This is a genomic window from Salimicrobium album, from assembly GCF_900107115.1.
Classification (GTDB): domain Bacteria; phylum Bacillota; class Bacilli; order Bacillales; family Halobacillaceae; genus Salimicrobium; species Salimicrobium album.
On the sequence record NZ_FNOS01000006.1, the window covers coordinates 1 to 55,825 of the forward strand.

Consider the following 55,825-nt stretch of genomic DNA (forward strand, 5'->3'; position numbering starts at 1 on the left):
GGCCCGTTGGTCAAGTGGTTAAGACACCGCCCTTTCACGGCGGTAACACGGGTTCGAATCCCGTACGGGTCACCACTATTTCACTGGAGGATTAGCTCAGCTGGGAGAGCACTTGCCTTACAAGCAAGGGGTCGCAGGTTCGAGCCCTGCATCCTCCACCATAGTCGGCCGGCCTAGCTCAATTGGTAGAGCAACTGATTTGTAATCAGTAGGTTGGGGGTTCAAGTCCTCTGGCCGGCACCAGCAGAGTCCTTTATTACGGAGGGATAGCGAAGTTGGCCAAACGCGGCGGACTGTAAATCCGCTCCCATCGGGTTCGCAGGTTCGAGTCCTGCTCCCTCCACTTTTTTATGTTTCCATTTGTGAAGCTTTATGATTACAGAATTGTTGGGCTATGGCCAAGCGGTAAGGCAACGGTTTTTGGTACCGTCATGCGCTGGTTCGAATCCAGCTAGCCCAGCCTTTTTTTATTTTTTCATTAACGAATTTTCTATTGTTACGAGCCATTAGCTCAGCTGGTAGAGCATCTGACTTTTAATCAGAGGGTCGGAGGTTCGAGCCCTCCATGGCTCACTGCTTCATTGCGGGAGTAGTTCAGCGGTAGAACACCACCTTGCCAAGGTGGGGGTCGCGGGTTCGAATCCCGTCTTCCGCTCTTTACTTAATTTATTTGTGCGGTCGCGATAGCGGCAAAATGCCATGCCGGGGTGGCGGAATTGGCAGACGCGCTAGATTTAGGATCTAGTGTCTTACGACGTGGGGGTTCAAGTCCCTCCACCCGCATTTTGCTGCGGAAGTAGTTCAGCGGTAGAACACCACCTTGCCAAGGTGGGGGTCGCGGGTTCGAATCCCGTCTCCCGCTCCATCGGGGCCTTAGCTCAGCTGGGAGAGCGCCTGCTTTGCACGCAGGAGGTCAGCGGTTCGATCCCGCTAGGCTCCATTACATTTTCACTTTTTATAAAAGAATAGATAAATAAAAGGAGTTTCTCGCGGAGAAACTCCTTTTTTGTATGAGCTATATGAACATTCTATCGGCTACTCCGTCGAGCCATTCGCCGAGATCTTCCAGTCGGAAAGGTTTCAACAGATAATCTTCGGCTTCCTCTCTCAGTGCTTCTTCCACTCTTTCCGTTTCCTCTTCTCCGGTCATAATCATAACCGCTACATTCCGGAAATCGTATTTCGTTTTGAGAAAAGGCAGTGTATCGATACCGATAGAACTTGCCAGCAGCAGTACATAATCCTCTTCCGGATGATACCAGTCTTCCTCGAGAAATTGTTGTCGGGTATGGAAAGTGATGACCCGTACCGGTTTATCGCTGATAAAAGAGCGAGTGGAGAAAAAGTCTTCCAGCAGCTGTCGCACGCTCGGATCATTTTCGACGATGAGTAGTGTGATCGTCTCTGCATCAAAGGCAGAAACCGGCATGTGAGTATGGGAAACAGTACGGTTTCTGCCGGTCCTTTTGGCATAATACAAAGCTTTATCTGCCCGTTCGAGGATGCTTTCTCCTCCGGGGGCATCCGAAAACTGCGCGATTCCTGCCGAAAAATGGACGTGAAACTGTTCGTCCCCTGAAGTGAATGTAATGGAGGAAAAGCGATTTCTCCATTCTTCCACTCTTGCATCCGCCTCCTGCGCAGAAGCACCCGGGAAGATCACAACAAATTCTTCCCCTCCATAACGGCTGATCGTCTCTCCTGATGTTTTCATCTGCTCAAATACTTTCACAAACGTCTCCAGAACCTGATCCCCCGTGTGGTGGCCGTATGTGTCATTGACTTTTTTAAAATGATCGAGATCCACCATGGCCGCAGAAAAGGTGTACCCGTTTTCCTTATGGAAGAGAGCCGACTGCTCCTTCAATTTTTTCTCTAAAAACTTTCGATTGAAAGCGCCGGTCAGTTCGTCCTGCAGAATATGGGCAAGAATCTGTTCCCGCGAGGCAAGACGATTTTTCAGAAATGGAAGCAATACATCGGTTCTGACCGGCTTTCCGATGAAATCAGTCGCCCCCAGATTAAAGGAGAGAGCCCTGTGTTCATTTGAATTGTGCGCACTGACCATGATGACAGGGGTGAATTCATTACGGGCCTTCTCAACGATTTGAGTCAGCAGAGCCACCCCGTCTGTATCCGGCAGTATGTAATCAATCAGCACAAGGTCAGGGTGAAAATCATAAAATAATTCGAGACCTTTTTTTCCGGTAAGCGATGCAAGAACCTGGTATCCATGCTGCTCCAGGAAATCTTTCATAAAAGTGATGAACTCTATATCATCGTCAATGATAAGCAGCAGCGGTAACTTCGTGTCGGGAAACCGGTCCCCCGTTGTACGGAGTGGTGAAGTGAGCAGAGGGAATTCCGTCTGTATCTGTCGCAGCAACGGTCTCCATTCTGATTTTTCCTATCTCTTCGTGCCGGTTCGGTCAAGGAAGAGAAGAAACTTCTCCGTAAGCTGTTCCGCCTCCGTAAATTCCATGACTTGAAGCTGCTCTCTCGTCTGCTTCAGAAAGTCGGCCAGGTCGTATTCCACGACAAAGGGGCGGGCCTGCCAGTCTGTTATCTTATTTTCAATCCCTTCCCATAGTAACTGTGAGGCTGTTTTCATAGGGCACGACCTTTCCTGCAAGTAGCTGTTCGTTCTATTGGTTATACCTACCATTATAATAGACGGAACGTTATTTTGAAACCGGAAGGAAACGCATGTTTATGCACAAAAATGTGCAGTTGAGTCATTGTGTGAATTTTAGCTACAATAGAAAGCAGCCCGATGAAGGAGGAATTGTACTATGAACAGGAAGTTGTCGATCATTGGTGTACCTATGGATCTCGGTCAAAATCGCCGGGGTGTGGACATGGGCCCGAGTGCCATCCGCTATGCGGGAGTAATTGAAAGACTGGAACAGTTGAAATATGATATAGAAGACCTCGGAGACCTGGTCATTTCCAAACCTTCCGAAGAAACGGAGGAAACAAGTGAGAAAGAGAATCTCCGTAATCTTAAAGAGGTCAGAGAGGGCAACGTCGCGCTCGCGCAAAAGGTGGATGACGTCGTTCAGGAAGGACGGTTCCCTCTTGTGCTCGGAGGCGACCACAGCATTGCCATGGGGACACTTGCCGGTATCTCAAAACATTACGGGAACCTCGGCGTGATCTGGTATGATGCCCATACGGATTTGAACAGCGGAGAAACTTCTCCTTCCGGTAATATTCACGGGATGCCGCTGGCTGCAAGTATAGGGATAGGCAATGAAAGTCTTACAGATATCCACGGGTATCAGCCTAAACTGAAACCTGAAAACATCGTTGTTATCGGTGCACGTTCCGTGGACGAAGGGGAACGGGAATTGATCAGGGAGAAAGGCATTAAAGTGTTCAGCATGCATGAAGTGGACCGTCTCGGTATGTCGCAGGTGATGCAGGATGCTCTTGATTATCTGGAAAGCCGCAAAGTGGACGGCGTACACTTGAGCCTCGACCTCGACAGCCTGGATCCGGAAGAAGCACCTGGAGTAGGAACACCGGTCATGGGCGGCTTCAGTTACCGGGAAAGTCATCTGGCGATGGAGATGCTGCATGACTCGGAAAGAATCACTTCGGCAGAATTCGTGGAAGTGAACCCGATCCTCGATGAAAAAAATAAAACGGCTTCCATGGCGGTGGGGCTTATGGGTTCCCTGCTCGGTGAGAAGCTGACATAAAGTTTCTGATACAACAACCTGCATCCCCAGGATGCAGGCTGTTATAATGAATAAGCGGCACCTGCCCCCGTTTAAAAAATAATATGATGAAACCTTCCGGACGAGTTATTCGTACATATAAGAACCGCAGTGAAAGCGGAGGTATAGTGAGATGGAAACTTTCATAGCAGAAAGAATCAAAGAAGTGAAAAAAGGTAACGTACAGGCGTTTGAGGACGTTGTCTCGTTTTATCAAAACAAAGTGTATTTCGTATGCTTCCGTATGATCGGCAACAGCCAGGAAGCGGAGGATTTGGCTCAGGAAGCGTTTATACGGGCCTACACCAACATCGAAAGCTTTGATGAAAAACGAAAGTTCTCTACGTGGCTGTACCGGATTGCGACGAATTTGACGATTGACCGGATCAGAAAGAAAAAACCCGATTATCACCTCGACGCTGATATAAAAGGGACAGACGGTCTGAGTATGCATGACCAGTTGGCGACGGATGAGGCTTTGCCGGAGGAACAGGTGGAGAACCTTGAGCTGCGGGGATATATACAGAGAGAAATAACCGCTCTCCCTCCGATATACCGAAGTGTTATTGTTTTACGGTTTCTCGAAGAATTATCCCTTCAGGAAATAGCTGAAGTACTTGATATGCCGGTTGGAACGGTGAAAACGAGAATTCACCGCGGCAGAGAAATTTTACGTAAAAAGCTTCGGAATGTGTAAGGGGTGAAAATAGATGAAGTGTGATAACGACATGATATACTTGATGCATAAATATCTGGATGAGTCGCTGACAGAAGAGGAGCAGAGGATCCTCGGGAACCATCTGCAGCGATGTGAGGAATGTCAGGAACATTTTCATGAACTGAAAAGAGCGGATACGCTGGCTTCAGATAAGACGGGAGTCACTGCCTCTTCATCCTTCACGAACAGGGTGATGAGTGAGCTGCCGCGTAACCGGAAGCGTACTACGTGGATCCAGTGGTTCCGCCACCATCCTCTCGTTTCGGCAGCAGCCGTCTTTATGCTGCTTATGGCCAGCGGAATCTTTTCTGCCTGGAACCAGGAAGATCAGGTTACGGTTTCCAAGCAGGAAGGTGTGGTCATCGAAGAAGGAACGGTAGTCGTTCCGGAAGATATTACGGTGGAAGGCGATCTGGTGGTACGGAACGGAGATCTGAAGGTCCAGGGACGTGTCGACGGAGATGTAACACTGATAAACGGCCAGCTGATAGAAGGAGACACTTCCAGGGAAGCCACGGAAGGCGAAGAACTCCAGGCTTACGTGAGTGGAGAGCTGAATTACGTGAACCAGGTATTCGAATGGATGTGGTACCACGTAAGAAACTTTGCAGAAGAAGTTTTTTCCATGGGAGAGGAATCACCGGAATAACACCCCGGTGATTCTTTTCTTTTGAAATGGCAAATATGATATAATTAAAAAAGTTTCTGAGATCGATATTCATACAGAAGGAAGTGTCGGCATGTTTGGTGAGGCTCATACGTTATTCGATTATATCGTAATCGCCATCGACATAGCCCTGGTCTGGTTCATCATATATAAGCTGATTATGCTTATTCAAGGAACGAAAGCTGTTCAACTGTTAAAAGGTGTGTTTCTCATCCTTGGAATTTGGCTGCTCAGTAACCTGTTTGGACTTACGACATTACGGGAGCTTATGTCGCAGGCGATCGCCTGGGGTTTTCTTGCTATTATCATATTGTTCCAACCTGAACTCAGGCGGGCGCTGGAACAGTTGGGACGAGGAAGTTTCTTCAGCAGAAGCTCGGCGGAGGAGGAAAACACAGAACGTTCCGTCGAAGCAATACTTAAGTCATGCAACTATATGGCAAAACGTCGTATCGGGGCACTGATTACCATTGAAAGAGAAACAGGTATGGGAGATTACGTGGAAACCGGTATCCCGGTGCACGGAGAACTGACGAACGAACTGCTTACAAATATCTTCATACCGAACACTCCGCTTCATGACGGGGCGGTCATACTGAAAAGCAATAAAATTGTGGCGGCCGCCTGTTATTTGCCGCTATCGGAAAGCCCCTTTATCTCCAAGGAACTTGGTACCAGACACCGTGCGGCGATGGGGATCAGCGAGGTGACCGATGCCCTGACCATTATTGTGTCCGAAGAAACCGGGAATATGTCCTGTACGGTCAACGGAGAACTGCAGCGGAATCTGGATGAGGAATCTCTTAGAAAAGTACTGCACTCCGCTCTTGATGTGACCTCGAAGACCCCTGCAAATAAATCGTGGAACTGGAGGGGGAAGAAGAATGGATAAATGGTTACGCAGCACGTGGTTTATAAGAATTCTTTCCCTGTTCCTCGCCATCCTCATGTGGGCTTCCGTGAGTGAAGAGAGCACGGAGGGGACAGACCCGAATTTTCTGAACGGAAGTTCTACGGATAAAGAAATGGCGGAAAACGTGCCGGTGGATATTAAGCTTGAGGACGAGGAACTTGTAGTGACCGGCGTACCGCAGGTCGCCGACGTTATGCTTGAAGGTCCTACGAGTCAGGTCGCTCCGGCTGCCCGTCAGCAGAATTTTTCCCTTTACGTGGAATTGAACGGTCTCGGCGCAGGCGTTCATGAGGTGCGTATCCAGCACTCCGGAATTTCGAATCAGGTGCAGGTAAACGTGGAACCCAAAACCGTCGAAGTGACGATAGAACGCCGGATGAGCGAGACACATAATATAAGTGCGGATTTTATAAATGAAAGCCAGATGGGAAGTGAATTCGAAGTAGGGGAAGCTGATATCAACCCTTCCACTGTGGAAGTGACGGGAGCGGCTTCTGTCCTCTCGGAGGTGGCGGTCGTGAAATCGATCGTTAACCTGGCAGGTGTGGACACTTCGATAGAGAAGAGAGAGACACCCGTTAAAGTATATGATGAGGAAGGGAACGAACTGAATGTGATTGTGGAACCGGCTTCGGTGACTGTCGACGTTCCTGTATCCCGCAGTAAAAAAGAAGTACCTGTAGCCTTTCGGGCTGAAGGAGAGGTGAAAGACGGTGTGAAGGTGGATAAAATCACCTCATCTGTCGAGAAGGCGACTATTTACGGGCCGAAAGAGGTTCTTGATGATATCAATCAGGTAAGTGGAAGTATTGTTGATACGGAGGGTCTCGATGAAACCACCAGTAAGGATGTGGAATTGGAAGTTCCAAACGGCGTGGTCTCCATCGAACCCGAGACAGTGGAAGTAAAAATCGAAATTACAAACGAGTAGGAAGCGAGGGACAGAGTCATGGGCAAATATTTTGGCACAGACGGGGTGCGAGGAGTCGCAAACAAGGAATTGACCCCGGAATTTGCATTCAAATTGGGAAGGTTTGGCGGTTATGCGCTTACGAAAGGGCAGGAGAAACCGAAAGTACTGATCGGGAGAGATACCCGGATATCCGGAGAGATGTTCGAAGGAGCTCTTGCCGCCGGTCTGCTCTCCATCGGAGCGGAAGTTATGCGTCTCGGAGTCATCTCCACACCTGGGGTCGCTTATTTGACGAAAGCTATGCAGGCGGAAGCGGGTATCATGATTTCGGCTTCCCATAATCCGGTGGAAGATAATGGCATCAAGTTTTTCGGTTCGGACGGCTTTAAACTTTCGGATAAACAGGAAGAAGAGATTGAAGCATTGATTGATGCGGAGGAAGATGAACTGCCACGTCCATCCGGCAGCGACCTCGGTCAGATCAATGACTATTTCGAAGGGGTCCAGAAGTATATGCAGCATATGAAGAAGACGGTGGATCACGACTTTGACGGCATGCACATCGCTATCGACTGTGCGAACGGGGCCACGTCCTCCATCGCTTCCCATCTGTTTGCGGACCTGGAAGCGGAGATCTCCTCTATAGGTTCCACCCCGGACGGGCTGAACATCAACGAAGGCTGCGGGTCTACCAGTCCGGAAGCACTTCAGGAACTGGTGAAGGAGAAGAAAGCAGATATCGGACTCGCCTTTGACGGAGACGGAGATCGTCTGATTGCGGTAGATGAAAAAGGGCAGCTCGTGGATGGCGACCGGATCATGTATATTTGTGCGAAATTCATGAATGAACAGATGATGCTCAACAAATCCACCGTCGTTTCGACCGTAATGAGCAATCTCGGGTTCTACAAGGCACTCGAAAAAGTAGGGATCAAGAGTGACAAGACGGCCGTCGGCGACCGTTACGTTATGGAAGAGATGCGCAAAGGCGACTATAATTTAGGCGGGGAGCAGTCCGGCCATATTATTTTCCTCGACCATAATACTACAGGGGACGGCATCCTTTCCGCTCTGCAGCTGGTAAACGTGGTCCGGGACACCGGCAAGCCGCTTTCGGTCCTGGCCCAGGAAATGAAGAAATTCCCCCAGGTCCTTAAGAACGTTAGAGTGTCAGATAAAAAAGCGGTCTTTACAAACGACCGGATCCAGGAAAAAATTGCGGAAGTGGAAAATGAGATGGGCGACAGTGGACGTGTTCTCGTCCGTCCTTCCGGCACCGAGCCGCTCGTCCGTATTATGGCTGAGGCTCCTGCGGAAGAGGAATGTGAAGCCTACGTGAAGAGAGTAGTCGAAGTAGTCGAAGAAGAGCTCGGAATGTAAGGGTAGTATTTAGAGAAGCAGCGTGGACGGAAACAACGTCCGCGCTCCTTTTTTTAGGCTGGAACGCCGGGTTGTATTACTTTCGCACTGCTTTTGCTCGCCTGAGGGGAAGTATAACTGTTTCATCTTTATATCCGGCGTCAAGAGTGACGGTCCGGGGTAACGATTGCGGGAGAGTCGTTACCTCCGGAGCCCTCATCCGTTTCTCACCGGCACGTAACGCCCTAGTCGTAACTTCTGCGCTTTTACGTAAAAAAGATTGACGTTTCATTTTATCCTCGAGTAGAATAAGAGTGTTGCACTTATATGTTTAATTGAGGAAAAAATGGTTAAATGAACAAGGTGCCTATTCATTATAGAAGAGAAAGGAGCAGTGAGGGGTAATTAATGTAAAGCGCCAGGACTGCAGATCAGGACGTTTTTATCTGCAGTTGACGAGGTGGAGGTTCATCGAGATCATTCGGCGGATACCTCCCGGTTGCCGACATTTCAACCGACTGTTTCTGTGCTAAACCGTAGAGGCGACTCTTCGTCCAACGCGCAGGGACAAAATGTTCAAAAATAACAGGGAAAGGGGCAGTCTCGCCCCTGGTGGTGGTGACTGCTCCTTATTAGAGGAGGACATCACAATGTGTGGTATTGTAGGATATATTGGTAAGGATGACACGAAGGACATTTTGCTCGAAGGTCTTCAGAAATTGGAATATCGCGGGTATGACTCGGCAGGTATCGCCACGTTATCGGGTGAAGAGCTGCACGTTTTTAAAGTAAAGGGCAGAATTGCCGCTTTGCGTGAAGAAGTGGACCCGAACGTGAAAGCGACTCTCGGTATAGGCCACACACGCTGGGCGACGCACGGAGCGCCGAGCAAAGAGAATGCCCACCCTCACCAGAGCGACTCCGGACGCTTCACTATCGTTCATAATGGTGTGATTGAGAACTATAACCAGATCCGTAAAGAGTACCTCGGAGACGTTGAGCTGAAGAGTGAAACGGATACAGAAATCATCGTACAGCTGATTGAACTGCTTCATCGTAAGACTGACAATACGAAAGAAGCGTTCCGTCAGGCGGTTGAACTTCTGAGCGGTTCCTACGCCCTGGCTCTTATCGACAGCCGGGACGAAGATACGATTTACGTCGCAAAAAACAAGAGCCCGCTTCTCGTAGGCCTGGGCGACGGTTTCAACATGGTCGTCAGTGACTCCATGGCCGGTCTTCAGGCTACAAACGAATTCATGGAACTTATGGATAAGGAAATTGTGATCGTGAAACGGGAAGACGTGACTGTTGAGAAACTTGACGGCACAGAGGTCGAAAGAGAATCCTTCACCGCAGAAATCGATTCGATGGATATCGAAAAAGGAACGTACCCTCACTTTATGCTGAAAGAAGTCGACGAACAGCCGTTTGTCATCCGTAAAATCATTCAGGAGTATCAGGATGAAGACGACCGCATCAAGCTTGATCCGGAAGTGCGCGAAGCAATGAAAGAATGCGACCGTATTTATATAATTGCTGCAGGAACGAGCTATCACGCCGGCCTTGTAGGCAAGCAGTTCCTGGAGAAGATATCCGGCATTCCGACGGAGGTCCACGTAGCGAGTGAATTCTCCTACAACATGCCGCTTCTGTCCGAGAAACCGCTTTTCGTCTTCATCTCCCAGAGCGGAGAGACGGCGGACAGTCGTTCTGTGCTCGTTCAGACGAAGAAACTAGGTCATCCGGCACTGACGCTTACGAACGTTCCGGGCTCCACCCTTTCCCGTGAAGCGGATTACACGCTTCATCTGCATGCGGGGCCTGAGATCGCTGTAGCGTCCACGAAAGCATATACGGCTCAAATAGCCGTCCTTGCCATCCTTGCGGTTGACACTGCCCGTGCCAAAGGTATCGAGCTTGAATTCGATCCTATGCAGGAGCTCGGCATTGCAGCGAACGCTATGGAAGCATTGACAGACCAGAAAGAAGAACTTGAGAATCTGACTCGGGAATACCTCTCCACAACACGCAACTGCTTCTTCATCGGACGCAGTATCGATCATTACGTCGGTGTGGAAGGTGCTCTTAAGCTGAAAGAGATCTCCTACATTCAGGCGGAAGGCTTCGCCGGGGGAGAACTGAAGCACGGAACGATTGCTTTGATCGAAGAAGGGACTCCGGTGATCGCCCTTGCGACTCAGGAAAGCGTCAGTCCGTCGATCCGCGGCAACGTGCAGGAAGTAGAGGCCCGTGGTGCGAATACTCTCACTATCAGTATGAAAGGTATTGAGGAAGAGGACGACGAATTCGCTATTCCGAAGGTGCACGATCTGCTGACGCCACTCGCATCCGTTATTCCGCTGCAGCTGATTGCTTATTATGCAGCTCTTCACCGTGATTGTGACGTGGACAAACCGAGAAACCTTGCGAAGAGTGTAACAGTAGAATAATAGACGAAACCCCCGCTATTTTCCTCGGAAAATAGCGGGGGTTTTATTTAGGCAGTCAGCGATCCATAAAGACTTTTCCTCGTAAAAAAGAAGGTGCGCACGCGTCGATGACGAATTATAAAGAAAAGCAGGAAAAAGGGGGAAGTTATTATGAGGGAAGTAGTTATCGTGGAAGCTCTGCGGACAGCTGTCGGAAAAAGGAAAGGGAGTCTCGGCAATATTCGGGCGGACGAACTGGCGGCCAGGACACTTGAAGGGCTGATGGAGCGGTCCGGAGTACTGCCGGAGGAAGTGGACGACGTCATACTGGGAGCCGTCACACAGACCGGAGAACAGGCGGGGAATGTGGCGAGAAATGCGAGTCTGATGGCAGGGTTTCCCGTTACCGTACCCGGAGTCACCATCGACCGCCAGTGCGGATCCAGTCAGCAGGCGGTTCATTTCGCCTCGCAGGCTATTATGAGCGGGGATATGGATGTCGTCATCGCCGGAGGCGTAGAAAGTATGACCCGGGAACCGATGTTTTCCAATTACCGGGATGTCGCTCCCAGTCCCATGCTGACGGATAGATATGAAATAGTGAATCAGGGAATCTCGGCAGAAAAAATTGCTGCGAAATGGAGTTTTTCAAGAAACGACCTGGATTCCTTCGCTGCCGCGAGTCACGAACGGGCGCTTCTGGCCCAGGAGAACGGGAGATTCGATAAAGAGATCCTTCCTCTGGAGCTGGAAGATGGAGCTGTATTCAACAGAGATGAAGGGCCGCGGGAAGGTTCCACCACGGAAGTGCTGAACGGGCTTTCTCCCGTTTTTACCGAAGACGGGGTAATAACAGCGGGGAATGCCAGTCAGATGAGCGACGGAGCCTCCGCTGTACTTCTTATGTCCCGGGAGAAGGCGGAAGAGCTTGGGTTGAAACCGAGAGCAAGGATTATAGCAAGAAGCGTTGCAGGATCCGACCCGACACTGATGCTTACAGGCCCTATCCCGGCTACGGAGAAAGTACTGAAAAAGGCAGGGATGACGATTGGAGATATGGATACGTATGAAGTGAATGAAGCTTTCGCTTCCGTGCCGCTGGCCTGGCTGGAGGATACGAAAGCCGATCCCGGAAGGCTGAACGAAGACGGAGGGGCTATCGCTCTCGGGCATCCGCTCGGGGCTACGGGTACGAAACTTATGACGACGCTGCTGCACCGCCTGGAACGGACGGGAGGCAGATACGGATTACTTGCTATATGTGAAGGCGGGGGAACAGCGAACGCCACTATTATCGAACGCCTATAACGTTTTCTATTGCATAAACACTTAAAATGACTTACAATCACTTATAAATACTTAAAGGTGATGCTATGTATCAGGAAGAACGGCTGGAAGGAATTATAGTAATGATCCGTGAACAGGGGAGAGTCCGCCTGGAAGAAATATGTTCTTCTTTCCAGGTGTCCCGGGATACTGCCCGAAGAGATCTTGTAAAACTGGCGGAGCGCGGAGAGGTCACCCGAATGCACGGGGGAGCCATCCTCCCGAAATCCGGGAAGGAACGCATGGATTATACAGCCAGACTTCAGAAGTTCAGTGCAGAAAAGAAAAAAATCGCCCGGGCTGCCGCCTCCCTCATCCGGGAAGGGGACTCGATCATTTTTGATACGTCTACGACTGTGCAGGCCATTTCCGCCTTCATTGACGTCCTCCGGTTCGCAGCTGTCACCAACTCCATTTATGCAGCGGAGCTTCTGGCCGAAACGAACGCCGATATCAATCTTCTGGGCGGTCAGTTGAATAAAGAACAGCGGTTTCTTTACGGTCCTTCGGTACTTGTAAAACTGGAGGAATTTTATGCGGATAAGCTGTTTGTCGGGACGTTCGGGATTTCTGAAGAAGGTCTGTCCAGTTATCATGAGGAAGATGGTTACGTGAAGAAAATGATGATGAAACGAGCGGAGGAAGTGATTGTAGTAGCTGATCATTCCAAACTGGAAAAACGGGGGTTTTACACGTTCTCATCCCTCGAAGGAGTGGATAAGGTTCTTACAGACAGGGAGCCTTCTTCTTTCATGAAGGACGTGTTTGATGAATATAACGTGGAGTGGATAGTCGCCACGTGAGCGGGTCCGGCCGGCGTAACCTTTTCTGGGGCGTAACGGCCGGTCTTTTTTTGTATAGATGAAAGTGAATGTGTTATTGTGTAGCAAAGTCAAGGGAGGTTTCAATAATGAATGAACAGGAATGGATTCTTTCTCAAAATAAGGATAAGCGTGTCATAGAACCCTTGAGAGCCGTATATTATGAACGTGCTCAAATAGTGGAAGCAGTGCAGGGCAGGAGTATGTACTATCTGTTTTTCTACAAAGAACAGTATGTAACAGCCGTTCAGGCAAAAAAGATAAAATACAATTCGTTCATCGGTCGTGCTTTCCGTTACGGACTGGTATGCGAAGCTCCGCACCCGCTGATCGATCATTTGAACATCAGTGGCCGTTTTCCGGCCTCCACGTATAATTCACTGCTCCAGCACCTCTCCGGTAAGTATACGAATCAGGAGCAGGCGTATATCCTTACTTTTCTGGAATCCTTCCTTCCGAAAAAGAAACTTCTCCAGGAAATCAAAACTCTTTTTTATGAAGTCCGCCGTCAGGGAAAAATGTTCCATTCCTATCGGATTATACGGCTGCTGATGGATTTCGCTCCCCGCCACCGCTTCGTAAAAGAACTCTCCCATGATCTTCAGTTTCAGAAATTCGAAGAAATCTACGATCTCCCCGCGGAACAGCTGTGGGAAAAAGATCCTTTGTATGCTGAAAAATACCTCTTCCATAATCGTGATGAATCTTTACTGTCCATGTTGTCAAGTGAAACCCCACTCGAAATTACAGCTTTTCGCCTTCTCCTGAGGCAGGAAAACCCCATCGTACCGGGCGAATATGAATTCAAGTTGGAATCTGCTTTCTCTCCGGGAGAGCGGCTCCGTATACTCGAGCATGCTCTGGAACTTTCGCCGGAGGACGGGGAAGTGAAACAGCTGCTTTTTTCAGGGTACTTAGCGGCCCAAAGGCTGAATGATGCGTTTCTGCTGACGGGGAGACAGGAGATGGCTTTAGGCATTCGGGAACGCGGGATGGTGGAAGACGTACTCCTTTCAGAAAAAACGGGTCTGACCTCCCTTTCGGCGTGGGGGAGCTTTCTCCAGGAAATTTTGAAACATGATACGAAAGAGGAAATTCCCCTGCTCAAAGCTCTTATCCGCAACACTCTTCCTCATTACTCGCCCGGGGAAATCAGAGACATACTCGACAGTAGGGCGGAGGCCGAAGCGGAGGAACTGAAAGAGAAGTTATCCTTTATGGAAATGTGGGAGGAAGACCTCGACCGTATGGAAGAACTAGGAGCTTTGTATTACGAATTCGACTGGAAGGAAAAAGCGCTGGAATGCTTTCAGTACGCTTCCGAAATGTCTCCGGAAAAAATCGGGCCGGTCCAGTGGCTGGCTAAAATTTATAAAGAACTGGGAAAAGAGAAAGAGGCGGCCTCCTACCGGGAATTGGAGAAGCAGATTCGGAAACTTTCCTTGTGAGAAGAAAAAAAATGGTGTATAATAAACATATATTTTGAAAATTCAGTTATTTCAAGTTTCCAAAAGGAGAGGAGTTAAAACAATGGCGAATGACACACGTCCCCCGGCATCTTCCTCCACTGGTCTTGAAGAGAACATCGGCGGTCTCCTGACGTATCTACTCGGGTTCATTACTGGAATCATTTTTCTGCTTATCGAGAAAGAAAGTTCCTTTATCCGCTTCCATGCCATGCAGTCGACTATCGTTTTCGGGGGTATTTTCATCCTCGGACTTGTCGTCGGAATGATCCCTCTCATCGGCTGGCTTATCAGTCTTCTGATTTCACCCGTTTCTCTGGTTTTGTGGGTTTTCCTGATGTACAAAGCCTATAACAAAGAACGTTATCATCTCCCGGTAGTCGGGGATATGGCGGAAGGTCAGGTTAAAAAGATAAAGTAATCATTTCGGACTAATACAAAAACGCGTTTTCCAAAGTGTGCCTTTCGGAAAACGCGTTTGTTTTTTTGCCTGCATTTCAAAACATGATATAAGAAGCTGCAAAGTACAGAATAACAGTTACGGCAGAAGGTATGGCGTAGGCCCCGACACGCTTAACGGCTGTACGTTGCAGCGCGAAGATGGTAAGGGCGATCATTACAAGACCAAGCAGGGCAACAGTAATGTTAGAAGGATCGGCAACGTTCAGAATAGCTTCTTTTCTGTAGAAAATGTCGGTGATGACAAGCAGCTGAAGATTGAAAAGGTTACTGCCAAGAATCGACCCTATGGCGAGCGAGTAGTTCATAATTCGGAAAGCAGCCAGCACAGTCACCAGTTCAGGAAGTGACGTGGAAGCGGCGATCAGAAAGCTCCCGACGAAACTTGCGTTCATTCCGGTTTCCTTGGCAATCAGATCCCCATAGACAGCGAGAGCACTACCTGCCACAAAAACGACCAGAGCCGCTATGATGAAGCGGGTCACTCCCTGCTTCAAGGTAATGGGAGAGGTCGGCTCGTCCGCCTCTTCTTCCGGGTTCCCCGATGTCTTCATTACAACAATGTAGATGGCGACGAGCAGATACATTTCGATACCCACGTTGAACAGTTCCGGTGCATCCCGCCACAGAAGTGCGGCAGAAATGAGAGCCGTCATCACAAGACCCGTATACGCGACGGGGAGATGGGTGCTCTGCTCTACGGTATTGAAAACCTTCCGTTTCCGATAAATAAAATCGAAAATCATGAGGATGAGGACGTTGAACACGTTACTCCCGAGCATATTTCCGACGGCTATGTCGGCATTATCGATGTATACGGCAGTCAGACTGGTGGTCAGTTCAGGCAGAGAAGTGGCCCCGCCTATAAGCAGGGTACCCACCATAGCCCCGCTCCACGTGGATTTCTGGGAGATGACGTCTCCGTATTTGTTTAATTGAATCGCTGCAAAAATGACGACTATCGCAGCCGCAGTGAATATGACGAAATTCATGTTGACCCTCCTGCATTGTAGAAATAACTATTCCTAACTATAGCGAAGGGGAAAAGGAGCGTCAATTTATTAGGGAGCGGAAAAGAGCCGATTTCGTGAAAAATAAAACGAGGGTTACGGGGGAGAGGCTCTTCCCGGGGATTCAAATTTCCAGAAACGGGTATATTATAAAGAAAGAGCCTGCAGGAGGTGGTGACATGGAGTACGAGTTCATGACGACGGAATGTGCCCTTCCCTGTTTAGTGGTGTCGGATGAGGATAACGGCAGGTATATGATTCAGAATTTCGATCGAAGCGGTGAAGTTTTCAATTCAAAAGAAGAGCTTGTGAAATGGATGGAGACTTTTTGGAGCCCTGATTTGATGCTTGAACCAGAAAGATATGACGAGGTCTTACAGGAAATCAAAGAAAGCGTACTCCCTGTCTGATGAACGGGGGGTACGCTTTTTTCTGCTTGTATGTCTAATCTGCCTCGATCCGGAAATTTTACCCGGAAGTTTCCGCTTTTCATTGTGTCCAGCTGCACCACCCAGAAGTCCACGGTCCAAGCCGTAGTTTCTTTTTCAGGAAAGGACACCTGAAAAGCGAACCTCCTGCTTACGCCACCGCTTCTAACCGGAAGTTTCCGCTTTTCATGATCCAGCTGCAGCGTCCAGAAATTCATGCCATAAGCAGCACGGATCAGTGAAAGGAAAAGTCACCTTTCACGTGACCGGTCTGCTTATGCCCTCATTTCTAATCGGACGCTTACGCTTTTCATGATCCAGCTCCGCCATTCAGAAGTCCGTAAGATAAGCTGGCCCTCCTGTTTCGGGATAGAGCACCCGAAGCCCGGAGTACCTGCTTATCTTAGAACTTCTAAGCGAACGGCTCCGCTTTTCTTTTAATAATGCCGGGATTTGTACAGAGATATCGCTTCACTTCGGGTTTTTACTTTAAGTTTTTTGTACAGGGAGCTTATATAGTTTCGTACGGTTCCTTCCGACAAATAAAGGGTTTCGGCGATTTCTTTATTTTTCATTCCTTCGGCTACACACGCAAGAACCTCATCTTCAGCTTCGGAGAGAGAGGAGAAAATATTATTGTGTTTAATGATCAGGGAACGGCGGAGGCCCGCTGCGGATTCGGCAGGGAAAATGAGCTTTCCTTTAGCACAGCCTTTTACGGTCAAAATGATGTTCTCGGCTTCCTTGTTTTTCAATAAAAAACCGTTCGCACCCTTTTTGAAAGCTTCAATAGCTAAATGATCGTCGTGGTAGGAGGAGAGGATGACGAAACTTGAACCGATTCCCTCCGCTATAGCCTTTTGCATAACTTTCAAGCCATTCATACCGGGCATATCCCAGTCGATAAGGGCAACATCGGGAGCATATTGTTTCAATTGTTCCAGTGCTTCCGCTCCATCTTTCGCCACGGCCGTAACCTCCATATCTTTATCCGTAGACAAAATCGTGTGGAAACCATCGCGAATGACAGCATGATCGTCAGCAACCAGTATGCGAATCGGTTTCATACATACCTCTCCCTTTACTTTCTTTTTAGGTTTCAAGTGGAGCATGATAAAGTTCATTATGTCCTTGGCGGGACTTCACGGAAGAAAGGAAAGTATTTTCATTTAATTGTCACAATTTTTGTAATACCTAGTCATATTCTACCCTAAATAGGTTATATTTACTAGAAAAAACCATTATAATAAATACACTGAACGGAAGACTTGTGGGAGAGTCGTTTCTTCGTTCAGAAACGCTTCAGCTATTTTAACGGGAGAGTGGGAGTTTGACCTTTCTCAATATTCATCAGGGAAGGGTCTTTTTTTGGATTTTTTTACCACGCCCTGATGTTTGACACCGTTTGCAAGTGGATATAAAGTAAATGTATAAGTTAAAAAGTGTGACAGAAGTGGAGACCACACGACAATCGTTAAGTATACCTTAGATTGTCGTGTGTTTTTTTAACAACCGGAAAGGGGAAATCGTTTATGAAAAAAGTGATTAACAACCCTGAGGATGTAGTCAGGGAAATGCTTGAGGGGATGACGCTGGCTTACCCGGAACAGGTAAGAAACCTGGAGGATACGACGGTGCTCGTAAGAAAGGATGCACCGGTCGCAGGTAAGGTTGCAATTGTAAGCGGAGGGGGCAGTGGCCACGAGCCTGCGCACGCCGGTTATATTGGGCGCGGTATGCTTGATGCGGCAGTGGCAGGGGAAATGTTTACTTCTCCGACGCCGGATCAGGTGATAGAAGCAATACGTGCCGTAGATAGCGGGCAGGGCGTTTTTCTGGTCATCAAAAACTACACCGGTGACGTTATGAACTTTGAAATGGCAAGAGAGATGGCAGAAGCGGAAGGTATTTCTGTTGAGCAGGTAGTCGTCAATGATGACGTCGCTGTGGAGGACAGTTCTTTCACTACCGGTCGCCGGGGGATTGCAGGGACAGTTTTTGTCCATAAAATAGCCGGAGCTAAAGCAGCAGCCGGAGGATCTCTTAAAGAGGTGAAAGAAGCAGCTGAAAAAGTGGTAGCTAACACGAGATCCATGGGAGTCGCTCTGTCTCCGTGTACCATCCCTGGGGCAGGGAAACCTAATTTTCAACTGGAAGATGACGAGATGGAAGTAGGAATCGGTATACACGGCGAACCGGGGACGAAGCGGGAAAAGATTGCTCCTGCTGATGACATTGCCGAAGAACTGCTTCAAAAAGTTCTGGAAGACAGCGTTGATTTCGATAAATCGGAAGTAGCGGTCATGGTTAACGGTCTCGGAGCGACTCCAGAATCCGAACTGTTCATAGTAAACCGCTACATACACAGTAAGCTGCGCGAGAAAAGCATAAACGTCACCCATACATTTGTCGGGGAATATATGACTTCCCTTGAAATGGCCGGTTTTTCCATAACACTGATGAAAGTCGATGAAGAAATAAAACAGTTGCTTGATGCAGAGGCAGTAGCCCCTGCGTTTCACAGATAGGAGGTTTTGAAATGATGGTAATGACAGCGGAACAGGCAGTAACGTGGGTGGAGAAAACGAACGCCCTTATACAATCGAATAAAGAGTATCTTACGGAACTGGACCAGGCTATCGGAGACGGTGATCACGGTCTGAACATGTCCCGGGGTTTCCAGGAAGCGGAAGCCAAAGTCAGCAGTTCAGAGTATGAAACGGTCGGAGGGGTGTTCAAGGATACCGCCACTGTCCTTATGTCAAAAATCGGGGGCGCATCCGGTCCCTTATACGGAACTGCTTTTCTGAAAATGTCCATGTTTCTGAGAGATAAGCCGTCCGTAACTCAGGCTGATTTTGCAGAGGCCGTGGAAGAAGCTCTGAATGGAATGAAACAGCGCGGGAAAGCGGAGCAGGGAGAAAAAACTATGATCGACGTATGGCATCCTGTTGCAGATTTCCTGAAGAACGGACAAAACGTCAACGCCGGGAAATTAGTGGAAGTAGCGGAACAGGCGATGGAAGGTACGAAGGATACGGTAGCCACAAAAGGAAGAGCCGCTTACCTGCAGGATCGTTCCAAAGGTCACATCGATCCCGGTTCCACTTCTTCCTTCTATTTATTCCAGGCACTGGCAGATGTTTGGGAGGAAGGAGAATAAACGATGGCGAATACAGGAATTGTACTGATTTCTCACAGTCCCAAAGTAGCCGAAGGTACCCGGGATATAATTGCGGAGGCAGTTAAGAATGTGAAGGTTGTGCCTGCCGGAGGCACCGAGGAAGGTGGTATCGGCACCAGCGCCCCTAAGATCCAGCAGGCTGTGGAAGAAGCGGATGATGGAAACGGCGTTCTGCTTTTGTATGACATCGGAAGTGCCGGTATGAATGCTGAAATGGCCGTAGAATTGACGGAGACAGAGAGATGCCACGTAGCGGAAGACATCCCCCTTGTGGAAGGCGGATATGTGGCGGCTGTTGAAGCAGGAATGGGTAAATCTGCAGAGGAGATAATAGCTTCCTTGCGGAAAAGCTTTCGCCTGGAATAAACAAAATCAAAACAGGCTCCATCCATTGATAATTTTTGGATGGAGCCTGTTTTTTTAATATGGAAAGCGGTGTCCGACGCAGTAAACTTATTTTCGGTGAAGAGCCTCCAGCTTAGCCCAGAACTTCTAAACGGGCGGTTCCGCTTTTCTTGATCCAGCTGCAGCGTCCAGAAATTCATGTCACAAGCAGCTCGGATCAGTGAAAGGAAAAGCCACCTTTCACGTGACCGGTCTGCTTATGCCCTCATTTCTGAACGGACGCTTTCGCTTTTCTTTGTGTCCAGCTCCGCCATTCAGAAGTCCGTAAGATAAGCCGGCCCTCCTGTTTCGGGCCAGAGCACCCGAAGCCCGGAGTACCTGCTTATCTTAGAACTTCTAAGCGAATGGCTCCGCTTTTCTTTTAGGCATGTTGCTGCAGGAATTGATACATTTCCTGTCCTTCGGCGTTCAGACGGGTGCCCGTGCCGTGACAGGCAGTGCAGTCGATTTCGTAGCTTGTTTCATTAAAAGCCTGGGCCCATACTTCCTCCGCCTGCTTATCCGTTACTTCGAAATAGTGGGCAGCAAGCATACTTGCCTTTCCGTCATCGTATTCGGTATATTTCCCGGAGCCTTCGCAGACCGGGCAAGTGTAGTATAGAGTGTGCAATTGTTGAGATGTCATAAAATCTCTCCTTTTTCGTCTCGAATTTAAGTTATAAATAAGATTTTACGAAATATTCTGATAAAATACAACTCAAATACGTACATTTTATTTTGAAAAAAAAGAAAAAAACTACATTTCTTCCTTAATTCCTTTCCGAACGAGCCACCAGTTAGCCGGATAGCTGGTGATAAACCCGAGAATCATGGCTATCTGCATCATGAACCAGTAGGTGGCTTCTGTAGGAACAGGGGGTTCCGTGAAAAGAAGATAGTGTACGATGGCCATCCATCCGAACATTCCGATCTCAAAGGTGATCAGAGATAGAGAGTCTGCTTTGACCGAGGCTTTCAGTGAGTCCATCGTCGTATTATTTTCACTCATAGGATGAATAGCTAAATACTGAAAAACAATTCCGAATCCATAAGCTAAAATAAATTCCACAGCGTAGTGAGCGAATAGGGTAGAGCCTGCAATCGCCGCTCCTGTGACGGCTACAATCGGAACTCCGACCGCATCCCCGAGAGTGCACCCGGCCGAGCAGTGACTGGTGGAGAGGAAAACTTTAGCTGCTTTTCCCCGTTCGTCTTTCCTTTCGTTATCTTTCGCTTTCAGACGGCCCCAGCGGTAATACGTCCATAAAGCGAATGGACCGAAGAACCATCCGTTGATAGGCCATACCACGTTCATAATTTTCATCATCTGCGGATGTCTGTATACATCGACAACAATGATCAATGAAGATAGCAACCCGATACCGAGGGCGATCCATGAGATTATTGTAAGCATAAATATTCCTCCTTGCTTTTTTTGGATACCCGTAGGCCGTATAATTTAAACGGTAGTAATATAACGTTATATTTTAAGGGAAAAGTGAGCAATTCATTTGAATGATATACCTATACGGGGTATTATATTAAGTGAAGGAGGGAGTTGTTATGGAAGAATTACCTGTACAGAGCGGTAAAGAACCTGTAACTCCACGTACGGAAGATGAAAAAGCGAAAGTATTGAATAGATTGAAACGGATCGAAGGGCAGGTACGCGGTATTCAGAAGATGGTAGAAGACGACAGATACTGTGTAGATATTCTTGTGCAGATATCTGCTATCGACAGCGCCCTGAACAAAGTCGGGCATTCTCTCATGGAACGCCATACGCATCACTGTGTAGCAGACGCCATTAAGAAAGGTGAGGGAGAAGAAGCCATAGACGAACTTATGAAAGTGATGAAACAGTTCGGGAAATAAGGAGGTGGAATGATGAGTGAAGAAAAACATGTAAATCTCGGAGTCACCGGGATGACGTGCGCTGCCTGTTCGACAAGAATTGAAAAGTCACTGAACAAAATGGAGGGTGTAAACGCCCAGGTGAACCTTCCTATGGAAAAGGCGAGTATTGACTACGATGCCTCAAATGTAAATATGGAGGATATTGAAGCACGTATTGAGAAACTTGGCTATGGAGTCGAAAAAGATACGGTAGAACTGGACATTAGCGGAATGACATGTGCCGCCTGTTCCAATCGTATCGAAAAAGTACTGAATAAGGCGGATGGTGTGGAAAATGCAACGGTCAACCTGGCTAATGAGACAGGGACGATCGAATATCGTCCGGGAGCTTTGTCCGTAGATGACATGATAGCTAAAATCAAAAAACTGGGTTATGATGCAGCCCTGCGTGCTTCCGAAGAAGAGAAACAGTCCAATAAAGAAAAAGAAATAACGAAGCAGAAGCAGAAGCTTATCGTTTCAGGTCTTCTCTCGGCTCCGTTACTTTTGACTATGTTTGCTCATCTATTCGGTATGCAGCTTCCGGCTCTGCTGATGAACCCATGGTTCCAGATGGCGCTTGCTACTCCGGTACAGTTCGTTATCGGGTGGACATTTTACCGGGGAGCTTATAACAACTTGCGCAATAAGTCAGCGAACATGGACGTTCTCGTAGCCCTCGGTACGAGCGCCGCTTATTTCTACAGTGTAGTGGAAGGCATACGTACCATCGGTAACCCGGGGTATGACCCTCATCTGTATTTCGAAACGAGTGCCGTGTTGATTACGCTTATTTTACTCGGTAAATATTTTGAAGCAATTGCCAAAGGAAGAACGACTCAGGCAATTTCCGGACTGCTGGAGCTGCAGGCAAAAGAAGCATCGGTCGTAAGAGACGGAGAAACGGTGCAGGTTCCGGTGAACCAGGTGCAGGTGGACGACATCGTGCTCGTTCGTCCAGGAGAAAAAATACCCGTCGACGGTATCGTGGTCGAAGGGACGACTTCTGTAGACGAGTCCATGCTGACCGGAGAAGCGCTCCCGGTCGGTAAATCGGCAGGCGAAACGTTGACCGGTTCCACCATCAACAAAAATGGAACGGTCAAAATGAAGGCGAAAAAGGTCGGAGAAGACACGGCACTCGCCGGAATTATCCGGGTCGTCGAACAGGCACAGGGGTCCAAAGCTCCGATACAGCGGATGGCTGACGTGATTTCCGGTTATTTCGTCCCTATCGTTGTAGGGATTGCGGTCGTCGCTTTCGGGGTCTGGTTCGGTATCGTAGCCCCGGGAGACCTGCCGCTTGCGCTTGAAGCATCTATTGCAGTGCTCGTTATCGCCTGTCCCTGTGCACTCGGACTTGCCACTCCTACCTCCATCATGGTAGGCACGGGTAAAGGGGCCGAGATGGGGATATTATACAAAGGCGGTGAGCATCTCGAATCGACACACAAACTGGACACGATCGTCTTTGATAAAACGGGTACGATTACGAAAGGCGAACCGGAAGTTACGGACATTGAGCTGGATGAAGAAGCGATTGAGTATCTGATCAGTGCAGAATCCTATTCCGAGCATCCGCTTGCTGAAGCGATTACTGCTTATCGGAAAGATATCGACAGGAAACCTGTAGAGAATTTCGAAGCGATCCCCGGGGCAGGTGTCCGGGCGACCGTTGCCGGAAAGACAGTACGCGTGGGAACGAAGAAGTGGATGGAAGAAGGTGCTGCAGATTATGAAGAACAGGCAGCCCGTTGGGAAGAAGAAGCAAAAACGGTTATGTTCGTAGAACTGGACGGCGATGTTCGAGGTATCATTGCAGTGGCCGACCAGGTGAAGCCGGAAGCGAAAAGCGCTCTGAAGAAACTGCACGATAAAAACATTCATCTTGTCATGCTGACGGGGGACAATGAAAAAACGGCTCAGGCCATCGCCCGTCAGGTAGGTATAGATACAGTTATCGCTGAAGTCGTTCCGGAAGAGAAAGCGTTTCACGTGGAACAATTGCAAAAAGAAGGAAGACATGTTGCAATGGTAGGAGACGGCATTAACGATGCTCCGGCACTTGCAGCAGCGGATATAGGAATAGCTATCGGCACCGGTACGGACGTTGCCATCGAAACGGCGGATCTGACTATCCTCGGAGGCGACCTGGAACTGCTTTCCAAAGCCGTCGATTTGAGTAACCTGACTATGCAGAATATTAGACAGAACCTGTTCTGGGCACTGTTTTACAACTCGGCAGGTATTCCGATTGCGGCTCTCGGCCTTCTGGCACCGTGGTTGGCAGGTGCGGCTATGGCCTTCAGTTCTGTCAGCGTCGTTTCCAACTCGCTGAGACTGAGAAGAAAAAAAGTCGCTTAATCATTTAAGGCTTTCACTACTATCAAGGAGGTATAATAATGGAAAAAACATTGAATGTTGAAGGTATGACGTGTGGACATTGTGAATCTGCAGTTAAAGGGGCACTTGCTGAACTGGACGGTGTAAAGGAAGTTCAGGTATCCCTCGACACCGGAAAAGTGGACGTAACGTATGAAGAAGGAAAAGTTACGGATGAGCAGATGAAAGATGCTGTGGAAGAACAGGGTTATGACGTAAAATAATAGACAGAGCACCCCCGGGCGACTTCAAATCGCCCGGGGTTTTATATGAAAAGAAAAAAATCATTTACTTATATAATTATATGCTTATATAATAGAGTGGGGGTGGAGCTATGGTAAAAACACGATTGGAAATAGAAGAGGCGGTACCCGCTTTAAAACTCCTTGGGGATAAAGCTCGTCTTACCATTCTAGGCATGCTGAAAAATGGGGAGTGCTGTGTCTGTGAGTTCACGGAAGTGCTGGGAATGAGTCAGCCCTCTGTAAGTCAGCATCTGCGCAAACTGCGTGATGCAAAGCTCGTGAAGGAAGACCGTAGGGGACACTGGGTGTTCTATTCTCTAAATGAGAATTATGAAGCGTATGACCTCGTCCTGGGTGTCATTGGTTACGTCTCGGATCAATCGGAAAAGATTGCAGAACTTGAGAGGCAGGGAAAAAGAATTGAATGTAAATAGAGAAAGGATGACGATGTTTTGGCAATACTTGCAACAGCGATATTTCTTGCAACGCTGGTTCTCGTAATCTGGCAGCCGAAAAATCTCGGTATCGGATGGTCCGCCTGTGCCGGGGCAATAGTAGCCCTGATACTGGGAGTCGTAGATTTCGGTGATGTGCTGGACGTAACGGGAATCGTCTGGAATGCAACGCTTGCATTCGTAGCAGTTATACTTATATCTTTAATTTTGGATGAAATCGGTTTTTTCGAATGGGCAGCTTTACATATGGCCCGGATTGCCAAAGGGAACGGAAAGTTGATGTTTGTTTACGTAACGTTGCTCGGGGCAGTGGTAGCAGCTCTTTTTGCTAACGACGGGGCCGCGCTAATCCTTACCCCGATTGTACTGGCGATGGTGCGGAATCTGAATTTCAAAGAAGCGATGATTCTTCCCTTTATCATGGCCAGCGGCTTCATTGCCGATACGACTTCTCTTCCATTTATCGTAAGTAATCTGGTGAACATCGTATCTGCGGACTTTTTCGACATAGGGTTCGTCGAGTATGCGTCACGGATGGTTATACCGAATCTGTTCTCGCTGATTGCGAGTATAATCGTACTGTACGTGTTTTTCCGCAAAGATATGCCGGAGCATTATGATTTGAGTCAGCTGAAAGTTCCGAAAGAAGCGATTAGGGACCATGAGATGTTCCGTATGTCCTGGGGTGTCCTCGGTCTCCTGCTCATCGGGTATTTCATTAGTGAACCGTTCGGCATTCCGGTTTCCATCATTGCCGGCCTCATCGCTGTCTTTTTCCTGCTGATGGCCCGAAGAAGCAGTGCTGTCGAGACGATGAATGTGGTCAAAGGAGCGCCGTGGGCTATCGTGTTTTTCTCTCTCGGCATGTATATCGTCGTATACGGACTCCGTAATGCAGGACTGACGGACATACTGGCCGGTGTTATCCAGACTGCGGCGAACCAGGGTATGTTCTCTGCTACGGTGTCGATGGGCTTCATTGCGGCGATTCTTTCCTCGGTGATGAACAATATGCCGACCGTTATGATCGATGCTTTGGCCATAGCGGAGACGAATACTTCGGGGGCAATTCGGGAATCTCTTATATACGCGAACGTTATCGGTTCCGACCTCGGTCCGAAAATTACTCCTATCGGGTCGCTGGCTACGCTTCTGTGGCTGCACGTACTGTCGATGAAGGGGTTCCGTATTTCCTGGGGATACTATTTCAAAGTAGGAATTGTTCTTACTGTACCTACCCTGTTCATTACGCTGGTCGGATTGTATCTATGGCTTACATTTATACTTTAGAAAGGAGAATGCGTTATGAGTAAACCGATAATCTACTTTTTATGTACGGGGAATTCCTGCCGCAGTCAGATGGCGGAGGGTTTCGGTGAAAAGTATCTGGGTGACAGGTATGAAGTGAAATCAGCAGGAATCGAAGCGCACGGGCTGAACCCGAAAGCTGTGGAGGCGATGGAGGAAAAAGGGATAGATATCAGCGGACAGTCGTCGGAAGTTATCGATGACGTCGTGTTGAACCGCGCCGCTTACGCAATTACGCTGTGCGGGGATGCGAACGACAAGTGCCCGATGACCCCTATTCAAGTTGTGCGCTACCATTGGGGATTCGATGATCCGGCACGTGCAGAAGGAACGGAAGAAGAGAAGTGGGAAGTCTTCCGCCGGGTACGTGACGAAATCGAAGAAAGAATAAAACGATTCGCCGACGAAGAAGCATAAAGAAAAGCGAAGCCATTCGCTTATAAGTTCTAAGATAAGCAGGTATTCCAGACTTCGGGTGCTCTGGCCCGAAACAGGAGGGCCGGCTTACCTTACGGACTTCTGGAAGTTGCAGCTGGATCAAGAAAAGCGTAAGCGTCCGATTAGAAACAAGGGCATAAGCAGACCGGTCACGTGAAAGGCGGTTTTTCCTTCCACTGATCCGTGCTGCTTATGACATGAATTTCTGGACGCTGAAGCTGGATCACGAAAAGCGGAACCCGCGTCTATGACCATGATTTAATGAATAACAGAGGCACCAGAACCGAAAAACTATCGTTCGGTTCTGGTGCCTCTGTTTGGTTTTATTGGGAACTTATTCTTTTTCAAAAGGCGGGTGCTGCTTGAATTTCTTATAAAAGTTCATAGTGGAAGCATATACGTAGAAGCGTCGTTTGGGGTTTTTTTCCACACTGAAGTTAAACATAGGGTTTATGGCTTTATTTTCCTTGAACATTCTCTTTATCGTCTTCTTGAGTTCGCTGTCTGCGATGTATTTCAACAAAAGCTTCTTGGGAACGACCGTATAAAGCTTTTCATTTTCCGCTTTCACAGGAGTGATCTCCCGTTTCTGCAGATGCTCTTCTACGTAATATTCTACAGGGTTGTGTCCTCCAACTGTCATATAATAGTTACTTCGTCCCAAACGGGGGTTCAGTTCGAAAAACTTATATTTTCCGTCTCTTTGGTCATACTTAATATCAAAGTTCGCAATTCCTGTGAAACCGGTATGTTCCACGATTTTCTTTGCATGTTCGACTACTTCGTCGTTACTGAACGTTCTTATAGCCAAAGGGTTCCCTCTGCCACCGGGTGTGTGGTCTTCCAGCAGCACCTGGCCATACGACGCCAACTTCGTTTCGCCATCCTGACCCACATACAAAGTCAATATCCTCATTGCTGAATCATCACCCGGTACATATTCCTGCAGGATGACACTTTTATGAAGACCGGCTTTTTTAAGTCTGGCAGTGACATCCTCAAGTTCCTCCTGGTTCTCGCATATGAATACTTTCTTCTTACCTTCGAAATCGGTGGATTCATACAGGGCCCGGTCGGTAGGCTTTATAACCACGGGGAAGGAAAAGTTCACATCGTCGCCCGGAGAGGCATCATCATTCAAATAGGTGTATTTCGGGTAAGGGACTCCTACTTTTTCACAAATATCGTAGAAACTTGTCTTATGGATTATTTTTTGAAGCGTCTGATTGTCCACATACGGAATAACCCAGTCATCGCCAAGTTTTCCATGGAAATCAACGATGGATTCAATATGCCAGTCGTTGCTTCCAATAAGTATTTTCGGCTGATCAGGGTACATGCTGCCGATTTCTTTCAATTTGGCGAGCAAAACATCTTCCTCTCCCATCGACTTTTCTGTCATAGGGACAATAATGGACGACTTGTCTATCGGTCCTGCAGTCTGTTTGGAAAGACTGATCGACTTTACATTATAGGCTTCGTGAAAGGAGCGGACGATACTGTACGTGCCGATATTCGCTCCAAGAACTACGGGGATAAATGGTTGTTGTTTGAGCATAATGGACTCCTTTTTCATTATTTTATAGATAAAAAGCCCGAACTGAAATAATAGTCCGGAAGCTCCTGTATAAACGGTTGGTAAGCCAAGAATTATTGTAACATCGTTTTCATTTACATTCTAGACAACTTTGCCCCTTTATGAAAACACTGGGTGCAGGAATTCAGGGGTAAGCAGGGTGCGCCTTTTCAATCTCTGATCAGCGGCAGGGTGCAGCAGCGGAAGGAACCGCCTGATTTAATGATTTCCGAAAAATCATGTTCGATAACGTGGAATCCGAGTGAACGTAATTCGTTGTTCATTCTTTCCTGGAAAGGGAGGCTGACTACGGTGCGGTTTCCGAGAGACAGGATGTTAGGTCCCATGTAAAACCGTTCGTTCTCTGTGACCGGTATCGTAACCGGATACCGGGTTTTAATTTTCCGGAGTCCCCCTTCTGAGAAAGCGGGAGGATAAACGATGGCAGTTTCCTGATCCAGGATGGAAAGGACACAGTCGAGGTGAAGTATGTCTTCTTCCAGCGGCAGGGGTTCGACCGAATAGCCGGGGAACCTCTTCTTCAAATCTTTCACTGCGTCGCTGGATGTACGTTTGGCACGTCCCACCCATATAACGTCCCCGTCTGTGAGAACGTCGCCTCCTTCAATGTGACCGTCCGGGGAACGTTCATAAGGGATGGAGTACATATCAAGCCATTCTTTCAGTCTTTCGGATTCGCCCTGACGTACGGGTTCTTCCATAGAAGCGAGGACCAGCCTTTCTCCGACAGCAAAAGCAACATCTCTTGTGAAAACCTGTTCGGGGAGATCCGGGAAAGCCGGTAACTCAAGGACTTCAACTCCGTTTTTTCGCAGTATATCCAGGAAACCGGCATGTTCACCGGCGGCACGTTCCCGGTTTATGTTCGAATTTTTATAGTGTTTTTGTGTTTCATTGATCGGTTCCGTTATTTTCATATAATCGGGCGGGGTGACAATCACTTTTTTTAAAGAGCCGTATTCGTTGGTACAGCTTACACGGGAGTGGGGTGCAGTTTCTTCCATAAGCTCTTCTCCTCCTGAGTTAAGGTACCTCTGTTTTCCCCCTCGGGCTTCCTGTCAAACGTTCAGACCTTTTTGACTGCGTAAGGCCGGGCTAACGTAAAGAAAGTAACGAGGCCGAGTGAGGAAGTCGAAAACAGAATGAGCCCCATAGGCACGGCTGTCGATTCATCCAGTCCGGCGAGCGGTGAAGCGGCAGCCCCGAACAGGAGAGGAAGCATGCCGAGTACGGCACTTGCACTCCCGGCCCGGTGCCCCTGTTTCTCCATAGCCAGGGTAAAAGTACTGGTAAGTACCATCCCCATGCAAGTCATATAAATGAAGATGGATATGACGAGAGTGGGCAGAGGTCCTTTCGTGATCGTCATGATCAGGAGAAAAAACGTCGCAGCCACAGCAGTAATGACGGCGGTCTGGAGCAGTTTCCGCTCGTGGATGATCCCTCCGAGACGTCCGATCAGAAAGCTCCCTGTAATAATGGCAAGCCCGTTAATTCCGAACAGGATACTGAACACTTGGGGACTCACTCCGTAGATCCCCTGATAAACGAACGGTGTACCCGATACGTAGGCGAAGCTTCCTCCGTGAACGAAGCCGATTGTGAGAGCGTAGCCGATGAAGGAGCGATCCACGAGCAGCCGCCCGATCGTTTTTACGGAAGCACCGACGGAACTCGGGGTCCTTCTTTCTTTCGGGAGCGTCTCCGGCAGTTTCCACGTCACGGTAAATACGATAATCAGGCCGAGTAAGGAGAGAAAGTAAAAAATCGTGTGCCATGAAGAAAAAGGGAACCATAAAATCGCTCCGCCGGCCATCGGTGCAATCATCGGTGCTGTAGCATTGATGACCATCAGAAGAGCGAAAAATTTCGTCAGCTCCCTCCCGTCGAACACGTCACGGACGACAGCACGGGAAAGGACGACTCCTGCGGAGGCCGTGAATCCCTGGAGAAATCTTGCGATGATGAGAATATAAATATTCGGAGCAAGCGCACAGAGCAGGGATGCGATAGCGAACAGAAACAGGAAAACTGTGAGCGGTCTTTTTCTGCCCGAAGCATCACTGATGGGGCCGACAACGATTTGACCTATCGCAAGTCCGATGAGGCAGGCGGTTAAGCTCAGCTGGACCATGGAAGCGGTCGTCGCGAGGTCCCGGGCGATTCCCGGGAAACTCGGTAAATACATATCTATATTGAGCGGCCCCATAATCCCCAGCATTCCAAGCAGAAGGGCCAGGCCGAAACGTTCCTTTCCGGTCGGATTATGTAACATGGATTGAACACCTCTTTTGTCGTTATATCCCTCCATTTTATACCTCTGTGTCACAATATGCTAACCCTTACCCATAAAAAAATGAATGTTTTTCTACCGAGGAGGGTATGGGGGAGTAGGAAGATTTATAGGAGGGGTCATTTATGACATATAAGACAGTTATACTCGGCACAGGACCTGCAGGACTTACAGCAGCGATTTACCTGGCCCGCGCGAATATGGAACCGCTGGTCATCGAAGGACCGGAACCGGGAGGGCAGCTTACCCTGACTACGGAAGTGGAGAACTACCCCGGTTTTGCGGACGGTATTATGGGTCCGCAGCTGATGGATGATATGAAGAAACAGGCCGAACGTTTCGGAGCCGAATTCAAAAGAGGATGGGTGGAAGAGGTGGATACTTCCGACCGCCCTTTCAAACTGAAAATCAACGGTATGGAGGATATTGAAACGAGAAGCCTGCTTATCTCTACCGGGGCCTCCGCCAAAATGCTCGGAATTCCCGGGGAGAAAGAGAACATAGGGAAAGGCGTAAGCACCTGCGCTACGTGTGACGGCTTCTTTTTCCGCGATAAGAAACTGGTTGTAGTCGGGGGCGGAGATTCCGCGATGGAAGAAGCGAACTTTTTGACGAAGTTTGCAAGGGAAGTGCAGATCGTCCACCGGCGCAACGAACTGAGAGCTTCCAAAATCATGCAGGACCGTGCCAAAGCCAACGAAAAAATAACGTGGGCACTTAATAAGTCACCGGTGGAAATGCAGTCGGACGGTCTGAAGATAAGTGGACTCAAAGTGCAGGATAACGATACAGGAGAAGAAGAAGTCATTGAAACGGACGGAGTATTCGTAGCTATCGGCCACAATCCGAATACGGAGTTCGTGAGAGGAAAACTGGACATGGATGAAAAAGGGTATCTGCTCGTGGATCCCGGAACGACCAATACGAACGTAGATGGTATATTCGCCTGCGGTGATGTGCAGGATGCGAAGTATCGTCAGGCGGTTACAGCTGCCGGTACAGGTTGCATGGCAGCGATGGACGCCGAACGTTTTCTGGAAGGCGAAGCAGTTATCGACTGGAGTCAGACTTTATCGTAAAATAAAAAACAGAGCACTGAACCGGTCCGGAGGCGGTACATCTTAAATGATGGAACGTTCCCGGGCCGGTTTTTTATAGGTCCATGAAGAAGAACTGCTTTTCTTTAAATTCCCTGCTGTATCGCGTATAATTAATTGTGAAATGATTCACGTTGGAAAGGCGGTAACGGGAATGAAAGAATGGAATCTGCTGTTGAAAAAAGAGTGGAAAAAAGTTTCGGTGATTGTTCTCGCTGCCCTACTGCTGGCTGTAAGTATTATCGGGCAGGGGTATCTGTTCGTTACAATCGTGGACCGCGTTTTTGTAGAAGGGGGAGGTCTGTCGGCTGTGCTCGTACCGCTGACACTCCTGCTCGGAGTATTGTGGATCCGTACGGGTGTCAGTACTGCGATAGCCCGCACCGGGGTCCGGCTGGCCTCGAGAGCCAAACGTATGATGAGAGAACGGCTGCTTCACAAAATATCGGGAGCATCCGTCGGGGAATCCGGACAGGTGGAAGCCGGGCGGCGGGTGAGCGTTTTCATGGATGCAGTGGAAGAGACGGACAGTTATTTCAGCGGCTACGTGCCTCAGGTGATCCAGTCACTGATCGTACCTCTTTTCCTTTTTGTCACGATTGCAGTTATCCATTTGAACTCCGCTTTTATCATCCTGGCCACTTCGCCGTTCATTCCGCTTTTTTATATAATCATCGGGATGAAAACAAAAGAGAAGTCAGAGGAGAAAGTGGAGGAAATGAATGAACTGTCCGGAAAATTCCTCGATATTTTGCAGGGCCTGACCACGCTGAAACTGTTCCGTAAAGCGAAAGCACAGAAAGAGACGATTGAAACCAGCAGTCTGAGGTTCCGGGATGCGACGATGGAAGTGCTGAAAACGGCGTTCGTGTCTTCCCTCATGTTGGAACTCATTTCTATGCTGAGCATCGGCCTCATTGCTCTTGAAATTGCTCTGCAGCTGATCATATTTGAAAACATGAATTTTTTCACAGCTTTCTTCATTCTTATTCTCGCGCCCGAGTTCTACAACTATCTGAAGCAGCTCGGTTTCGCTTTTCATACAGGTCGAACAAGCATGGGTGCAGCGTCAAAGGTTTTTGAGGAGATCAACAAACCGGAAGACGGGATGCAGTGGGGGGAGAAAGAGCTTTCTTTATCCTGCCCGCCTCATATCGTGCTTCGTGACGCAACGCATCGTTATGGAGAAGACGGGTTTTACACCGGACCTGTCAGCGTAGACCTTACGCCGGGGAAAAACCTTGCGATTGCCGGACGGACCGGTTCCGGAAAATCGACGCTCCTACACCTGATTAGCGGACTGATGCCGGTGAAGGAAGGAACGATCGAGGTGGAAGAGGAGGACCTGCACGAGTATCGTGAGGATGAATGGATGAATCACGTCAGCTATATTTCCCAGGATCCCTACATCTTCTCGGGAACATTGAAAGAAAATATTATTATCGGAGCCGGTGGACGGTCTTCTCCGGAAGAAGTGGAGACCGCCTTGAGAAAAGCAGGTCTTTACGAGTTGACGCAGCGATTGGAAGACGGGATGAATACCCCGTTAGGAGAAGGGGGGAGAGGTCTTTCCGGAGGAGAAAAACAGCGGCTGGCGCTCGCCCGGGCATTCCTGAAAGATCCGTACATCGTTCTTCTCGATGAACCTACAACCGGGCTGGACCTGGAGACGGAACGTATTCTGAGCGAATCACTGACGGAACTGTCGCAGCACGCAACGATGATTACGGTGGCCCACCGCCTGCATACTATACGGGAAGCGGATGAAATTCTGTTTCTGGAAGACGGCCGTGTGGCAGGTCAGGGCACACATGAAGAACTTTTCGGCACAGTGGATGAATACCGCCGGATGACGACGGCGAGCCAGGGAGTGGAAGTGCAATGAAGGAACTGCGAACTGTATTGGCTCTTGTAGCAAGAGAAAAGAAGGATATATGGTTTTCCATCGTATTCGGGGTGCTGGCCGGCCTGACGACAGTGGGGCTGTTCGGTGCCAGCGGATACCTCATTTCCAAAGCTGCTCTCGCTCCGCCTTTATATACGCTCATTATTGTTATCGCCATGGTGAAACTGTTCGGTTTTACAAGAGCGCTCGGGCGATACGTGGAACGGCTGTTTTCGCACCGGGCCACCTTCACGATTTTAAGTCATATCCGGACCCGATTTTTTGAAATGCTTGAACCCGAAGTGCCCCACATCTTCCGGAAATACCGGAGCGGGGATCTTCTCGCACGGGTCATCGGGGACGTGGAGAGCCTGCAGAACTTCTTCCTGCGGGTTTATTATCCCCCGATTGTGCTTGTCATCGTGTTTTTGAGCACTATGATTTTCACTACTTTTTTCTCATGGATGCTCGCTCTCCTATTCTTTCTCGGCCTGGTCATCGTAGGAGTGGTGATTCCGTTCATAGCTACACTGAAACAGCGGAAGAGCCAGTATTCCGTAAGAGAAGGTCGTGGCATTCTCTCCACGAAGCTTGCAGAGTGGCTGTACGGCTTCCGTGATTTGAAGATATATCAGAAACAGGAGGAAACAGAGGCCGATCTCAGGAAATCGATGGAGACATACGAAGCTGCTCATGAACGGCAGCAGCTGCAGATGGCTGGCGGAGAAGGATGGAATCTGCTGGCTTCTCTGACAGCGACGTGGGCTGTTGTTCTCGTTTCCGTCTGGCAGATCGGAGCCGGGGAGCTGGACGGGATTTTCCTTGCCATGTTCATCATGATTTCTCTCATGGTATTTGAAGATGCCGGTCCTATGGCGAACGTGCCCAGGCATCTGGAAGATAACAGAAACGCAGCGGAGCGCCTGTTCTCCCTTCCCGGACAGACCGGCAGGCACTCGGGAGATGTCTCCCTCGAACCATTCGGACCGCTTTCTTTTTCCATGGAGAATGTAACTTACTCTTTTCCGGAAAGTCTGACTCCTGTACTTCAGGATGCGACCATCTCTTTTCCTGCCGGCTCCAAAACGGCCATCGTCGGGGCCAGCGGGTCAGGGAAGTCGACGATCCAGCAGCTCCTTCTTTCTATGGACGTGCCCGAAGCCGGACGGATTAAAGTACAGGATAAAGACATGCAGAGGGTGAGTCAGGAAAGTGTGTGGAAAGAAGTGAACACCATTTTACAGGAAAGTCATTTCTTTTATGGAACGGTCAGAGATAATCTTCTTCTTGCCGATGAAGACGCCGATGACCGTAGAATGAAGGAAGTGCTTGAGCGTGTGAAACTGCCGCATCTGTCCCCTGAACATCCGGTAGAGGAAAAAGGAGGGAACCTGTCGGGCGGAGAGAAACAGCGGCTTGCGCTGGCCAGGATTTACCTGAAACCGGCCCGTACGTGGATTCTTGACGAACCGTTTTCCTCTGTGGACGTCCTTACCGAAAGAGAACTGATGCAGGACTTTTGGGAAACAGCGGTTCATGATACGGTTATTCTTATCAGCCATAATCTTAAAGGGCTTGAGCAGATGGATAACATCGTCGTCGTTGAACAGGGCCAGGTGATAGAAAAAGGAAGTTATGAGGAACTTATGGAATGGAAAGGGTACTTCTACAGAATGAAGCAGCTCGAAAATACGCTTATCGGCTGACATGGAACAAAACGCCTTTCCTCCGGAGAGGCGTTTTTTTTACGTGACCGGCATGGGGAGATAGGAGCATCTGTCAGGAAAGCCCTTACAAAGGAATCCATTTTTTAGTAGTATGAGGAGAGGAGGGATTACTATGAATGAACAGCCAGTCAATTTAGGACACGACACGTATTTGATTGACGGATACGATATGGGCTTTGAAGGCAGAACCGGTACTTACGTTCTTAACAACAAATATGTGACTCTGGTTGAAACCGGTCCGGCTCCTTCGGTCGAAAAAATCAGAGAGGGCCTCGATTCGCTCGGTATTTCTCTTGAGGATGTCAAATATGTTATTGTGACCCACGTTCATCTGGATCACGCCGGGGGAGCGGGACTGCTGCTTGACTCCTGTCCCAATGCAGAACTTATCGTCCATCCGAAAGGAAAGCGCCACCTCGTGGATCCGTCCCGGCTTATTAAGGGAGCGAGAGCCGTCTACGGTGAGGACTTCGACCGATTGTTCGCACCGATTCATCCCGTTCCGGAGGAGAAAGTGATTGAAAAAGGAGAAGAAGACGTGCTCATGATAGATGATGAGAGGGAACTGAAATTTTTTGACACACCAGGACATGCCAAACATCACCTCGGTATCTATGACCCCGTGACCGACGGTATTTTCACCGGAGATACGGCCGGGATCAGATATCATCAGGTAGAAGGCATGACTTTTTATCTGCCCTCCACGTCTCCGAACCAGTTCAATCCGGAAGAGATGACGGCACAGATTCAGCGTTTTCGTCACATGAAACCATCACGTCTCTATTTCGGTCACTACGGGATGACGGAGGAGCCGGAGGAAGCACTGAGTCAGGTGAAAGACTGGCTTTCCGTATTTGTGGAAACTCTTAGACAGGAGGACTCTGCGGAAGCGATGGAGAGCCGCCTATTTGAAAAAGTATCCGGATACCTGAGAGAGAATGGGGTGCCGGATGATCACGACGTATACGAGATCCTCCGCCTGGATATGAAAGTATGTGCCATGGGGTTATATGATTATAAGCAGAAAGAAAGTTAGGAAAATATATAAGAAAGAGCGGTTCCACGAGGGAGGCCGCTCTTTCCTATGTTCTGACTTTATATAGATGCCGCGAATCTTTGATGAGTTCCGGATGAAGGGCTCTTGCGAAGAGGGGAAAGTTTTTTAATTTTATCCCTGCTCCGTAGTAATACGCCTGCCACACCAGTTTGGTGCAGTACTGTTTACCACCAGTATTTTTCAGATCGGTGAAGAACCGGTAGGGTGCCCGGGGGTTCGATTCAAAAATGCGCTTGGCGAAAGCGGCCGCCCGTGCCCCGGCTTCTTCATCCCTGGCGCGGTACAGGTAGAGTCGTGCGAACTTGCGGAAAAAACGGTCTGCATCGTCTTTTTTAAGCCCTTTCGGAATGGAGTGGATTACGCTATCGTCTTCTGTGACGATTCCGACGTGACCGATATAGAAAGAATCTTTCTCTCCGATAGGTGAAAACAGAAGATCTCCCGGTTTCAGTTCGGGGCGTGGGGTCGGGGCTGCAGCTTTTCGCGGTTTAAGAAAGAGAAGTACGCTTAAGAAAGTTATGAGGGCGGCTGTGATTTTTTTCATGAGAACCTGGCTCCTTTTGAAACGTTTTGTTTCGTCTATCGTATAGGAGAAGGAAAGAAAAGACAATCAGAAAGGAAGGATTACATATGCAACAGCCGGCAGGCTTCTGGGTCCGTTTGGGAGCGAATATTCTTGACTCGCTCATCATCGGAGTAATTCTGGCGCTTCTTGCGTTCATCGTTTACGGGGACATCACCAGGCTGAATGAAAGATCTCCGCTCGATGCGCTATCATTTCTTTACTCTTTGTTGCTCCCGGTTTTCTGGCGGGGGTATGTCATAGGGAAGAAGCTGATGGGTGTCCGTATCGTAAAAGTGAGCGGGGAGGACGTAACCATCGGAAACATGTTGCTTCGTATCGTAGTGGGGGGAATTGTCTACATTCTCACCCTTGGTATCGGCGTGATCGTCAGTGCCTTTATGGTAGGATTGCGCGAGGATAAACGAGCGATACACGATCTGATAGCCGGTACACAAGTCATCCACGACGGAGAGGGTTAACTTCCTCCCTGTCGTGGTATTTTATTAGTAATACATGCTCGTTAAAGGGAGGTTAACATTATGAAAGTGCCCGTAGTGACAGGTATAACGGCATTCGTTTTCTTTCTGGTTCTGTTCATTATCATTGACAGCCCGCTTCCCTTCGTAGGGGCGCTTTTCGTCGCCGTTTTCATTTTTGAAATCGCTTTCTATCATCATTTTGCTCAGAAACGTGATCGGCTCCGACATCCCTCTGATTGAGGTTGCCTCCTTCTTTCTGTACAATGTCGTTATGTGTAAATTTAAAAAGAAGGTGTGACGTTATGACAGAGCGCTATATTGTGATCGGTGCAGGCATCCTTGGTGCTTCCGCTGCTTATCACTTACGGAAAGCCGGAAAAGAGGTGACGGTGATCGATCGTAACGATGACGGGCAGGCTACTGCGGTGGCAGCCGGGATCATCTGTCCCTGGCTTTCCTTAAGAAGGAATAAACGCTGGTATCGTTTAGCCTCGGGAGGAGCCCGTTACTATCCGGAACTAGTCCGTGAACTTGAGGATATGGGAGAGACGAATACAGGCTACAAGCAGGTCGGTGCCATAAAAATGCACCAGAAAGAAGAGAAGGCCCGGGATATGTACGAACGGGCATTAGCCAAAAAGGAATATACCCCGGAAATGGGGGAAGTCACATATCTTGACCACGGGAAACCGAAAGAATATTTCCCGCCTCTGGACGAAGCTTACGCCGGTGTCCATGTGAGCGGGGCGGCTCGGGTGAACGGACGGGAAGTCCGGGATGCGTTAATTCGTGCCGGGAAGAAACTCGGCGTTACGTTTGTAGAGGGATCGGCAGAACTTCTGCATAAAGAAAACCGGGTCTGTGGTGCTGTGGTGGACGGCACTCATTACGAAGCGGACCAGGTGATTGCGGCTAACGGCGCGTGGGCGAAGGAACTGCTTTCCCCGCTCGGACTTCACGTGGAAGCCGGACCACAGAAAGCTCTTATCGCTCACCTTGATATGCCGGGAGCAGATACGGGAAACTGGCCGGTATTGCTTCCGCCGGGCAATAAATACATGCTCACCTTTGAAGACGGGAGAATCGTCAGCGGAGCCACCCAGTCCTCGGACGAAGGGTTCGATCACGGTGTCCGTGCTTCTTTGCTTCAGGAAATCATCAGTAAAATGATCGAGGTGGCGCCGGGTCTTGAAAACATGGAATTCCACGCCGCAAAAATCGGCTTCCGACCTTATACTCCCGGGTCGATGCCCGTATATGGGAAAGCGCCGGGTGTGGAAGGTCTGTATATCGCTAACGGTCTCGGTGCCTCGGGTCTCACGGCAGGCCCGTACATCGGGGCGGAGCTTGCCCGTCTTGTCATCGGTAAGGAAACGGAGCTGGATCCGTCGGATTACACAGTTGAACAGATTATGGAATAGAAAAAGCGCGATTTCCCCAATTGAGGAAATCGCGCTTTTGTTCGAGGAGACGCGTTTTATTTTTGCAGCGTGCGTACGAACTCTTTCGCTACTGCTACTGTAGACTGAGGGTTCTGACCGGTGATCAGATTTCCGTCTGTTTCTACATGCTCGGACCAGTTCGGTGCGGAAAGGAAATGTGCACCACGTTCCCGCAGTTTGCTTTCAAGAAGGAAAGGCATGTGCTGATCAAGCGTAGTGTCCGCTTCTTCCGCGTCCGTGAACGCATTGACGCTTTTGCCCTGTACGATATACTGTCCGTCCGAAAGTTTTACGTTCACGAGAGCAGCAGGCCCGTGGCATACGGCAGCCAGCGGTTTCTTGGATTCGTACGTTTCTCTCAGCATACTCTGAAGTTTTTCGTTATCCGGGAAGTCGAACATAGTGCCGTGACCGCCTGGTAGGAAAACCGCATCGAAGTCTTCTGCGTTCAGACTGCTGATAGGCGTTGTGTTTTCGAGCATCGGTTTAGCATCCAGATTTTCCTGAGGCTCGTCGTCGCTTACACTGTTCGGGTCTACCGGAGACTGACCGCCGCTTGGGCTGGCTACCGTTACATCGAAGCCGTGCTGTTTGAATTCATTATAAGCTTCGGCGAATTCTGAAAGCCAGATTCCTGTCGGTGTGTCTTCATTGATTTTATCATGGTTCGTTACAATCATTAGTACTTTCTTACTCATATCTGTAAACACTCCTTGTTTTCTGGTTTGTTGCTCACAATCTGTGTATACCCAAGTTACCGTAAATGTTAAACAACCCTGAATGAACGGGCGGTTCCGCTTTTCTTTTGTCCAGCTGCAGTGTCCAGAAATTCATGTCACAAGCAGTTTGGATCAGTGAAAGGAAAAGTACCTTTCACATGACAAACCTGCTTATGCCAGCATTTCTAACCGGACGCTTCCGCTTTTCTATGTGCATGTGGCTTGCATAGTCAGGGAAAGGCTGATTAAATTAATTTGTGTGTAACACTTGAAGAAGGGGACGGTTTTCATGAAGATAAACGACTGGTCACAAGTTCAGAAAACGGAGGGTCCGCTGACGCTCGTAATTGCCGATTTCGACGGAATGCATCTCGGTCATTACAATTTATTGCGCCAGGCCCGTAAGCGGGGGCATCAGATAGCGGTACTTGATACTTCCGTAAAAAAAGAACGGCTGCTTACCCCTTTTCATCATAAAAAAGAACTGCTGGAGTCTTTCGGCATAGACTTTTATTATAAAAAGTCGGATGAAGAAAATATCAGGCAGGGTGTGGAAACACTTGCGCCCTCGCATGTTATAATAGAAGAAGAAAATTCAGCTGTCCGTGATGCTGAAGTCTTTTCCATTCAACATGTATCGGCTCCGGAGATCAGGACGCTGATTGAAGAAGGAAAAGTGGAAGCCGCCACAGCCAAGTTAGGTCGCCCCTATGCCATGAAGGCGACGGTCACAAGAGGACAGGCTCTTGGTCGTGAGCTCGGTTTCCCTACAATAAATCTCGGCGGGGCGGACGAATACGTGAACCCCGCACCGGGCGTTTACATCGGTTCTCTTCTCATACACGAAGAGACACCGAGGAGTTATTATGTACTGATCAGTGCCGGATACCGTCCGACGGTGAAAGGTACGACCTATAAAGTGGAAGCATATATTCTGGACTTTCAGGAAGATATTTACGACAGAGACATCACGCTTTCTTTCTTAAGGCACATGCGGGGAGAAGTCGATTTTGACGGTCTCGATGCGCTGGTGGAACAGATGAAACAGGACGAAATCGACGCACGTGAAGTTTTGGGATTACAACAAAGAAAAGGAGACTGACTCCCATGGGGTAGTACTTGTAGAAATATGCGACAGCAACTTACTGAGCACGATAGACGCAGAAGGAATTCTGGAAGAGGAGTATCCGGCAGTGGACGTGCTGATCAGCGACTGCCTGTCCTATTGCGGCCTCTGTGCCATTAAACCTTACGCTCTTGTGAACAACAAACGGGTCTTCGGCCATTCGGCAGAACAGGCGATGGACAAGATCCGTAAACAGATAGATGAAGAACTTGTAGCTTTCACAGAATAGAAATGGACGTGGACCAGATGGAGTCACTGAAACTCAGCCTGCGCCTTCCGAAAAAAGAGGCGCTCTTTCAACTGAATAGAAAAGGGATCACCAGCACGATCGGCTATCTGTTCGTGCTGCTTCTCGTACTTTTTCTCCCTAACATCTACAGTGCTATCACGACGTTCGAAAGAGAACTGACGGAAGTGGCGAGAGGTCTCTATATGGCGCAGGCTCTCGTTTTTTACCCGCTACTGATCATTTTTCTAATTGTAGCCGGTGTAACCATCATCGCCGGGGGAGGACTTCTCCTTTCCAAAATACTGAAAAGAAAGCTGCGGTATCAGCAGGTTTGGAAGATGACAGCGTATGCCCTGACACTTCCGCTTGTTTTTTCTACGTTATCGACTTATATTGGGCTCCCGGACTACGTAACAGTGCTTGTATTCATCATTCCGATCAGCTATTTGCTTTATAAAATGATAACGGTGTATCCGAAGCGTCCCTGACGCTTCTTTTTTTGTTGTGTGAATCCTTTTGCGTGACCTTGAGCCGGCATTTTCCCTTCCGGAGGTCATGATTCCCGCCTAATCGTTACTTTCGGAGGAGAGCAGGGAGGGCGAAAGGCACGATTCCTTGATAATCGTGCCTTTCAGGAAGAAAAACCGGAGTTAAAGGTCACTAAACAGCTCCCGTCACCTAATTTTTACTTGGGTTCAGAGCGAGGATAAGGTAAGATAATGGAACATTACAAAGAGGAGGGATAGCGATGAAGAGTGCACTGGTATTCCAGTCTGATTTCGGCATAAGTGACGGTGCTGTCAGTGCTATGTACGGAGTGGCCCATTCCGTTGATGAACAGCTGCAGCTATTTACGCTGACGCACGAGATTCCGGCTTTTCACATATGGGAGGCATCGTACCGGCTGTGGCAGACAGCAGGATACTGGAAAAAGGGGACCGTGTTCGTATCCGTCGTTGATCCGGGCGTCGGTTCTAAGCGTAAAAGCGTTGTAGCAAAAACTGCAGACGGCCATTACATAGTAACTCCGGACAATGGGACACTCACCCATATTCATGAGGCGGAAACGATCGTGGAGCTGCGGGAGATTGATGAGCAGACAAATCGTCTGCCGAATTCCGGGGAGAGCTACACGTTTCACGGAAGAGACATTTACGCCTACACAGGTGCGCGGCTTTCCTCAGGTACGATTACTTACGAAGATGTGGGTCCGTTGTTACCTGCAGATTCCTTTATTTCTCTCCCTCTTCATTATCCGGAGGCCGACGGAGAAAAGATTGAAGGTACGGTGGATATTCTTGATATCCAGTTTGGGAATCTGTGGACGAATGTGCCGCGGGAAGCGTTTCATCAACTGGGTATTACTCACGGGGATTCCGTGGAAGTTACGATCGAACACGGGCGACGGCAGCATTTTCACCAGCTGATGACGTTCGGTCATTCATTTGCGGATACGCATAAAGGAGAGCCTCTCGTATACATCAATTCCCTTGACCGTCTTGCTGTAGCGATCAATCAGGGTTCTTTCGCAAAAGCCTACGATGTGGGCACGGGGCCGGACTGGCATATTCTTTTCAGGAAGTTGTAGGTTGAAAGGTGTAGTAAAATGGGTATAGTGAAACAAAGAGAGAGGGGAGATTTTACATGAATTACGTACAGCTACATAACGATGTGTCGATGCCGCAGCTTGGATTCGGACTCTGGCAGGTAGAAACGAAAGATGCGGAACCGGCAGTAACGAAAGCACTTCAGACCGGCTACCGCTCCATTGACACGGCAGCCATTTACGGGAACGAAGGTCAGGTAGGAGAAGCGATTGCCAAAAGCGATATCCCGAGAGAAGAATTGTTCATTACGACCAAAGTCTGGAACAGTAATCACGGGTACGAAAAAACGCTTGAGGCTTTTGAAGAGAGTCTTATTAAACTGGGCACCGACTACGTGGATCTTTATCTCATTCACTGGCCGACTCCGGAGTATGACGACTACGTGGAAACCTATAAAGCGATGGAGAAGCTTCAGAAGGAAGGGAAGGCCCGGGCGATAGGTGTGTGCAACTTTGATATAAGTCATATGCAGCGTCTTCTTGATGAATGTGACGTGAAACCTGCGGTGAACCAGGTGGAATGCCATCCTTACCTTGCACAAAAAGATATTAAAGACTTCTGTGAGGAACACGGTATTCAAATGGAAGCATGGAGTCCTATTATGCAGGGCGGAGAAGTGCTTGAGAATCATTATGTGCAGGAGATAGCTAAAAATCATGATAAAACAGGAGCTCAGGTTATTCTGCGCTGGCATTTGCAGAACAACCGGGTAGTTATCCCGAAATCGGTGACCCCTTCCCGTATCGAAGAGAACTTTGATGTCTTCGATTTCGAACTGACGCAGGACGAGATGGAGAAACTGGACAGTCTGGACAGCGGTACGAGACTCGGACCGCGTCCTGCCGATATGAATGTAAAATAATGTACGAGGTGGACAACGCGGGCGAGACGGCCCGCGTTTTTTATGGAAAAAATTATATGACGAAATAACGCGGTCCGAAAATCTGATATACTTGAATAAGCAGAACCGGAATGGAGTCCGGGTGACGGAAGGAAGGTGTTTTCATGATTTTACATAAGAATGAATTCAATGATCACGATATGGGGAAGCTTGTGAAAGGGGCTATCGTTCCGAGGCCGATCGCCTGGGTTTCCTCCATGGATGGAAACGGAAGAAAAAACCTTGCCCCCTTCAGCTTTTTTACGGTAGCTTCGATGGACCCGCTGACGCTTGCCATCTCCGTCGGCGAACGGGAAAGGGAGAAAGATACGGCCTTCAATATAAAAGAAACGGAAGAGTTTGTAGTGAACATCGTGTCCGAATCGCTGGCGAACGCCATGCACGAAACGAGCAGGTATTACAGCGCGGAAGAAGATGAATTCGAAGTGGCGGGTATTACGGAAGCGGAAAGTGTTTACGTCCGTCCGCCGCGCGTCATGGCTTCTCCGGTGAGTTTCGAGTGCAGGCTGACGCAGGTAATGGAAATAGGTACATCGAATCTGATTCTGGGAGAAGTCATCGGCTATCATTTACGAGATGATATTTATATGGAGAAGGATAAAGTGGATCCTCATAAGCTTCAGGCTGTCGGCCGCATGGCTGGGGATTACACTTTCGTACGGGACTTTTTTCCGTTGCCAACCGATCAGCTTCCGGAATAAAATATATAGAAAGAACAGGACAGGAGGAGAACCATTATGGATTATTATTCACTCGATGAGCTGGAAGTAATGCAGCAGAATGATTTCATCAGGGCTGCTGTGGACCGTGTGGGTGTCGGGGTCGTCATTGCTGACCCGCAACAGGTGGACACACCGGTCGTTTACGTAAATAAAGGTTTTGAGGAACTCACGGGTTATGAGGCGAAGGACGTGCTTGGACGGAACTGCCGCTTTCTTCAGGGAGAGGATACAGAATCAGAAAACCTGGACAAAATCCGGGATGCACTGAAAAGCAAAGAGAATATGAAAGTGGAGCTTCGCAACTACCGCAAAGACGGATCCGAATTCTGGAATGAACTGCAGATATACACCGTGTTCATCGAAAAATTGAACCAGGATTTCTTCGTCGGAGTACAGCAGGATGTGACGAAAAGAGTGGAAGCGGAGCGTCTCGTCGGACATTATTCCACGGAAGTGAAGCGGCTTTCCACACCGATCGTACCGGTGGAAGATGGAGTGTCTATTTTGCCGCTGATCGGAAATGTGGACGACGAACGTCTCCAGCAGATGCTTGATGCTGTCAGTAACCACGTTCAGGAAGAGAAGGAAGACTACCTGATTCTTGATTTATCCGGAGTTTCCTTCTTCAACGAAGAAATACATATAGGAATCTATCAGCTGAACCAGCTCCTCAATCTGATGGGGACCACTCTCATACTGAGCGGTGTCACCCCGAAATTCGCTATGGGGAGCACACCTTACGCCAATTTCAGCGAGCTTTCCCTGAGAAGTTATACTTCCGTCAGGCAGGCACTTGAAAGAATCAGAAACGACATTCAGATATAACTGATTGTTTGATCGGCAGAGAGTTACCAGCTTCTCTGCCGGTCTTTTTTCATATTCGGAATTATGCGAATAAAAAGCTGCCTGTTACAACTCCAATCAGCACTACCCCCCAGGCTGGTACTTTGAAGAAGTGAAGAAGGGAAAAGAGTGCCAGCGCCAGAGCGAAAGAAGTGTTCGAATGAATGGCACTTGTCACGACGGGATCGTAAAAGGCGGCCAGCAGAATACCGACGACGCTTGCGTTCACTCCCATCAGCACACCCTGAAATCCCGGACGGCTCCGCAGCTCGCTGAGAAAAGGCAAAGCGGCGATCAGAAACAGGAAAGAGGGGAGAAACATGGCGATTGTCGCGACTGCCGCCCCGCTCACACCTTCAATCATGGTTCCGATATAACTTGAGAAAGTGAACAGCGGGCCTGGAACAGCCTGAGCTGCCCCGTAACCGGCGAGAAACTGATCCACATTCAGCCACCCTGACGGCACGATTTCCCGTTCAAGCATAGGGAGGACGACATGGCCGCCTCCGAATACGAGAGAACCGACGCGGAAGAAGGTATCGAATAGTTGTATAAGAATGTGCTCTGTCTGCCGTGCAAGGACGGGCAGTACCAGAAGGAGGGAGACAAGCAGAGCAAGAGCGCCTGCACCCGCTTTTTTCGAAAAAGTGACGGGGAAGGGGGCGGCGTTTGTATCTGCTATTTTTTTGAACAGAAATCTTCCGGCTATCCCTGCCACCCCTATGATCCCGAGCTGCATCCACGCGAACGGGAAAAGAAGCATAAAACAGGCCGCTATTATTGCAATCGTCTGCCTTTTCGAATCCGGCGTCAGTTTTTTTCCGAGCCCGATCAGAGCGTGCAGCACGACGGCGACAGCCACCACTTTTAAACTATGGATGAACGGAGCATCCGCCAGTTGGAAATTCTGATACAAAAGCGCAAATAGCACCAGAATAATCACGGATGGCAGTGTGAACCCGAGCCAGCTGATAATACCGCCGGCGAGTCCCCCTCGCAGCATGCCGATGGATATTCCTACCTGACTGGAAGCAGGGCCGGGGAGAAACTGACAGAGGGCGATGATGTCGGCATACGTCTTATCGTCAAGCCATTTTCTCCGGTCGATGTACTCTTCTTTAAAGTACGCGAGATGAGCGACAGGGCCGCCGAACGAAGTAAGCCCGAGACGAATGGATGATTTCATTATCTCAAAGAGATGTCTGTTATTGTTCTTCATATTGAAAAAAGCTCCTCTCGAGACCGCTTTTATTAGAAAAAAGAAAGTACGGGATTTTCTCCTTCCCAGGAGGTCAATCTACAATATACGTTGTTGGGTGGACACCGTCAACATTGTAAAACGGTAACATTTTGTTTAAAATTGAAAATAATTATCAATAAGAATCGGAGGCGTTGAGATATGAAAGATGTGATTGTAATCGGCGGAGGAACAAGCGGACTTTATGCCGCTTACTACAGCTGTATGAGAAATATGGACACGCTGGTGCTCGAGTACCAAGAGGAAACGGGAGGAAAAGCGAAAGTATTCTATCCGGAGAAAGAGCTGTATGACGTTCCCGGCTTCAACGGAATCACGGGGGAGGACTTTGTTTTTGAAACGCAGAAACAGGCGGAACTGCTGGCTCCGGAAATAGAGACGGATGTCATCGTCGAAAATCTGGAAGAAAAAGAAGACAGTGTCGTCGTAAAGACGAATAAAGGCGATTACGAAGCTCTCAGCGTCATCCTCGCTTCCGGACTCGGAGCGTATGACACGGTACCGCTGCCTCTTCAGAAAAGGGAAGAATTCGAGCCTTACTCCATCCACTATACGCTTGAAAATCGGAAACGCTTCAAAAACAAGCGGATTGCCGTATATTCCAACTTCCGTATCGGAATCGACTGGGCCCTGACAATGGAAAAAGAGGGAGCGGCCGCTGTCAGCTTGATCAACCGGGATGAAACATTCCGGGCGGTTTATGAGCACGATGAAGAACAGCTCGCTGCATCTTCCGTGAATGTATTCCGTAATACGGAAATCGACGATCTCGAAGGAGAATCGGGAGCTCTCATGCGTATTCATCTTTCCAATGGGGAAAGTATCGAAGCGGACCACCTTCTTGTATATGAAGGGGTAAGCATAGGTAAAAGTGTATACAAAGACTGGGGACTCGAAGTGGAAAAAGGAAGAGTGACTGTGGATACAGAAATGAAAACGAGCGGAGCCCGGGTATTTGCGTGCGGAGATGCTGCCTATTACCCTGGGAAAACGATGCTTCTCGCTTCGGGGATGTCCGAAGCCATGACAGCTGTGAACAGTGTGAAACAGCTGCTGAATCCGAAAGCTCCCCCTCAAGTTTACAGTACGGTCGTTTATAAACACCATAAGCCCGGGGAGGATATGGACGAATGACATCGATCTGTCTCGTACGACACGGAGAAACAATGTGGAACAGGGAAAAGAAACTTCAGGGAGGTACGGATATCCCGCTGAACTATACGGGGGTAGAGCAGGCGAAACTGTGCCGGGACTACCTGAGAGACGATGAATGGGACGTATTGGTGACAAGCCCGCTGGAAAGAGCGAAGCACACCGCTGAAATAATCGGGGAGGGGCATAATCTTCCCCTTACAGTCATGGAAGAATTACGGGAGCGCCACTTCGGGGAAGCCGAAGGAATGCGTGAAGAGGAAAGGCTGGCCGCATATCCGGACAAACAGTACCCCGGTCAGGAAGACAAGGAGGTTTTCATAAATCGGGTGATGACGGGTGTGCATCGCCTGACTGAAGAATTTCCGGATCGCCGCGTGCTGCTTGTTGCCCACGGCGCGGTTATTAACGCTATACTGACGGAAATCTCCGGTGGGAAAATCGGAGCCGATCGCTTTAAGCTTCTGAACGGATGCCTCACGAATATCGAATTTATGGAAGGGGTCTGGAAAGTCCACGATTACAATCAGGTCACTCATCTTTCCTGAATGTCTCTTCGTAAAAATTTCCGGGGAAATAAATTATTCCTTAAAGGCTTGAGGATGGGAAAATATAGGAAAAGGATACTGGCGTATGGCCAGTATCCTTTTTTTGGGGGGGCGGACTCAACTTATTGAACCGCCGCATACGATGTCATACTTACGATGCGGGGAGGTCGGACACCTTCTTCTGCTCCACGGCAGCTCCTCCCGACAGACTTTATTTAAACGAATACGTAATATAGCTGTGATATCTCTCCCGCGAAGCTGCGATCACACTGGGAAACCCTTCGTGGTGCAAGGCTGCCGGGTGTGCCTGGGCTTCAAAACAAACGCCTGCGTATTTTTGGGAGGGTCCGTTGTTTAATGCAAGCCCGGCATCAAGGCCATTGGCAGTGTACAACACCATGCCGGGTTGATTTGTGCGGATCTCCATATTTCGTCCGGAGCTCTGTTCCGATACTTTTATCGTTTTCTCTTTCCCAAGAACAAAATAATGATCGTAACCGTTACCGACAGTTTTTTGCTGGGCTGTGTCCGGTTTTAGCCCCTCTCCAATCGATCGGCCGTTTCTGAAATCAAAAGGTGTTCCAGTCGTCTCCATTAATCTGCCGGTCGGTATAAGTTCCTCGTCGAGTTCGGCGAAATGATCGCTTTCAAATTCGACATGGTGATTGTGCACCGTTTCTCTTCTGTTTCCGCTTAAATTGAAATACGTATGGTTTGTCATAGCGACCGGAGTGTCCTGGTCAGAACTCGCCCCGTAGCTGAGCGTCAGTTCATTAGCATTGTTCAGAGTATACGTAATCGATACATCCAGATTACCCGGGTAGCCTTCTTCCATATGTGTGCTTGTTCGATTTAAAATAAGCTTGGCTTCATTTTTCGACTGAAACGTTTCTGCATCCCAAACCATCTGATGAAAGCCGTTAGAGCCACCATGCAGATGATGGTTACCTTCATTATTCGTCAATACATAGGAATTATCGTTGAGCTGGAAGCTGCTGTTTTTGATTCTCCCGGCCACACGTCCGATCTGGGCTCCTAAATAATTAGCATTATCAGCATAGTCTGCATAATTTTTATACCCGAGGACAACATTTTCGGTTCTTCCGTGCCGGTCCGGAACCATGAGTTTTGTAATAATTCCGCCATAGTTCAGTATAGAAACCGACATACCATGATCATTTTCGAGGGTATACTCCTTCCAATCGCCGTATATATCATCCTTTGCGATATACAGTTTTCTTCACCTGCCCGTCTGTTTTACAGTGTGTTAATAAAACGCTTGAATGTTGATTCATCCTTGAACACACCGGCATCTTCCAGTACTTTTGAAAATTTAATCCCAAGTTCTTTCTGCAAGACGTTTTCCGCTTTAGTAGTGTCATTAAGTGTACCGTATTTTTGTTTAATGGTTTGCGCCCACGCTTCGTGATAGTCTGCCACATTGCCTGGTTCTCCCAGGAGGAATGATTTGATTTCAGTGAATTCCTCTTTCAACCTTGCCGGGAGGACGGCGAGACCCATTACCTCAATCAGCCCAATGTTCTCTTTTTTAATATGGTGGACGTCAGCATGAGGATGGAAGATACCCGATGGATGCTCTTCAGATGTTCGATTGTTGCGCAAAACCAGATCAAGCTCATAAACGCCGTTCCGCATTCGTGCTATTGGTGTGATAGTGTTGTGTGGAGTGTTGCCGGAAAAAGCTTTAATCGCTGCCGACTCATCCGAGTAATCTTTCCACGTTTGTAGAATATGGTCGGCCGCACCAAGCAACTGTTCTTTTTCCATACTTTTTAACCGTATGACTGATAAAGGCCAATGCAGCACGTGGGCAGAAACTTCGGCAAAATCGGTAAGCGAAAAAGAAAATGCTTCTTTTGCGTCGGTCATAGCGAACCTGTATCTGCCACCCTGAAAATGATCATGCGTTAAAATAGACCCGCCGACAATCGGAAGATCGGCATTCGATCCGATAAAATAATGCGGGAATTTTTCGATGAATGCGAGCAGTTGTGCGAATGTCTTCTTATTAATTTTCATGTCCCGGTGTTCTTCGGCGAGCACTATACTATGTTCGTTGTAATAAACGTATGGCGAGTATTGGAGATACCAGTTTTCCCCGAGCAGTGGAACCTCGATAACCCGATGATTGGCACGGGCCGGATAACCGGTTCGACCGACGTATCCTTCATTTTCAACACAAAGAACGCATTTCGGATAGTCAACTTGCTGTTTGTTTTCGCGTTCCCGTCTGATCTGCTCCGGATCTTTTTCAGGCTTCGACAAATTAATGGTAATATCGAGCTCTCCATACTCCGTGGTGGCCGTGAAATGGATGTTTTTGTTGATACGCTTCATCTGAATATAATTACTGTTTTTGCTGAGCTCATAAAAGTAATCCGTGGCCCTGGCCGGGTTTTGTGCGTATTTTTCCTGAAAAATAGCATTAATGGTTGATGGGCGGGCAACGAGACAATTCATGATATTTGCTGCCAGGATTTCTTTCTCGTCAAAAACGTCATCGATGACGTGGTTCCGGACGGCGTAAGCTACCAGTTGATCAAGTATATCCGGGATGCTGTCGTCATTGTGCAAGGAGGGGGCTGCAGCTGTCTCTCCTTTCAGATTAAGCAAATACATGATTTGGTTACGTGCATAGATCCGGTCTGCTTGTTCAATTAACCCGACTTCCGTCGCTTTATGAATCAGTTTCTCAAGATGCTGGTAAACCATGTTTATCTGCTCCTCTCAGGTTTGATAGCCGCCTGGATTATTTACGTGCCACTGCCAGGCGTCCTCCATGATTTTTGTGATTGCTGTCCGTTCAGGATTCCAATGGAGTATATTTCTGGCTTTCTCCGAGCTTGCGATTAATACGCTTGGGTCGCCGGCTCGCCGTTCCCCAATCTCAGCTTCGATTTCTCTTCCTGTTACCTTCCGTGCTGCATCGACCATTTCTTTTACCGAGAACCCGCGACTGCTGCCAAGGTTAAAAATGTCGCTGGCGCCGTCGTTTCTTAAATGGCTCATCGCAAGAATATGTGCCTGGATCAAATCCTCGACATGGACATAGTCCCTGATGCAAGTACCGTCTTCTGTATTGTAGTCATCCCCGAAAATAGTAATGTTCTGGCGTTGGCCGAGAGCGGCCTGCAAAATAATTGGCACAAGATGTGTTTCAGGACGATGATCCTCACCGATTTCACCTGACTCTCTTGCCCCTGCCACATTAAAATATCGCAGGGATACATATTTTATACCATGAGCCTGTTCGGTCCACTTCATGAGTTTTTCCATGGTCAGTTTTGTTTCGCCATATGTGCTTGCCGGGTTTGTCTGCATGGTTTCGGTAATCGGAATGGACTCCGGTTCGCCATACGTTGCTGCAGATGATGAGAACACGATATTTCTTACATGGTTTTCAACCATCACTGTCAATAAAACCTGTGTGCCGTATACGTTGTTATCGAAATATTGAAGCGGTTTTTCCATGGACTCGCCTACAAGGGAATTAGCAGCAAAATGCATGACACCATCGATCGTTTCCTTTTCGAATACGCCGCGAAGGAAGTCGATTTCACGGATGTCCCCTTCATAATAAGTTACCTTAGGATGGATCGCTTCTTCATGTCCTGTGGTCAGATTATCGACTACCACCACATCTTCACCTTTGTCCACGAGCTGGTAAACCGCATGGGAGCCGATGTATCCGGCTCCGCCTAATACAAGTATACTCATTTCAGCGCACCCCTTTCGTTATCTCTTTAGCACCGTCGCCAATTGCTGCGGTGTAAAAGGTCGGTTCATAACCAATTGTTTTCGAATAGATTTCATTTACATTTGTTTTGAAAGAATCGATGCTGCTTTGTTCCACGATGGCGATTGCACATCCGCCAAATCCTGCACCGGTCATGCGTGCGCCGGTCACGCCATCCTGGTCCCAGGCCGCTTCCACGATGGTGTCCAGTTCAATTCCGGTAACTTCATAATCATTTTTCAGCGATTCGTGGGAAGCGTTCATCAATCGGCCAAATCCGTTAAGATCGCCGTCCTGAAGTTTTTTTAATGCCTCAAGGGTACGTACGTTTTCTGAAACGGCGTGTTTTGCCCGTTTCCGGTCGTCCTCATTATTGATGAGGTGTTTGTGCTGAGTAAATTCTTCATTCGATAAATCACCAAGACTTTCGATGGACAGTTCGCTTTTTAAATCGGCCAGTGCCTGATCACACTGCTGACGGCGTTCGTTATATTTCGAGTCCGCCAGCATACGCTGCTTGTTGGTATTCATAATGATAATCGAATGGTGGTGCAGTTCAATCGGTGCATAGTGGTAATCGAGCGTTTGACAGTCTAATAGAATAGCGTGATTTTTTTTGCCCATACCAACTGCAAACTGATCCATGATGCCGCTGTTTACACCAATGTATTCATTTTCAACCTGCTGACCGAGCCGGATCATGTCGATACGGTCAATGGCTAACTCATATAAATATTCCAGCAGTACACCGGTCACCATCTCTATCGACGCGGAAGACGACAGGCCTGCACCGTTTGGAATGTCCCCGTAATACAAAATGTCAGCACCGTGATCGATATTATGCCCCTGTGCGGTTATGTATTTGATCATCCCTTTCGGATAATTCGCCCAGTCGTGCGCCGAATTATAACTCAGATCCGCCAGATCACATTCGATAATATCTGTTTCCGGAAAATTCATTGAATAGAAACGAAGTACAGTATCATTTCGTTTTGTTCCCAGCGCATATGTTCCGAAAGAAACCGATGCAGGGAAAACGTGACCTCCATTATAGTCGGTATGCTCACCGATTAAATTAATTCGCCCCGGTGCAAAGAATGTACGGGGTGTTTCATCGCTGTTAAATATCTCCTGAAATTTCTGGATGAGATTAGTCATGGGACCCCTCCTGTTTATTAAACGCTTACAATTCCTAATTTCAATTTACTATAGTGTTTCGACTTACACAATAAAAAAATCAATTTATTTTAGTAAAAAAATAATAAAAATTTACTTAGCGATTATTATGTAATCGAGAAGGTTTGTTTTTCAATGGCTTTAAAATAGCTATTTACATAAATTTTATGAAAGCGTATACTAAACTTAAATTAAAAAAACTTAGGAGGTTTCGAAAATGGTCAGTAAAAAAATAGGTAAAAAAATGATATTTTTCCTCGGTGCTTTAGGAGGGCTTCTGTACGGTTATGATATGGGTGTTATCTCCGGCGCTCTTTTATACATAAAAGACGATATCCCGCTGACGAGTTTTACGGAAGGACTTGTGGTCAGTTCCATGTTGATAGGTGCGATATTCGGCTCCGGATCCAGCGGACCTTTATCGGATAAATTCGGGCGGCGCAGGCTGGTGTTCATGATCTCCATTATCTTTATAATCGGTGCCCTTACGCTGGCGTTTGCTCCGAATATGGTGACACTCGTTGTCGGCCGATTGATTATCGGACTTGCCGTTGGCGGTTCTACCGCAATTGTTCCCGTCTATTTGTCCGAGATGGCCCCGACAGAATCACGCGGGTCGCTCAGTTCTTTGAACCAGCTGATGATTACGATAGGTATTCTTTCTTCCTATCTGGTAAACTATGCTTTTGCAGATATCGAAGGATGGCGCTGGATGGTCGGGCTTGCTGTCGTACCGTCCGTTGTATTGATGGTCGGCGTTATCTTTATGCCGGAGAGTCCAAGATGGCTGCTTGAAAACCGTGGTAAGGAAGCGGCACGCAGTGTTATGAAACTGACGCGGAAACCGGATGAGATAGAGAAAGAAATCGATGAAATGATTGAAATCAACCGTATTTCTGACAGCACATGGAATGTGTTGAAGTCATCATGGCTGCGTCCGACACTGCTCATTGGATGTACATTCGCATTGTTGCAGCAGATCATCGGTATTAATGCTATCATTTACTATGCACCGACCATTTTCAATGAAGCGGGGCTTGGGGATGTAACATCCATCCTGGGAACAGTCGGTATCGGGACGGTGAACGTGGTTGTTACCATATTTGCCATCATGATCATCGATAAAATCGACCGGAAAAAGCTGTTGATCACCGGTAATATCGGGATGGTCAGCTCATTAATTATAATGGCCGGTCTTATTTGGACAATTGGACTAGGCTCAGATGTTACTGCCTGGATCATTGTCGCTTGTCTGACATTGTTTATTGTGTTCTTTGCTTTTACGTGGGGACCTGTACTATGGGTTATGCTTCCGGAACTGTTCCCGATGCGTGCACGTGGCGCCGCTACAGGTATTGCCGCTTTGGCGTTATCAATCGGAAGTCTGCTAGTTGCACAATTCTTCCCGCTGCTGACTGAGATTATGGCGATTGAGCAGGTATTCCTGATTTTCGCAGCGATCGGCATCGGCGCACTGTTCTTTGTTGTGAAATACCTTCCGGAAACCCGCGGTCGCAGCCTGGAAGAAATTGAAGCTGATTTGCGGGCACGTACCTCCGCTTCAGAGACGAATAATGCAGGCAGTATGCATAACTAAGCGATTGGAGTGGAAGAAATGGCAACGATAAAAGATATAGCAACTAATGTGAATGTCTCGATTGCCACCGTCTCACGTGTGCTGAATAATGACCCGACACTATCGGTAAGTCCTGAAACAAAACAGCGTATTTTCGATGCCGCTGAACTGCTTGATTATAAAAAACACATTCACAAAAAAACAAAGCAGCACATGCGAATAGCCATCGTTCAGTGGTACACCGAAACAGAAGAGCTGAATGACCTTTATTACTACTCAATCAGGCTGGGTGTGGAAAAGAAGCTGGAAGGTGAGGGGTATGATTATATCAGGCTGTTTCAAAATACGGACAATAACCTCAACGTTAAAGTGAATGGGATTATTGCTATTGGTAAGTTTTCACACGAGCAAATGAAACAGCTGGAAGAATGGTGCCCCAACATTTGTTTTGTCGATAATATCCGTGCACTGAATTCATGTGATTCTGTTATTGCTGACTTTCAGCAGTCCACCCAGAGTGTTTTGTCTCACTTTATAGAAGAGGGGCATTCAAAAATAGGGATTCTGGCTGGTGAAGAAAAGCCCCCCGGGGCCTCCGAAGTGCTGATGGACCCAAGATATGAGAATTTTCGTGACTACATGAAAACACAGGGGCTATTTAATAAAAATTACTGCTTTAAAGGTGCTTTCGCGGTGGATGCCGGGTACGAGATGATGAATCAGGCCGTAAGCACGCTGCAGGATGATCTGCCGACTGCATTTTTTTGTGCAAATGACTCCATTGCTATCGGAGCATTACGCGCATTACGTGATCATTCCATTTCGGTACCGGAGCGGGTCAGTTTAATCGGATTCAATGATTCCAGTGTGGCAAAGTATATATCGCCGTCTTTAAGCACTGTCAAAGTCTATACGGAAATGATGGGGGAGACCGCAGTGAGTTTGCTGAAGGAACGGATTTTTCAACAGCGCCCGGTTGCCAAAAAAGTAACGTTGGGGACGGAACTGATTATCAGGGAAAGCTGTCAAAAAACAGAGCCGCAGGGAGAATTAACATGAGAATCAGCACTGTAAACAAAAAAGGGAATGGAAACATAAATGAGGATGCTTATGTCGTGAATGAAAAGGCGGGGGTATTCGCTGCAATTGATGGGGCGACAGGACTTGAAGGTGTCCCCGGTAACATTGCCTCCCATGCCGTCCGGGATACGCTGGCTTCAGCTGCAGAAGAGGAGCTGTTTGACGAACTCGTCGAAGCTGCTAATCTGCAGGTTGCAGAAGAAACGTTGAACTGGTTAGGTTCAGATGATCCAGCAGAAATTAACGATGTGCCGAAGGGAAAGCGGAGCACCTGTGCCCTTGCGGCCATCTCAATAGACAGGGAACGATTGTCTCTGGAATACGCCCATGCGGCCGACTGTATGATTTTTTTACAGTATGCAAACGGAGATATACGAACAGTCACATATGACCTGCTCAGTCATTTTGACCAGAAGGCAATCAATGAAATTGTGAAACTGCGAAGCGGACAGACGAAGAAAAC

General features: G+C 48.3%; 56 protein-coding genes and 10 tRNA genes (1 of these 66 cut by a window edge). 50 read left to right on the forward strand and 16 right to left on the reverse strand.

From position 1 onward, the window contains the following. The 10 genes from BLU03_RS11210 (at position 1) to BLU03_RS11255 (ending at position 940) form a co-directional block, all read left to right on the forward strand. Positions 1–75, forward strand: a tRNA-Glu gene (locus BLU03_RS11210). Positions 76–85: 10 nt separating this feature from the next. Further along, positions 86–161, forward strand: a tRNA-Val gene (locus BLU03_RS11215). Between the two features lie 6 nt (positions 162–167). Continuing rightward, positions 168–243: transfer RNA gene (locus tag BLU03_RS11220), tRNA-Thr, on the forward strand. 17 nt (positions 244–260) lie between these two features. Continuing rightward, positions 261–343: transfer RNA gene (locus BLU03_RS11225), tRNA-Tyr, on the forward strand. Between the two features lie 45 nt (positions 344–388). Further along, positions 389–460, forward strand: a tRNA-Gln gene (locus tag BLU03_RS11230). A gap of 40 nt (positions 461–500) precedes the next feature. Next, positions 501–573, forward strand: a tRNA-Lys gene (locus tag BLU03_RS11235). A gap of 10 nt (positions 574–583) precedes the next feature. Continuing rightward, positions 584–655: transfer RNA gene (locus BLU03_RS11240), tRNA-Gly, on the forward strand. A 46-nt stretch (positions 656–701) separates the two neighbouring features. Next, positions 702–783 (forward strand) — tRNA-Leu (locus tag BLU03_RS11245). 7 nt (positions 784–790) lie between these two features. Continuing rightward, positions 791–865: transfer RNA gene (locus tag BLU03_RS11250), tRNA-Gly, on the forward strand. 2 nt (positions 866–867) lie between these two features. Then, a tRNA-Ala gene (locus BLU03_RS11255) sits at positions 868–940 on the forward strand. Between the two features lie 75 nt (positions 941–1,015). On the opposite strand, the gene BLU03_RS11260 is transcribed toward BLU03_RS11255, so the two are convergent. Together BLU03_RS11260 and BLU03_RS11265 are read right to left on the reverse strand one after the other, a co-directional pair. Beyond that, on the reverse strand, positions 1,016–2,386 hold the full coding sequence (locus BLU03_RS11260; protein WP_093107853.1) for a response regulator: 1,371 nt from the start codon (positions 2,384–2,386) through the stop codon (positions 1,016–1,018). Positions 2,387–2,407: 21 nt separating this feature from the next. Beyond that, positions 2,408–2,611: a hypothetical protein gene (locus BLU03_RS11265; RefSeq protein WP_076572026.1), complete on the reverse strand. Its 204-nt coding sequence runs from the start codon at positions 2,609–2,611 to the stop codon at positions 2,408–2,410. Positions 2,612–2,792: 181 nt separating this feature from the next. Between BLU03_RS11265 and rocF the strand changes: the two genes are divergently transcribed. From rocF to BLU03_RS11320, 11 genes are all read left to right on the forward strand, one after another. Continuing rightward, positions 2,793–3,704, forward strand: coding sequence for an arginase (gene rocF / locus BLU03_RS11270; RefSeq protein WP_008591103.1), 912 nt, complete (start codon positions 2,793–2,795; stop codon positions 3,702–3,704). A 151-nt stretch (positions 3,705–3,855) separates the two neighbouring features. Next, the gene (gene sigW, locus BLU03_RS11275; RefSeq protein ID WP_008591105.1) at positions 3,856–4,419 is read left to right on the forward strand and encodes an RNA polymerase sigma factor SigW; all 564 of its coding nucleotides are present in this window, start codon (positions 3,856–3,858) and stop codon (positions 4,417–4,419) included. A gap of 13 nt (positions 4,420–4,432) precedes the next feature. Beyond that, positions 4,433–5,089: a zf-HC2 domain-containing protein gene (locus BLU03_RS11280; RefSeq protein ID WP_008591107.1), complete on the forward strand. Its 657-nt coding sequence runs from the start codon at positions 4,433–4,435 to the stop codon at positions 5,087–5,089. A gap of 91 nt (positions 5,090–5,180) precedes the next feature. Further along, positions 5,181–5,999: a diadenylate cyclase CdaA gene (cdaA, locus tag BLU03_RS11285; protein WP_008591109.1), complete on the forward strand. Its 819-nt coding sequence runs from the start codon at positions 5,181–5,183 to the stop codon at positions 5,997–5,999. Next, complete coding sequence (locus BLU03_RS11290) at positions 5,992–6,951, forward strand: CdaR family protein (protein WP_008591111.1); 960 nt, start codon at positions 5,992–5,994, stop codon at positions 6,949–6,951. The genes cdaA and BLU03_RS11290 overlap by 8 nt, the downstream gene beginning before the upstream one ends. An 18-nt stretch (positions 6,952–6,969) precedes the next feature. After that, entirely contained in the window at positions 6,970–8,313 is a 1,344-nt protein-coding gene (glmM, locus tag BLU03_RS11295; RefSeq protein ID WP_093107854.1) for a phosphoglucosamine mutase, read from the forward strand. A gap of 629 nt (positions 8,314–8,942) precedes the next feature. Continuing rightward, positions 8,943–10,745 (forward strand): glutamine--fructose-6-phosphate transaminase (isomerizing), encoded by a 1,803-nt coding sequence (gene glmS / locus BLU03_RS11300; RefSeq protein WP_076572020.1) that lies wholly within the window; start codon positions 8,943–8,945, stop codon positions 10,743–10,745. Positions 10,746–10,895: 150 nt separating this feature from the next. Continuing rightward, positions 10,896–12,032, forward strand: coding sequence for a thiolase family protein (locus BLU03_RS11305; protein ID WP_093107855.1), 1,137 nt, complete (start codon positions 10,896–10,898; stop codon positions 12,030–12,032). A gap of 65 nt (positions 12,033–12,097) precedes the next feature. After that, positions 12,098–12,853: a DeoR/GlpR family DNA-binding transcription regulator gene (locus BLU03_RS11310; RefSeq protein ID WP_076572014.1), complete on the forward strand. Its 756-nt coding sequence runs from the start codon at positions 12,098–12,100 to the stop codon at positions 12,851–12,853. Between the two features lie 107 nt (positions 12,854–12,960). After that, positions 12,961–14,319: a hypothetical protein gene (locus tag BLU03_RS11315; RefSeq protein WP_093107857.1), complete on the forward strand. Its 1,359-nt coding sequence runs from the start codon at positions 12,961–12,963 to the stop codon at positions 14,317–14,319. A gap of 82 nt (positions 14,320–14,401) precedes the next feature. After that, positions 14,402–14,758 carry a DUF4870 domain-containing protein gene (locus tag BLU03_RS11320; RefSeq protein WP_008591125.1) on the forward strand — a complete coding sequence of 119 codons (357 nt, stop codon included), beginning with the start codon at positions 14,402–14,404 and terminating at the stop codon, positions 14,756–14,758. Positions 14,759–14,834: 76 nt separating this feature from the next. Here BLU03_RS11320 and BLU03_RS11325 read toward each other — a convergent pair whose 3' ends face one another. Beyond that, positions 14,835–15,788: a sodium:calcium antiporter gene (locus BLU03_RS11325; protein WP_093107859.1), complete on the reverse strand. Its 954-nt coding sequence runs from the start codon at positions 15,786–15,788 to the stop codon at positions 14,835–14,837. Positions 15,789–15,985: 197 nt separating this feature from the next. On the opposite strand from BLU03_RS11325, the gene BLU03_RS11330 reads away from it, so the two are divergent. Continuing rightward, positions 15,986–16,216 (forward strand): hypothetical protein, encoded by a 231-nt coding sequence (locus BLU03_RS11330; RefSeq protein WP_076572005.1) that lies wholly within the window; start codon positions 15,986–15,988, stop codon positions 16,214–16,216. 455 nt (positions 16,217–16,671) lie between these two features. Here the strand turns inward: BLU03_RS11330 and BLU03_RS11335 are convergent, their stop codons facing one another. Beyond that, the gene (locus BLU03_RS11335; protein ID WP_008591131.1) at positions 16,672–17,301 is read right to left on the reverse strand and encodes a response regulator; all 630 of its coding nucleotides are present in this window, start codon (positions 17,299–17,301) and stop codon (positions 16,672–16,674) included. Between the two features lie 465 nt (positions 17,302–17,766). Here BLU03_RS11335 and dhaK point away from each other — a divergent pair, with 465 nt between their 5' ends. The 3 genes from dhaK to dhaM are packed head-to-tail and all read left to right on the forward strand — an operon-like array spanning position 17,767 to position 19,784. After that, complete coding sequence (gene dhaK / locus BLU03_RS11340; RefSeq protein WP_093107861.1) at positions 17,767–18,762, forward strand: dihydroxyacetone kinase subunit DhaK; 996 nt, start codon at positions 17,767–17,769, stop codon at positions 18,760–18,762. 14 nt (positions 18,763–18,776) lie between these two features. Then, on the forward strand, positions 18,777–19,397 hold the full coding sequence (gene dhaL, locus BLU03_RS11345; protein ID WP_076572034.1) for a dihydroxyacetone kinase subunit DhaL: 621 nt from the start codon (positions 18,777–18,779) through the stop codon (positions 19,395–19,397). A gap of 3 nt (positions 19,398–19,400) precedes the next feature. Then, the gene (gene dhaM, locus BLU03_RS11350; protein ID WP_008591138.1) at positions 19,401–19,784 is read left to right on the forward strand and encodes a dihydroxyacetone kinase phosphoryl donor subunit DhaM; all 384 of its coding nucleotides are present in this window, start codon (positions 19,401–19,403) and stop codon (positions 19,782–19,784) included. A gap of 400 nt (positions 19,785–20,184) precedes the next feature. On the opposite strand, the gene BLU03_RS11355 is transcribed toward dhaM, so the two are convergent. Further along, complete coding sequence (locus BLU03_RS11355) at positions 20,185–20,448, reverse strand: hypothetical protein (protein WP_008591140.1); 264 nt, start codon at positions 20,446–20,448, stop codon at positions 20,185–20,187. Positions 20,449–20,559: 111 nt separating this feature from the next. Continuing rightward, positions 20,560–21,216, reverse strand: coding sequence for a DUF4396 domain-containing protein (locus tag BLU03_RS11360; protein ID WP_093107863.1), 657 nt, complete (start codon positions 21,214–21,216; stop codon positions 20,560–20,562). A gap of 149 nt (positions 21,217–21,365) precedes the next feature. Between BLU03_RS11360 and BLU03_RS11365 the strand changes: the two genes are divergently transcribed. From BLU03_RS11365 to arsC, 6 genes are all read left to right on the forward strand, one after another. After that, complete coding sequence (locus tag BLU03_RS11365; RefSeq protein WP_008591145.1) at positions 21,366–21,677, forward strand: metal-sensing transcriptional repressor; 312 nt, start codon at positions 21,366–21,368, stop codon at positions 21,675–21,677. A gap of 12 nt (positions 21,678–21,689) precedes the next feature. Then, the gene (locus BLU03_RS11370; RefSeq protein ID WP_093107865.1) at positions 21,690–24,062 is read left to right on the forward strand and encodes a heavy metal translocating P-type ATPase; all 2,373 of its coding nucleotides are present in this window, start codon (positions 21,690–21,692) and stop codon (positions 24,060–24,062) included. 38 nt (positions 24,063–24,100) lie between these two features. After that, positions 24,101–24,304 carry a copper chaperone CopZ gene (gene copZ, locus BLU03_RS11375; protein ID WP_008591150.1) on the forward strand — a complete coding sequence of 68 codons (204 nt, stop codon included), beginning with the start codon at positions 24,101–24,103 and terminating at the stop codon, positions 24,302–24,304. A gap of 110 nt (positions 24,305–24,414) precedes the next feature. After that, entirely contained in the window at positions 24,415–24,759 is a 345-nt protein-coding gene (locus tag BLU03_RS11380) for an ArsR/SmtB family transcription factor (RefSeq protein ID WP_093107867.1), read from the forward strand. 18 nt (positions 24,760–24,777) lie between these two features. Continuing rightward, on the forward strand, positions 24,778–26,070 hold the full coding sequence (locus tag BLU03_RS11385) for an arsenic transporter (protein WP_093107869.1): 1,293 nt from the start codon (positions 24,778–24,780) through the stop codon (positions 26,068–26,070). A gap of 15 nt (positions 26,071–26,085) precedes the next feature. Further along, a complete protein-coding gene (gene arsC / locus BLU03_RS11390; protein WP_093107871.1) occupies positions 26,086–26,505 on the forward strand; it encodes an arsenate reductase (thioredoxin) in 420 nt (139 codons plus the stop codon). Between the two features lie 355 nt (positions 26,506–26,860). Here the strand turns inward: arsC and BLU03_RS11395 are convergent, their stop codons facing one another. The 3 genes from BLU03_RS11395 to BLU03_RS11405 form a co-directional block, all read right to left on the reverse strand. Continuing rightward, entirely contained in the window at positions 26,861–28,084 is a 1,224-nt protein-coding gene (locus BLU03_RS11395; protein WP_093107873.1) for a carboxylate--amine ligase, read from the reverse strand. Positions 28,085–28,272: 188 nt separating this feature from the next. After that, positions 28,273–29,127, reverse strand: coding sequence for a dimethylarginine dimethylaminohydrolase family protein (locus tag BLU03_RS11400; protein WP_093107875.1), 855 nt, complete (start codon positions 29,125–29,127; stop codon positions 28,273–28,275). Positions 29,128–29,189: 62 nt separating this feature from the next. Next, on the reverse strand, positions 29,190–30,398 hold the full coding sequence (locus tag BLU03_RS11405) for a Bcr/CflA family efflux MFS transporter (RefSeq protein ID WP_008591160.1): 1,209 nt from the start codon (positions 30,396–30,398) through the stop codon (positions 29,190–29,192). A 143-nt stretch (positions 30,399–30,541) separates the two neighbouring features. Between BLU03_RS11405 and trxB the strand changes: the two genes are divergently transcribed. The 4 genes from trxB (at position 30,542) to BLU03_RS11425 (ending at position 36,161) form a co-directional block, all read left to right on the forward strand. Continuing rightward, positions 30,542–31,495 (forward strand): thioredoxin-disulfide reductase, encoded by a 954-nt coding sequence (gene trxB / locus BLU03_RS11410; RefSeq protein ID WP_008591162.1) that lies wholly within the window; start codon positions 30,542–30,544, stop codon positions 31,493–31,495. A 172-nt stretch (positions 31,496–31,667) separates the two neighbouring features. Beyond that, entirely contained in the window at positions 31,668–33,398 is a 1,731-nt protein-coding gene (cydD, locus tag BLU03_RS11415) for a thiol reductant ABC exporter subunit CydD (protein ID WP_093107877.1), read from the forward strand. Further along, positions 33,395–35,104 carry a thiol reductant ABC exporter subunit CydC gene (gene cydC, locus BLU03_RS11420; RefSeq protein WP_093107879.1) on the forward strand — a complete coding sequence of 570 codons (1,710 nt, stop codon included), beginning with the start codon at positions 33,395–33,397 and terminating at the stop codon, positions 35,102–35,104. The genes cydD and cydC overlap by 4 nt, the downstream gene beginning before the upstream one ends. A 133-nt stretch (positions 35,105–35,237) precedes the next feature. After that, positions 35,238–36,161, forward strand: coding sequence for an MBL fold metallo-hydrolase (locus tag BLU03_RS11425; RefSeq protein ID WP_076571973.1), 924 nt, complete (start codon positions 35,238–35,240; stop codon positions 36,159–36,161). A 46-nt stretch (positions 36,162–36,207) separates the two neighbouring features. Here the strand turns inward: BLU03_RS11425 and BLU03_RS11430 are convergent, their stop codons facing one another. Beyond that, entirely contained in the window at positions 36,208–36,726 is a 519-nt protein-coding gene (locus BLU03_RS11430; protein ID WP_076571971.1) for a YiiX/YebB-like N1pC/P60 family cysteine hydrolase, read from the reverse strand. Positions 36,727–36,812: 86 nt separating this feature from the next. On the opposite strand from BLU03_RS11430, the gene BLU03_RS11435 reads away from it, so the two are divergent. The 3 genes from BLU03_RS11435 to BLU03_RS11445 all read left to right on the forward strand — a co-directional run bounded on the left by BLU03_RS11435 (position 36,813) and on the right by BLU03_RS11445 (position 38,647). After that, positions 36,813–37,226, forward strand: a complete 414-nt coding sequence (locus BLU03_RS11435) for an RDD family protein (RefSeq protein ID WP_093107881.1) — start codon at positions 36,813–36,815, stop codon at positions 37,224–37,226. A gap of 60 nt (positions 37,227–37,286) precedes the next feature. After that, entirely contained in the window at positions 37,287–37,466 is a 180-nt protein-coding gene (locus BLU03_RS11440; RefSeq protein WP_093107883.1) for a hypothetical protein, read from the forward strand. Between the two features lie 62 nt (positions 37,467–37,528). Next, positions 37,529–38,647, forward strand: a complete 1,119-nt coding sequence (locus BLU03_RS11445; RefSeq protein WP_093107885.1) for an NAD(P)/FAD-dependent oxidoreductase — start codon at positions 37,529–37,531, stop codon at positions 38,645–38,647. A gap of 56 nt (positions 38,648–38,703) precedes the next feature. On the opposite strand, the gene BLU03_RS11450 is transcribed toward BLU03_RS11445, so the two are convergent. Then, positions 38,704–39,366 (reverse strand): type 1 glutamine amidotransferase domain-containing protein, encoded by a 663-nt coding sequence (locus BLU03_RS11450; protein ID WP_076571964.1) that lies wholly within the window; start codon positions 39,364–39,366, stop codon positions 38,704–38,706. Positions 39,367–39,676: 310 nt separating this feature from the next. Between BLU03_RS11450 and BLU03_RS11455 the strand changes: the two genes are divergently transcribed. The 7 genes from BLU03_RS11455 (at position 39,677) to BLU03_RS11485 (ending at position 44,797) form a co-directional block, all read left to right on the forward strand. Next, positions 39,677–40,489 (forward strand): riboflavin kinase, encoded by an 813-nt coding sequence (locus BLU03_RS11455; RefSeq protein ID WP_093107887.1) that lies wholly within the window; start codon positions 39,677–39,679, stop codon positions 40,487–40,489. Further along, positions 40,452–40,742, forward strand: coding sequence for a DUF1450 domain-containing protein (locus BLU03_RS11460; protein ID WP_076571960.1), 291 nt, complete (start codon positions 40,452–40,454; stop codon positions 40,740–40,742). Before BLU03_RS11455 ends, BLU03_RS11460 begins: the two co-directional genes overlap by 38 nt. 17 nt (positions 40,743–40,759) lie before the next feature. Further along, positions 40,760–41,230: a DUF1189 family protein gene (locus BLU03_RS11465; protein ID WP_093107993.1), complete on the forward strand. Its 471-nt coding sequence runs from the start codon at positions 40,760–40,762 to the stop codon at positions 41,228–41,230. Between the two features lie 260 nt (positions 41,231–41,490). Next, positions 41,491–42,330: an SAM hydrolase/SAM-dependent halogenase family protein gene (locus BLU03_RS11470; protein ID WP_008591196.1), complete on the forward strand. Its 840-nt coding sequence runs from the start codon at positions 41,491–41,493 to the stop codon at positions 42,328–42,330. 56 nt (positions 42,331–42,386) lie between these two features. Continuing rightward, positions 42,387–43,211: an aldo/keto reductase gene (locus BLU03_RS11475; RefSeq protein WP_076571953.1), complete on the forward strand. Its 825-nt coding sequence runs from the start codon at positions 42,387–42,389 to the stop codon at positions 43,209–43,211. A gap of 143 nt (positions 43,212–43,354) precedes the next feature. Next, positions 43,355–43,951 carry a flavin reductase family protein gene (locus BLU03_RS11480; RefSeq protein WP_093107889.1) on the forward strand — a complete coding sequence of 199 codons (597 nt, stop codon included), beginning with the start codon at positions 43,355–43,357 and terminating at the stop codon, positions 43,949–43,951. 36 nt (positions 43,952–43,987) lie between these two features. Beyond that, a complete protein-coding gene (locus BLU03_RS11485) occupies positions 43,988–44,797 on the forward strand; it encodes a PAS domain-containing protein (protein ID WP_076571949.1) in 810 nt (269 codons plus the stop codon). A gap of 61 nt (positions 44,798–44,858) precedes the next feature. Here BLU03_RS11485 and chrA read toward each other — a convergent pair whose 3' ends face one another. Beyond that, complete coding sequence (gene chrA / locus BLU03_RS11490) at positions 44,859–46,034, reverse strand: chromate efflux transporter (protein ID WP_093107891.1); 1,176 nt, start codon at positions 46,032–46,034, stop codon at positions 44,859–44,861. Between the two features lie 180 nt (positions 46,035–46,214). On the opposite strand from chrA, the gene BLU03_RS11495 reads away from it, so the two are divergent. Together BLU03_RS11495 and BLU03_RS11500 are read left to right on the forward strand one after the other, a co-directional pair. Then, positions 46,215–47,207 (forward strand): NAD(P)/FAD-dependent oxidoreductase, encoded by a 993-nt coding sequence (locus BLU03_RS11495; RefSeq protein ID WP_076571945.1) that lies wholly within the window; start codon positions 46,215–46,217, stop codon positions 47,205–47,207. Beyond that, the gene (locus BLU03_RS11500) at positions 47,204–47,773 is read left to right on the forward strand and encodes a histidine phosphatase family protein (RefSeq protein WP_093107893.1); all 570 of its coding nucleotides are present in this window, start codon (positions 47,204–47,206) and stop codon (positions 47,771–47,773) included. Before BLU03_RS11495 ends, BLU03_RS11500 begins: the two co-directional genes overlap by 4 nt. A 211-nt stretch (positions 47,774–47,984) precedes the next feature. On the opposite strand, the gene BLU03_RS11505 is transcribed toward BLU03_RS11500, so the two are convergent. The 4 genes from BLU03_RS11505 to BLU03_RS11520 are packed head-to-tail and all read right to left on the reverse strand — an operon-like array spanning position 47,985 to position 52,688. Continuing rightward, positions 47,985–49,007: an aldose epimerase family protein gene (locus BLU03_RS11505; RefSeq protein ID WP_093107895.1), complete on the reverse strand. Its 1,023-nt coding sequence runs from the start codon at positions 49,005–49,007 to the stop codon at positions 47,985–47,987. Positions 49,008–49,030: 23 nt separating this feature from the next. Further along, complete coding sequence (gene galT / locus BLU03_RS11510; RefSeq protein WP_093107897.1) at positions 49,031–50,506, reverse strand: UDP-glucose--hexose-1-phosphate uridylyltransferase; 1,476 nt, start codon at positions 50,504–50,506, stop codon at positions 49,031–49,033. Positions 50,507–50,521: 15 nt separating this feature from the next. Continuing rightward, the gene (gene galE / locus BLU03_RS11515; RefSeq protein WP_093107899.1) at positions 50,522–51,511 is read right to left on the reverse strand and encodes a UDP-glucose 4-epimerase GalE; all 990 of its coding nucleotides are present in this window, start codon (positions 51,509–51,511) and stop codon (positions 50,522–50,524) included. A gap of 1 nt (position 51,512) precedes the next feature. Next, entirely contained in the window at positions 51,513–52,688 is a 1,176-nt protein-coding gene (locus BLU03_RS11520; protein WP_093107901.1) for a galactokinase, read from the reverse strand. A 235-nt stretch (positions 52,689–52,923) separates the two neighbouring features. On the opposite strand from BLU03_RS11520, the gene glcP reads away from it, so the two are divergent. The 3 genes in view from glcP to BLU03_RS11535 are tightly spaced (at most 18 nt apart) and all read left to right on the forward strand, a layout consistent with a single transcriptional unit that may run on beyond the window. Continuing rightward, positions 52,924–54,303: a glucose transporter GlcP gene (gene glcP, locus BLU03_RS11525; protein ID WP_093107903.1), complete on the forward strand. Its 1,380-nt coding sequence runs from the start codon at positions 52,924–52,926 to the stop codon at positions 54,301–54,303. Positions 54,304–54,321: 18 nt separating this feature from the next. Continuing rightward, a complete protein-coding gene (locus BLU03_RS11530) occupies positions 54,322–55,341 on the forward strand; it encodes a LacI family DNA-binding transcriptional regulator (RefSeq protein ID WP_076571931.1) in 1,020 nt (339 codons plus the stop codon). Beyond that, positions 55,338–55,825: the 5' portion of a protein phosphatase 2C domain-containing protein gene (locus tag BLU03_RS11535; RefSeq protein ID WP_093107905.1), read on the forward strand. 367 nt of this gene lie beyond the right edge of the window; the window shows 488 of its 855 coding nt (coding positions 1–488); it begins with the start codon at positions 55,338–55,340; its stop codon lies beyond the right edge, outside the window. Before BLU03_RS11530 ends, BLU03_RS11535 begins: the two co-directional genes overlap by 4 nt.

What these genes read in the sequence shown, in the direction of transcription:
- BLU03_RS11280 (WP_008591107.1), top strand. Translation starts at nt 4,433, where the DNA reads ATGAAGTGTGATAACGACATGATATACTTGATGCATAAATATCTGGAT.
- BLU03_RS11405 (WP_008591160.1), bottom strand. Translation starts at nt 30,398, where the DNA reads ATGTTACATAATCCGACCGGAAAGGAACGTTTCGGCCTGGCCCTTCTG.
- BLU03_RS11500 (WP_093107893.1), top strand. Translation starts at nt 47,204, where the DNA reads ATGACATCGATCTGTCTCGTACGACACGGAGAAACAATGTGGAACAGG.
- BLU03_RS11480 (WP_093107889.1), top strand. Translation starts at nt 43,355, where the DNA reads ATGATTTTACATAAGAATGAATTCAATGATCACGATATGGGGAAGCTT.
- dhaL (WP_076572034.1), top strand. Translation starts at nt 18,777, where the DNA reads ATGGTAATGACAGCGGAACAGGCAGTAACGTGGGTGGAGAAAACGAAC.
- galT (WP_093107897.1), bottom strand. Translation starts at nt 50,506, where the DNA reads ATGGTTTACCAGCATCTTGAGAAACTGATTCATAAAGCGACGGAAGTC.
- galE (WP_093107899.1), bottom strand. Translation starts at nt 51,511, where the DNA reads ATGAGTATACTTGTATTAGGCGGAGCCGGATACATCGGCTCCCATGCG.
- copZ (WP_008591150.1), top strand. Translation starts at nt 24,101, where the DNA reads ATGGAAAAAACATTGAATGTTGAAGGTATGACGTGTGGACATTGTGAA.
- rocF (WP_008591103.1), top strand. Translation starts at nt 2,793, where the DNA reads ATGAACAGGAAGTTGTCGATCATTGGTGTACCTATGGATCTCGGTCAA.
- BLU03_RS11430 (WP_076571971.1), bottom strand. Translation starts at nt 36,726, where the DNA reads ATGAAAAAAATCACAGCCGCCCTCATAACTTTCTTAAGCGTACTTCTC.
- BLU03_RS11470 (WP_008591196.1), top strand. Translation starts at nt 41,491, where the DNA reads ATGAAGAGTGCACTGGTATTCCAGTCTGATTTCGGCATAAGTGACGGT.
- BLU03_RS11355 (WP_008591140.1), bottom strand. Translation starts at nt 20,448, where the DNA reads ATGACATCTCAACAATTGCACACTCTATACTACACTTGCCCGGTCTGC.
- BLU03_RS11400 (WP_093107875.1), bottom strand. Translation starts at nt 29,127, where the DNA reads ATGGAAGAAACTGCACCCCACTCCCGTGTAAGCTGTACCAACGAATAC.
- dhaM (WP_008591138.1), top strand. Translation starts at nt 19,401, where the DNA reads ATGGCGAATACAGGAATTGTACTGATTTCTCACAGTCCCAAAGTAGCC.
- BLU03_RS11520 (WP_093107901.1), bottom strand. Translation starts at nt 52,688, where the DNA reads ATGACTAATCTCATCCAGAAATTTCAGGAGATATTTAACAGCGATGAA.
- BLU03_RS11445 (WP_093107885.1), top strand. Translation starts at nt 37,529, where the DNA reads ATGACAGAGCGCTATATTGTGATCGGTGCAGGCATCCTTGGTGCTTCC.
- trxB (WP_008591162.1), top strand. Translation starts at nt 30,542, where the DNA reads ATGACATATAAGACAGTTATACTCGGCACAGGACCTGCAGGACTTACA.
- glmS (WP_076572020.1), top strand. Translation starts at nt 8,943, where the DNA reads ATGTGTGGTATTGTAGGATATATTGGTAAGGATGACACGAAGGACATT.
- BLU03_RS11450 (WP_076571964.1), bottom strand. Translation starts at nt 39,366, where the DNA reads ATGAGTAAGAAAGTACTAATGATTGTAACGAACCATGATAAAATCAAT.
- glcP (WP_093107903.1), top strand. Translation starts at nt 52,924, where the DNA reads ATGGTCAGTAAAAAAATAGGTAAAAAAATGATATTTTTCCTCGGTGCT.
- cdaA (WP_008591109.1), top strand. Translation starts at nt 5,181, where the DNA reads ATGTTTGGTGAGGCTCATACGTTATTCGATTATATCGTAATCGCCATC.
- BLU03_RS11440 (WP_093107883.1), top strand. Translation starts at nt 37,287, where the DNA reads ATGAAAGTGCCCGTAGTGACAGGTATAACGGCATTCGTTTTCTTTCTG.
- BLU03_RS11485 (WP_076571949.1), top strand. Translation starts at nt 43,988, where the DNA reads ATGGATTATTATTCACTCGATGAGCTGGAAGTAATGCAGCAGAATGAT.
- BLU03_RS11465 (WP_093107993.1), top strand. Translation starts at nt 40,760, where the DNA reads ATGGAGTCACTGAAACTCAGCCTGCGCCTTCCGAAAAAAGAGGCGCTC.
- glmM (WP_093107854.1), top strand. Translation starts at nt 6,970, where the DNA reads ATGGGCAAATATTTTGGCACAGACGGGGTGCGAGGAGTCGCAAACAAG.
- BLU03_RS11475 (WP_076571953.1), top strand. Translation starts at nt 42,387, where the DNA reads ATGAATTACGTACAGCTACATAACGATGTGTCGATGCCGCAGCTTGGA.
- cydD (WP_093107877.1), top strand. Translation starts at nt 31,668, where the DNA reads ATGAAAGAATGGAATCTGCTGTTGAAAAAAGAGTGGAAAAAAGTTTCG.
- BLU03_RS11370 (WP_093107865.1), top strand. Translation starts at nt 21,690, where the DNA reads ATGAGTGAAGAAAAACATGTAAATCTCGGAGTCACCGGGATGACGTGC.
- BLU03_RS11365 (WP_008591145.1), top strand. Translation starts at nt 21,366, where the DNA reads ATGGAAGAATTACCTGTACAGAGCGGTAAAGAACCTGTAACTCCACGT.
- BLU03_RS11330 (WP_076572005.1), top strand. Translation starts at nt 15,986, where the DNA reads ATGGAGTACGAGTTCATGACGACGGAATGTGCCCTTCCCTGTTTAGTG.
- BLU03_RS11380 (WP_093107867.1), top strand. Translation starts at nt 24,415, where the DNA reads ATGGTAAAAACACGATTGGAAATAGAAGAGGCGGTACCCGCTTTAAAA.
- chrA (WP_093107891.1), bottom strand. Translation starts at nt 46,034, where the DNA reads ATGAAGAACAATAACAGACATCTCTTTGAGATAATGAAATCATCCATT.
- BLU03_RS11335 (WP_008591131.1), bottom strand. Translation starts at nt 17,301, where the DNA reads ATGAAACCGATTCGCATACTGGTTGCTGACGATCATGCTGTCATTCGC.
- cydC (WP_093107879.1), top strand. Translation starts at nt 33,395, where the DNA reads ATGAAGGAACTGCGAACTGTATTGGCTCTTGTAGCAAGAGAAAAGAAG.
- BLU03_RS11325 (WP_093107859.1), bottom strand. Translation starts at nt 15,788, where the DNA reads ATGAATTTCGTCATATTCACTGCGGCTGCGATAGTCGTCATTTTTGCA.
- BLU03_RS11530 (WP_076571931.1), top strand. Translation starts at nt 54,322, where the DNA reads ATGGCAACGATAAAAGATATAGCAACTAATGTGAATGTCTCGATTGCC.
- dhaK (WP_093107861.1), top strand. Translation starts at nt 17,767, where the DNA reads ATGAAAAAAGTGATTAACAACCCTGAGGATGTAGTCAGGGAAATGCTT.
- BLU03_RS11305 (WP_093107855.1), top strand. Translation starts at nt 10,896, where the DNA reads ATGAGGGAAGTAGTTATCGTGGAAGCTCTGCGGACAGCTGTCGGAAAA.
- arsC (WP_093107871.1), top strand. Translation starts at nt 26,086, where the DNA reads ATGAGTAAACCGATAATCTACTTTTTATGTACGGGGAATTCCTGCCGC.
- BLU03_RS11320 (WP_008591125.1), top strand. Translation starts at nt 14,402, where the DNA reads ATGGCGAATGACACACGTCCCCCGGCATCTTCCTCCACTGGTCTTGAA.
- BLU03_RS11360 (WP_093107863.1), bottom strand. Translation starts at nt 21,216, where the DNA reads ATGCTTACAATAATCTCATGGATCGCCCTCGGTATCGGGTTGCTATCT.
- BLU03_RS11425 (WP_076571973.1), top strand. Translation starts at nt 35,238, where the DNA reads ATGAATGAACAGCCAGTCAATTTAGGACACGACACGTATTTGATTGAC.
- BLU03_RS11435 (WP_093107881.1), top strand. Translation starts at nt 36,813, where the DNA reads ATGCAACAGCCGGCAGGCTTCTGGGTCCGTTTGGGAGCGAATATTCTT.
- BLU03_RS11395 (WP_093107873.1), bottom strand. Translation starts at nt 28,084, where the DNA reads ATGCTCAAACAACAACCATTTATCCCCGTAGTTCTTGGAGCGAATATC.
- BLU03_RS11265 (WP_076572026.1), bottom strand. Translation starts at nt 2,611, where the DNA reads ATGAAAACAGCCTCACAGTTACTATGGGAAGGGATTGAAAATAAGATA.
- BLU03_RS11495 (WP_076571945.1), top strand. Translation starts at nt 46,215, where the DNA reads ATGAAAGATGTGATTGTAATCGGCGGAGGAACAAGCGGACTTTATGCC.
- BLU03_RS11455 (WP_093107887.1), top strand. Translation starts at nt 39,677, where the DNA reads ATGAAGATAAACGACTGGTCACAAGTTCAGAAAACGGAGGGTCCGCTG.
- BLU03_RS11290 (WP_008591111.1), top strand. Translation starts at nt 5,992, where the DNA reads ATGGATAAATGGTTACGCAGCACGTGGTTTATAAGAATTCTTTCCCTG.
- sigW (WP_008591105.1), top strand. Translation starts at nt 3,856, where the DNA reads ATGGAAACTTTCATAGCAGAAAGAATCAAAGAAGTGAAAAAAGGTAAC.
- BLU03_RS11310 (WP_076572014.1), top strand. Translation starts at nt 12,098, where the DNA reads ATGTATCAGGAAGAACGGCTGGAAGGAATTATAGTAATGATCCGTGAA.
- BLU03_RS11315 (WP_093107857.1), top strand. Translation starts at nt 12,961, where the DNA reads ATGAATGAACAGGAATGGATTCTTTCTCAAAATAAGGATAAGCGTGTC.